Origin of the sequence: Streptomyces sp. NPDC007808 (genome assembly GCF_042868655.1) — a bacterium.
In the GTDB taxonomy this organism is placed as follows: Bacteria; Actinomycetota; Actinomycetes; order Streptomycetales; family Streptomycetaceae; genus Streptomyces.
Window position 1 is genome coordinate 57672 of sequence record NZ_JBIAEQ010000003.1, and the last position, 57425, is coordinate 115096.

General features: G+C 70.6%; 52 protein-coding genes and 1 riboswitch (2 of these 53 cut by a window edge). Of the genes, 13 read left to right on the forward strand and 39 right to left on the reverse strand.

Annotated elements, in window-relative coordinates; all coding sequences use genetic code 11:
• Both ACFYNL_RS12010 and ACFYNL_RS12015 read right to left on the reverse strand, forming a co-directional pair.
• Positions 1 to 77 carry the 5' portion of a PotD/PotF family extracellular solute-binding protein gene (locus ACFYNL_RS12010; protein WP_388800808.1) on the reverse strand. Its footprint begins 1114 nt before the window's first position, so the window shows 77 of its 1191 coding nt (coding positions 1-77); its start codon is at positions 75 to 77; the stop codon falls past the left edge of the window.
• Between the two features lie 143 nt (positions 78 to 220).
• On the reverse strand, positions 221 to 1669 hold the full coding sequence (locus ACFYNL_RS12015; RefSeq protein WP_388800810.1) for a gamma-aminobutyraldehyde dehydrogenase: 1449 nt from the start codon (positions 1667 to 1669) through the stop codon (positions 221 to 223).
• 170 nt (positions 1670 to 1839) lie between these two features.
• Here ACFYNL_RS12015 and ACFYNL_RS12020 point away from each other — a divergent pair, with 170 nt between their 5' ends.
• From ACFYNL_RS12020 to ACFYNL_RS12050, 7 genes are all read left to right on the forward strand, one after another.
• Positions 1840 to 2358 carry an Lrp/AsnC ligand binding domain-containing protein gene (locus ACFYNL_RS12020; RefSeq protein WP_019754642.1) on the forward strand — a complete coding sequence of 173 codons (519 nt, stop codon included), beginning with the start codon at positions 1840 to 1842 and terminating at the stop codon, positions 2356 to 2358.
• Between the two features lie 19 nt (positions 2359 to 2377).
• Positions 2378 to 3751 carry an aspartate aminotransferase family protein gene (locus tag ACFYNL_RS12025; RefSeq protein ID WP_388800813.1) on the forward strand — a complete coding sequence of 458 codons (1374 nt, stop codon included), beginning with the start codon at positions 2378 to 2380 and terminating at the stop codon, positions 3749 to 3751.
• 204 nt (positions 3752 to 3955) lie between these two features.
• Complete coding sequence (locus ACFYNL_RS12030; RefSeq protein WP_388800816.1) at positions 3956 to 4696, forward strand: ABC transporter ATP-binding protein; 741 nt, start codon at positions 3956 to 3958, stop codon at positions 4694 to 4696.
• Entirely contained in the window at positions 4678 to 6186 is a 1509-nt protein-coding gene (locus ACFYNL_RS12035) for a hypothetical protein (RefSeq protein ID WP_388800818.1), read from the forward strand. Before ACFYNL_RS12030 ends, ACFYNL_RS12035 begins: the two co-directional genes overlap by 19 nt.
• A 107-nt stretch (positions 6187 to 6293) precedes the next feature.
• A complete protein-coding gene (locus ACFYNL_RS12040) occupies positions 6294 to 6710 on the forward strand; it encodes a VOC family protein (protein WP_388802649.1) in 417 nt (138 codons plus the stop codon).
• Between the two features lie 37 nt (positions 6711 to 6747).
• Positions 6748 to 7869, forward strand: coding sequence for an LOG family protein (locus tag ACFYNL_RS12045; protein WP_388800823.1), 1122 nt, complete (start codon positions 6748 to 6750; stop codon positions 7867 to 7869).
• 128 nt (positions 7870 to 7997) lie between these two features.
• A complete protein-coding gene (locus ACFYNL_RS12050) occupies positions 7998 to 8714 on the forward strand; it encodes an LAETG motif-containing sortase-dependent surface protein (RefSeq protein ID WP_388800825.1) in 717 nt (238 codons plus the stop codon).
• 107 nt (positions 8715 to 8821) lie between these two features.
• Here ACFYNL_RS12050 and ACFYNL_RS12055 read toward each other — a convergent pair whose 3' ends face one another.
• The 5 genes from ACFYNL_RS12055 to rlmN form a co-directional block, all read right to left on the reverse strand.
• Positions 8822 to 9616 (reverse strand): maleylpyruvate isomerase family mycothiol-dependent enzyme, encoded by a 795-nt coding sequence (locus tag ACFYNL_RS12055; RefSeq protein WP_388800828.1) that lies wholly within the window; start codon positions 9614 to 9616, stop codon positions 8822 to 8824.
• A gap of 24 nt (positions 9617 to 9640) precedes the next feature.
• Positions 9641 to 10660, reverse strand: a complete 1020-nt coding sequence (locus tag ACFYNL_RS12060; protein WP_388800831.1) for an ABC transporter ATP-binding protein — start codon at positions 10658 to 10660, stop codon at positions 9641 to 9643.
• Complete coding sequence (locus tag ACFYNL_RS12065) at positions 10661 to 12337, reverse strand: ABC transporter permease (protein ID WP_388800834.1); 1677 nt, start codon at positions 12335 to 12337, stop codon at positions 10661 to 10663.
• Positions 12313 to 13413: a thiamine ABC transporter substrate binding subunit gene (locus ACFYNL_RS12070; RefSeq protein WP_388800837.1), complete on the reverse strand. Its 1101-nt coding sequence runs from the start codon at positions 13411 to 13413 to the stop codon at positions 12313 to 12315. The genes ACFYNL_RS12065 and ACFYNL_RS12070 overlap by 25 nt, the downstream gene beginning before the upstream one ends.
• Before the next feature lie 75 nt (positions 13414 to 13488).
• A riboswitch (TPP riboswitch) is annotated at positions 13489 to 13594 on the reverse strand.
• Between the two features lie 24 nt (positions 13595 to 13618).
• Positions 13619 to 14725 carry a 23S rRNA (adenine(2503)-C(2))-methyltransferase RlmN gene (rlmN, locus tag ACFYNL_RS12075; RefSeq protein WP_388800840.1) on the reverse strand — a complete coding sequence of 369 codons (1107 nt, stop codon included), beginning with the start codon at positions 14723 to 14725 and terminating at the stop codon, positions 13619 to 13621.
• 328 nt (positions 14726 to 15053) lie between these two features.
• Between rlmN and ACFYNL_RS12080 the strand changes: the two genes are divergently transcribed.
• Both ACFYNL_RS12080 and ACFYNL_RS12085 read left to right on the forward strand, forming a co-directional pair.
• Positions 15054 to 16268 (forward strand): PP2C family protein-serine/threonine phosphatase, encoded by a 1215-nt coding sequence (locus tag ACFYNL_RS12080; protein ID WP_388800842.1) that lies wholly within the window; start codon positions 15054 to 15056, stop codon positions 16266 to 16268.
• A 569-nt stretch (positions 16269 to 16837) separates the two neighbouring features.
• The gene (locus tag ACFYNL_RS12085) at positions 16838 to 17284 is read left to right on the forward strand and encodes a hypothetical protein (protein WP_388800845.1); all 447 of its coding nucleotides are present in this window, start codon (positions 16838 to 16840) and stop codon (positions 17282 to 17284) included.
• Between the two features lie 354 nt (positions 17285 to 17638).
• Here ACFYNL_RS12085 and ACFYNL_RS12090 read toward each other — a convergent pair whose 3' ends face one another.
• The 6 genes from ACFYNL_RS12090 to rpsB form a co-directional block, all read right to left on the reverse strand.
• Complete coding sequence (locus tag ACFYNL_RS12090) at positions 17639 to 18088, reverse strand: SRPBCC family protein (protein ID WP_388800848.1); 450 nt, start codon at positions 18086 to 18088, stop codon at positions 17639 to 17641.
• 119 nt (positions 18089 to 18207) lie between these two features.
• A complete protein-coding gene (locus tag ACFYNL_RS12095) occupies positions 18208 to 19365 on the reverse strand; it encodes a phosphatidate cytidylyltransferase (RefSeq protein WP_388800852.1) in 1158 nt (385 codons plus the stop codon).
• Complete coding sequence (frr, locus tag ACFYNL_RS12100; RefSeq protein WP_062709224.1) at positions 19365 to 19922, reverse strand: ribosome recycling factor; 558 nt, start codon at positions 19920 to 19922, stop codon at positions 19365 to 19367. Before frr ends, ACFYNL_RS12095 begins: the two co-directional genes overlap by 1 nt.
• Positions 19923 to 20090: 168 nt before the next feature.
• The gene (gene pyrH / locus ACFYNL_RS12105) at positions 20091 to 20849 is read right to left on the reverse strand and encodes a UMP kinase (RefSeq protein ID WP_019757092.1); all 759 of its coding nucleotides are present in this window, start codon (positions 20847 to 20849) and stop codon (positions 20091 to 20093) included.
• 204 nt (positions 20850 to 21053) lie between these two features.
• Positions 21054 to 21890, reverse strand: coding sequence for a translation elongation factor Ts (tsf, locus tag ACFYNL_RS12110; protein ID WP_388800856.1), 837 nt, complete (start codon positions 21888 to 21890; stop codon positions 21054 to 21056).
• A gap of 161 nt (positions 21891 to 22051) precedes the next feature.
• Positions 22052 to 22945, reverse strand: a complete 894-nt coding sequence (gene rpsB, locus ACFYNL_RS12115) for a 30S ribosomal protein S2 (RefSeq protein ID WP_388800859.1) — start codon at positions 22943 to 22945, stop codon at positions 22052 to 22054.
• A gap of 273 nt (positions 22946 to 23218) precedes the next feature.
• On the opposite strand from rpsB, the gene ACFYNL_RS12120 reads away from it, so the two are divergent.
• Entirely contained in the window at positions 23219 to 23857 is a 639-nt protein-coding gene (locus tag ACFYNL_RS12120; RefSeq protein ID WP_388802652.1) for a murein hydrolase activator EnvC family protein, read from the forward strand.
• A gap of 697 nt (positions 23858 to 24554) precedes the next feature.
• Here the strand turns inward: ACFYNL_RS12120 and ACFYNL_RS12125 are convergent.
• The 17 genes from ACFYNL_RS12125 to ACFYNL_RS12205 form a co-directional block, all read right to left on the reverse strand.
• Complete coding sequence (locus ACFYNL_RS12125; protein WP_019755150.1) at positions 24555 to 25112, reverse strand: TetR family transcriptional regulator; 558 nt, start codon at positions 25110 to 25112, stop codon at positions 24555 to 24557.
• A 97-nt stretch (positions 25113 to 25209) separates the two neighbouring features.
• The gene (whiG, locus tag ACFYNL_RS12130) at positions 25210 to 26052 is read right to left on the reverse strand and encodes an RNA polymerase sigma factor WhiG (RefSeq protein WP_388800862.1); all 843 of its coding nucleotides are present in this window, start codon (positions 26050 to 26052) and stop codon (positions 25210 to 25212) included.
• A gap of 293 nt (positions 26053 to 26345) precedes the next feature.
• Complete coding sequence (dprA, locus tag ACFYNL_RS12135) at positions 26346 to 27506, reverse strand: DNA-processing protein DprA (protein ID WP_388800865.1); 1161 nt, start codon at positions 27504 to 27506, stop codon at positions 26346 to 26348.
• A complete protein-coding gene (locus tag ACFYNL_RS12140; RefSeq protein ID WP_388800868.1) occupies positions 27503 to 29128 on the reverse strand; it encodes a YifB family Mg chelatase-like AAA ATPase in 1626 nt (541 codons plus the stop codon). The genes dprA and ACFYNL_RS12140 overlap by 4 nt, the downstream gene beginning before the upstream one ends.
• A gap of 1 nt (position 29129) precedes the next feature.
• The gene (locus tag ACFYNL_RS12145) at positions 29130 to 29492 is read right to left on the reverse strand and encodes a YraN family protein (protein ID WP_388800871.1); all 363 of its coding nucleotides are present in this window, start codon (positions 29490 to 29492) and stop codon (positions 29130 to 29132) included.
• Between the two features lie 107 nt (positions 29493 to 29599).
• Positions 29600 to 29908 carry a DUF2469 domain-containing protein gene (locus ACFYNL_RS12150; protein ID WP_003965949.1) on the reverse strand — a complete coding sequence of 103 codons (309 nt, stop codon included), beginning with the start codon at positions 29906 to 29908 and terminating at the stop codon, positions 29600 to 29602.
• 56 nt (positions 29909 to 29964) lie between these two features.
• Positions 29965 to 30498 carry an NUDIX hydrolase gene (locus ACFYNL_RS12155; RefSeq protein ID WP_388802655.1) on the reverse strand — a complete coding sequence of 178 codons (534 nt, stop codon included), beginning with the start codon at positions 30496 to 30498 and terminating at the stop codon, positions 29965 to 29967.
• Between the two features lie 10 nt (positions 30499 to 30508).
• A complete protein-coding gene (lepB, locus tag ACFYNL_RS12160; protein ID WP_388800873.1) occupies positions 30509 to 31285 on the reverse strand; it encodes a signal peptidase I in 777 nt (258 codons plus the stop codon).
• Positions 31286 to 31399: 114 nt separating this feature from the next.
• A complete protein-coding gene (gene lepB / locus ACFYNL_RS12165; protein ID WP_388800876.1) occupies positions 31400 to 32374 on the reverse strand; it encodes a signal peptidase I in 975 nt (324 codons plus the stop codon).
• On the reverse strand, positions 32262 to 33353 hold the full coding sequence (lepB, locus tag ACFYNL_RS12170) for a signal peptidase I (RefSeq protein WP_388800879.1): 1092 nt from the start codon (positions 33351 to 33353) through the stop codon (positions 32262 to 32264). The genes lepB (ACFYNL_RS12165) and lepB (ACFYNL_RS12170) overlap by 113 nt, the downstream gene beginning before the upstream one ends.
• Positions 33346 to 34062: a signal peptidase I gene (gene lepB, locus ACFYNL_RS12175; RefSeq protein ID WP_388800881.1), complete on the reverse strand. Its 717-nt coding sequence runs from the start codon at positions 34060 to 34062 to the stop codon at positions 33346 to 33348. The genes lepB (ACFYNL_RS12170) and lepB (ACFYNL_RS12175) overlap by 8 nt, the downstream gene beginning before the upstream one ends.
• 60 nt (positions 34063 to 34122) lie before the next feature.
• On the reverse strand, positions 34123 to 34473 hold the full coding sequence (gene rplS, locus ACFYNL_RS12180) for a 50S ribosomal protein L19 (protein WP_019760519.1): 351 nt from the start codon (positions 34471 to 34473) through the stop codon (positions 34123 to 34125).
• Between the two features lie 134 nt (positions 34474 to 34607).
• On the reverse strand, positions 34608 to 35441 hold the full coding sequence (trmD, locus tag ACFYNL_RS12185; RefSeq protein WP_388800884.1) for a tRNA (guanosine(37)-N1)-methyltransferase TrmD: 834 nt from the start codon (positions 35439 to 35441) through the stop codon (positions 34608 to 34610).
• On the reverse strand, positions 35441 to 35992 hold the full coding sequence (gene rimM, locus ACFYNL_RS12190; RefSeq protein WP_388800887.1) for a ribosome maturation factor RimM: 552 nt from the start codon (positions 35990 to 35992) through the stop codon (positions 35441 to 35443). The genes trmD and rimM overlap by 1 nt, the downstream gene beginning before the upstream one ends.
• Before the next feature lie 85 nt (positions 35993 to 36077).
• The gene (locus ACFYNL_RS12195; protein ID WP_003973401.1) at positions 36078 to 36317 is read right to left on the reverse strand and encodes an RNA-binding protein; all 240 of its coding nucleotides are present in this window, start codon (positions 36315 to 36317) and stop codon (positions 36078 to 36080) included.
• 2 nt (positions 36318 to 36319) lie between these two features.
• A complete protein-coding gene (gene rpsP / locus ACFYNL_RS12200) occupies positions 36320 to 36739 on the reverse strand; it encodes a 30S ribosomal protein S16 (RefSeq protein ID WP_388800889.1) in 420 nt (139 codons plus the stop codon).
• Positions 36740 to 37090: 351 nt separating this feature from the next.
• On the reverse strand, positions 37091 to 37687 hold the full coding sequence (locus tag ACFYNL_RS12205) for a hypothetical protein (RefSeq protein WP_003997568.1): 597 nt from the start codon (positions 37685 to 37687) through the stop codon (positions 37091 to 37093).
• A 559-nt stretch (positions 37688 to 38246) separates the two neighbouring features.
• On the opposite strand from ACFYNL_RS12205, the gene ACFYNL_RS12210 reads away from it, so the two are divergent.
• Entirely contained in the window at positions 38247 to 39104 is an 858-nt protein-coding gene (locus ACFYNL_RS12210) for an SAM-dependent methyltransferase (protein WP_388800892.1), read from the forward strand.
• Positions 39105 to 39132: 28 nt separating this feature from the next.
• Here the strand turns inward: ACFYNL_RS12210 and ftsH are convergent, their stop codons facing one another.
• The 6 genes from ftsH to ACFYNL_RS12240 form a co-directional block, all read right to left on the reverse strand.
• Positions 39133 to 41067, reverse strand: coding sequence for an ATP-dependent zinc metalloprotease FtsH (ftsH, locus tag ACFYNL_RS12215; protein ID WP_388800894.1), 1935 nt, complete (start codon positions 41065 to 41067; stop codon positions 39133 to 39135).
• 116 nt (positions 41068 to 41183) lie between these two features.
• Positions 41184 to 42737 (reverse strand): signal recognition particle protein, encoded by a 1554-nt coding sequence (ffh, locus tag ACFYNL_RS12220; protein WP_388800897.1) that lies wholly within the window; start codon positions 42735 to 42737, stop codon positions 41184 to 41186.
• An 84-nt stretch (positions 42738 to 42821) separates the two neighbouring features.
• Positions 42822 to 45269, reverse strand: coding sequence for a [protein-PII] uridylyltransferase (locus ACFYNL_RS12225; RefSeq protein ID WP_388800900.1), 2448 nt, complete (start codon positions 45267 to 45269; stop codon positions 42822 to 42824).
• Between the two features lie 23 nt (positions 45270 to 45292).
• Complete coding sequence (locus ACFYNL_RS12230) at positions 45293 to 45631, reverse strand: P-II family nitrogen regulator (protein WP_003997576.1); 339 nt, start codon at positions 45629 to 45631, stop codon at positions 45293 to 45295.
• Entirely contained in the window at positions 45628 to 46974 is a 1347-nt protein-coding gene (locus ACFYNL_RS12235; RefSeq protein WP_388800903.1) for an ammonium transporter, read from the reverse strand. Before ACFYNL_RS12235 ends, ACFYNL_RS12230 begins: the two co-directional genes overlap by 4 nt.
• A gap of 335 nt (positions 46975 to 47309) precedes the next feature.
• Complete coding sequence (locus ACFYNL_RS12240; RefSeq protein ID WP_388800905.1) at positions 47310 to 48803, reverse strand: hypothetical protein; 1494 nt, start codon at positions 48801 to 48803, stop codon at positions 47310 to 47312.
• A gap of 458 nt (positions 48804 to 49261) precedes the next feature.
• Between ACFYNL_RS12240 and ACFYNL_RS12245 the strand changes: the two genes are divergently transcribed.
• Complete coding sequence (locus ACFYNL_RS12245) at positions 49262 to 49918, forward strand: bifunctional DNA primase/polymerase (RefSeq protein WP_388800908.1); 657 nt, start codon at positions 49262 to 49264, stop codon at positions 49916 to 49918.
• Positions 49919 to 50008: 90 nt separating this feature from the next.
• Here the strand turns inward: ACFYNL_RS12245 and ftsY are convergent, their stop codons facing one another.
• Positions 50009 to 51220: a signal recognition particle-docking protein FtsY gene (ftsY, locus tag ACFYNL_RS12250; RefSeq protein ID WP_388800910.1), complete on the reverse strand. Its 1212-nt coding sequence runs from the start codon at positions 51218 to 51220 to the stop codon at positions 50009 to 50011.
• Between the two features lie 105 nt (positions 51221 to 51325).
• On the opposite strand from ftsY, the gene ACFYNL_RS12255 reads away from it, so the two are divergent.
• Positions 51326 to 52297, forward strand: coding sequence for an LLM class flavin-dependent oxidoreductase (locus ACFYNL_RS12255; protein WP_388800913.1), 972 nt, complete (start codon positions 51326 to 51328; stop codon positions 52295 to 52297).
• Between the two features lie 127 nt (positions 52298 to 52424).
• Here the strand turns inward: ACFYNL_RS12255 and ACFYNL_RS12260 are convergent, their stop codons facing one another.
• Complete coding sequence (locus ACFYNL_RS12260; RefSeq protein ID WP_388800916.1) at positions 52425 to 53843, reverse strand: sugar porter family MFS transporter; 1419 nt, start codon at positions 53841 to 53843, stop codon at positions 52425 to 52427.
• 235 nt (positions 53844 to 54078) lie between these two features.
• On the reverse strand, positions 54079 to 57425 hold the 3' portion of the coding sequence (gene smc, locus ACFYNL_RS12265; RefSeq protein WP_388800919.1) for a chromosome segregation protein SMC. 211 nt of this gene lie beyond the right edge of the window; the window shows 3347 of its 3558 coding nt (coding positions 212-3558); the start codon falls outside the window, past its right edge — the gene reads right to left on this strand; its stop codon occupies positions 54079 to 54081.

The window sequence follows — 57425 nt, forward strand, 5'->3', positions numbered from 1 at the left end:
CCCAGCACCGTGCCCGCGCCGAGCGTGCGCAGCACGGTCCGGCGGGACGGCGGCGAGTTCTTCGTGGGAGGGGCCATGGCCGCAGCATGCAGCCGTTCCCGGTCGCCGGGCAATCGACGCCGTGTCGAGCGCCGGGGCCCGCAGCGGACACCTTGTCACCGGGGAACACCGCGGCCCCGGACGGAACTTGACCGTCCGGGGCCGCGACGCCCGAGTGCGACTACACGTCCAAGGACGTCATCACGTGCTTGATCCGGGTGTAGTCGTCGAAGCCGTAGGACGAGAGGTCCTTGCCGTAGCCCGACTTCTTGAACCCGCCGTGCGGCATCTCCGCGACCAGCGGAATGTGCGTGTTGATCCACACGCAGCCGAAGTCCAGCGCCTTGGACATCCGCATCGCGCGCCCGTGGTCCTTGGTCCACACCGACGACGCGAGCGCGTACTCGACACCGTTCGCCCACTCGACGGCCTGCGCCTCGTCGGAGAAGGACTGCACGGTGATGACCGGCCCGAAGACCTCCTTCTGGATGATCTCGTCGTCCTGCTTGACGCCGGAGACGACGGTCGGAGCGAAGAAGTACCCCTTGTCGCCGACCCGCTTGCCGCCGGCCTCCACGCGCGCGTGCGCCGGCAGCCGCTCGATGAAGCCCTCGACCTGCTTGAGCTGGTTGGGGTTGTTGAGCGGGCCGAAGAGGACGTCCTCGTCGTCCGGCTGCCCCGTCTTGGTGTCGGCGGCGGCCTTCGCGAGCGCGGTGACGAACTCGTCGTGGATCGCCTCGTGGACGAGGACACGGCAGGCGGCCGTGCAGTCCTGCCCGGCGTTGAAGAAGCCCGCGACGGAGATGTCCTCGACGGCCTTGGCGATGTCGGTGTCCTCGAAGACGACGACCGGCGCCTTGCCGCCCAGCTCCAGGTGGACCCGCTTGAGGTCCTTCGACGCCGACTCGGCGACCTGCATGCCCGCCCGCACCGAACCGGTGATGGACGCCATGGCCGGGATCTCGTGCTCGACCATCATGCGGCCGGTGTCGCGGTCACCGGTGATGACGTTGAAGACACCCTTGGGCAGGATCGAGCCCATGATGTCGGCCATCAGGACGGTCGACGCCGGAGTCGTGTCCGACGGCTTCAGTACGACCGTGTTGCCCGCCGCGATGGCCGGGGCGAACTTCCACACGGCCATCATCATCGGGTAGTTCCAGGGCGCGACCTGCGCACAGACGCCGACCGGCTCACGGCGGACGATCGAGGTCAGGCCCTCCATGTACTCACCGGCCGAGCGGCCCTCCAGCATCCGCGCCGCACCCGCGAAGAAGCGGATCTGGTCGACCATCGGCGGGATCTCCTCCGACCGGGTGAGCCCGACCGGCTTGCCGGTGTTCTCCACCTCGGCGGCGATCAGCTCCTCGGCGCGCTCCTCGAACGCGTCCGCGATCTTCAGGAGGGCCTTCTGGCGCTCGGCGGGAGTCGTGTCACGCCAGCCGGGGAATGCCCGGGCAGCAGCCTCCATGGCGGCGTCGACGTCCGCCTGCCCGGACAGCGGCGCTGTCGCGTACACCTCGCCCGTCGCGGGGTTGACCACCTCGGTGGTCCGTCCGTCGGCGGCGTCCCGGAACTCACCGTCGATGTAGTTCCGTAGTTTGCGCAGCCGTCCCAGCTCGGTGCTCACTGCCGGCCTCCTGTTTCAGGTCGAGCTGTCCATTCTCTGAGACACCCACCCTAATCGCCGTACCCACGTTTTCAACACCCCCACTTGCCCCGCTCCTGCGAAATCCGCAGGTCTCAGTCGCGTAAACAACGAATTTCATCGCAGCGACCTTGCGGAACTGTCGATACGTCGTGCAGAGTGACGTCGTGGCCAGTCGAAGCGCAGAGCACAGGGACTCCCGCGAGTCCAGGAACGGCGGCGGTCCCCAGTTGGACGCCGTCTCCCTCGCCATCATCGAACAGCTCCAGGAGGACGGCCGCAGGCCGTACGCCGCGATCGGCAAGGCCGTGGGCCTGTCCGAGGCGGCCGTACGCCAGCGCGTCCAGAAGCTGCTCGACCAGGGCGTGATGCAGATCGTCGCCGTCACGGACCCGCTCACGGTGGGCTTCCGCAGGCAGGCGATGGTCGGCGTGAACGTCGAGGGCGACGTGGAGTCCGTGGCCGACGCCCTGACCGCCATGTCCGAGTGCGAGTACGTGGTGATGACCGCCGGGTCCTTCGACCTGATGGTGGAGATCGTCTGCGAGGACGACGACCACCTTCTGGAGGTCATCAACAGGCGCATCCGGGCCGTCCCCGGAGTGCGCTCGACCGAGAGCTTCGTCTACCTCAAGCTCAAGAAGCAGACCTACATGTGGGGAACCCGATAACCGTGAGGACCCGATAACCGTGAGCACCAACAGCCCTCAGGACCTCAGCAGGACCGCGTACGACCACCTGTGGATGCACTTCACCCGCATGTCCTCGTACGAGAACTCCCCCGTCCCCACCATCGTCCGGGGCGAGGGCACCTACATCTACGACGACAAGGGCAAGCGTTACCTCGACGGTCTCGCCGGCCTGTTCGTGGTCCAGGCCGGGCACGGCCGCGTCGAGCTGGCCGAGACCGCCTTCAAGCAGGCGCAGGAGCTGGCGTTCTTCCCGGTCTGGTCCTACGCCCACCCGAAGGCGGTCGAACTCGCGGAGCGTCTGGCCGACCATGCGCCGGGCGACCTCAACAAGGTCTTCTTCACCACCGGCGGCGGTGAGGCGGTGGAGACCGCCTGGAAGCTCGCCAAGCAGTACTTCAAGCTGGTCGGCAAGCCCACCAAGCACAAGGTGATCTCCCGCGCGGTCGCCTACCACGGCACCCCGCAGGGCGCCCTGTCGATCACCGGCCTGCCGGGCCTGAAGGCCCCGTTCGAGCCGCTGGTCCCCGGCGCCCACAAGGTCCCGAACACCAACATCTACCGCGCCCCGATCTTCGGCGACGACCCGGAGGCCTTCGGCCGCTGGGCCGCCGACCAGATCGAGCAGCAGATCCTCTTCGAGGGCCCGGACACGGTCGCCGCGGTCTTCCTGGAGCCGGTGCAGAACGCCGGCGGCTGCTTCCCGCCGCCGCCCGGCTACTTCCGGCGGGTGCGCGAGATCTGCGACCAGTACGACGTGCTGCTCGTCTCGGACGAGGTCATCTGCGCCTTCGGCCGCCTCGGCACGATGTTCGCCTGCGACAAGTTCGGCTACGTCCCGGACATGATCACCTGCGCCAAGGGCATGACCTCGGGTTACTCCCCCATCGGCGCCTGCATCATCTCCGACCGCCTCGCCGAGCCCTTCTACAAGGGCGACAACACCTTCCTGCACGGCTACACCTTCGGCGGCCACCCGGTCTCCGCGGCCGTCGGCCTGGCCAACCTCGACCTGTTCGAACGCGAGGGCCTCAACCAGCACGTCCTCGACAACGAGGGCGCCTTCCGGGCGACGCTGGAGAAGCTGTACGACCTGCCGATCGTCGGCGACGTCCGCGGCAACGGGTTCTTCTACGGCATCGAGCTGGTCAAGGACAAGGCGACGAAGGAGTCCTTCGACGCCGCCGAGACCGAGCGCGTCCTGTACGGCTTCCTCTCCAAGAAGCTGTACGAGAACGGCCTGTACTGCCGTGCCGACGACCGCGGCGACCCGGTCGTCCAGCTCGCCCCGCCGCTGATCTCCAACCAGGAGACCTTCGACGAGATCGAGCAGATCCTGCGCGCGACGCTGTCGGAGGCGTGGACCAAGCTCTGACCGTCCCCGACCGCGATCTTCCTCAGGGATGATCACACCGGCCCCGGTGCCGCCCGTTCGAGTGAGAAACGGCGGCCCGGGGCCGTGTGCTGTCCGGGGTCCGGGGGACGGCTGCCTAGCGTGCATGTGACCGATCGGCCGAGCCTTCGTTCCCCCGCACGGGGGATCAGGTACGGGAAACGGATCAGAAGCGAGGTGTACGTCATGGTGGCCCCGCCGGACAACGACGTGCTCTGGGCGCGCGCCCTGCACTTCACCTACAAGGACGGCTCGCCCGCTCTCAGCGGCGTCTCGCTCGGTGTCCAGGAGGGCGAGGTCCTCGCCGTCATCGGTTCGCGCGGCAGCGGCAAGACCACGCTCCTTCGGTGTCTGTCCGGCCTGATGCCGACGGGCCGCGGTGAGATCTGGTTCAACAGCGTGCCGGTGCACACGATGAACGCGGCGGCCCGCGAACGGCTGCGCCGCGACCGCTTCAGCTGGATCGACCCGGTCCCCACCCTCGTCCCGGAGCTGAAGGTCTGGGAGAACGCCGCCCTCCCGCTGATGCTGCGGGGCACCAGCCGTCGCCGCGCCAAGACGGTCGCGCTGGAGTGGCTGGAGCGCCTCGACGTCGGCGAGGTGGCCCGCAAGCGCCCCCACCAGCTGGTGCAGGCCGAACGCCAGCGCGTCTGCATCGCCCGGGCGCTGGCCCCCTCGCCCACGGTCGTGTTCGCCGACGAGCCGACCGCCCCGCTGCACCGGTCCGACCGCATCCAGGTGTTGCGCACCCTGACCACAGCGGCCCGCTCACACGGCATCACCGTCGTCCTGGCCACCTACGACGCGGACGCGGCACCCCTCGCCGACCGCACGCTCGCCCTCCTCGACGGGCGGCGCGTGAACACGCTGCACCTGCCCCCGGTCGGCGAGTCGGAAGGCCGGGCCGCGTGCTCGCTCTCCGTCTGAGCCGCGGTGGCCGGCCCGCCGTACAGCTGCGCCGCCTGCTGGTCGCGGCCGCCTCGGCGGGCACCGGCTTCCTGCTGCTGTGCGCCCTGGGCTACGCCATGTCCCACGCGGACTCCCCCGCCGCGTCCCTCCTGCGTCTGGCCTGGTGCGTTCCCCCACTGGCCGCGACGGTCCACTTCGCGGTGGCGGTGGCCCGCACCGATCCGGGCACGAAACCCAGGCCGGGGCTCTCGGCGATCGGCCTGGGCCCGGCCCGTCTGATGGCCGTCTCGGCGGCGACCACCGCCCTGTCCTGCACCCTCGGCTCGATGCTGGCCCTGCTGTTCTTCCTCCATCTGCGCGGCGACCTGACGGGCATGCCCTTCGACGGTGCCGCGGCGGAGTTCCTGGCCGCCGACCACCCACTGCCGCTGCCGGCCACGGTGACCCTGCTGGCGCTGGTGCCGGCGATCGCGTCGACGGCGGTGGCGCTGACCCTGCGCCCGAGAACGCCCGGGACGACCGGGGCGCGGGGCCAGGGCGGGTCCTACGGGCGGTTCGGCGCGTACGGCAGGTCGGGGCCGCGGGAGACGTTCGGGGCGTACGGGCGGTTCGGCGCACGTCCGGGGCCCGGCGGCGCGGCGGCGAACGGCACCGCGAAGAACGGCGCGGGTCCGGCGCGGTCGGCCGCGGGCCGGGCCGAGCCGCTGTCGCACGGCCACCCCGCGGGGTCCGCGCACGGCGACGCCGCGGGCGGCGGTCGTTCCGCCGAGGTGGCTGACGACGGCACCTCGCACCCGGGCGCACCCCACCGCCCGGCGCAGGTGTCGGACGCAGTCCGGACCAGAAGCTCGGACCGGACCGCCTTCGACCCTCACCTCATCGGCTCCCCGGCCGTACGCAAACCCCCGGTCGGACTGCCCTGGGGCATCGCCGTCCTCGCCGCGGGCCTCACCGTGGAGTCCTACGCCGGCCGCACCCCGACCGACACCGCGCTCACCGTGCCCCCCGTGCTTCCCACCGGTCCCGCCGGCCTGGTGATCGGCTGGCTGCTCACCGCCCTGGGCCTCGCCCTGGCCGCCCCCGGCCTCACCCACCTGTGCGGCCGGGTCCTGCAGTCCGCGCGCCCCGGGGTGCTGCGTCTCCTGGCCGGCCGCGTCCTGATGGAGGAGGCCACCCGGATCGGCCGTCCCCTCGGCATCGTGTGCGCCGCCGCGTCCGCCGCCTACGCCATGGCTCCCGTGTCCGGCGCGGCGGCCGCGCCGCCCTTCGGTCCCCTCACCGTCGTCGGCGTCGCCCTGGTCACCGGTTGCACCGTGGCCACGCTCCTCACGGCCGCCGTGGAAGCCAAGCAGACCCGCGCCGACACCACGGCCGCCCTGCTGCGCCTCGGCGCTCCCGCGACGCTGCTCCGCGGGGCGGCCGCCCTGCGCGCCGGCGTCCTGCTGACCGTCTTCGGCCCGCTCACCCTGGTCGTGGCCGAGTTGGCGGCAGTGCCCCTGGCGCAGTGAGGGCGGGGGAAAAAATTCTTCGAAGAAATCTCCCGTCCGGCGATGAGTTCGGGACGGCGGCCCGGTCTACCCCTCCGAAAGCAGCCACCCTGATGGGAGAGACTCCGATGACCACGGCCTACCAGCAGATGATCTTCGTGAACCTGCCCGTGAACGACCTCGACGCCTCGAAGAAGTTCTTCACGGAGCTCGGTTACTCGATCAACCCGCAGTTCAGCGACGAGAACGCGGCCTCCGTCGTGATCAGCGACACCATCGTCGCCATGCTGCTCACCAAGCCGTTCTACGCGACCTTCACCAAGAAGGAGATCGCGGACGCCACGCGCACCAATGAGGTGCTGATCTGCCTGAGCGCCGAGAGCCGCGCGAAGGTGGACGAGTTGGTCGACAAGGCCGTCGCCGCCGGTGGCACCGCGTCGGACAAGGTCCAGGACATGGACTTCATGTACGGCCGTGGCTTCGACGACCTCGACGGCCACTCCTGGGAGGTCGTCTGGATGGACCCGGCGGCCATCGAGGGCTGAGCCCCACCGGCTCTCGTGGGGTGCCTAGCATGGGCGGGTGCAGACGATGCCCGCCCATGCGGCCCACCACAACGACCGTGAGATAGAGACGCTCGAGGAGTTCGACGCGACCGTCTCCGCACGCGGCAGCCTCACCGGATTCCGCGTCCAGGCCGTCGACCTGACGGACCGTACGCGCGAACTGCTCACCACGGACACGGCGGGCGCCGTCTTCCTCGGCTGCCCGATGCGCGAGGACGCGGCGGCGAAGATCCGTGCGGACGGTGCGCTGGTCTTCCCGCCGATACCCGGCCTGCCCTTCGACCCGTACCGGGGTCATGTCTACTCCCCCGACGAGCTCTTCGCGTCCCTGGCGGACGGTTACGAGGCCACACCCGACGCGCGCTCCTATGCCTGGTTCCAGCGGACCAAGGCGGATCGCGACATCTACGCGTCCATGCTGCGCGCCGTACACGACGACTCCGTGTCGGACGCGCTCGACGAACTGCTGTCCGGCGCCCGGGTGGTGGGCGTCATGGGTGGCCACGCGATGCGCCGCGGCACGGCGCAGTACGAGGGCGCCGCTCGGCTCGGCAGGGAACTGGCCCGCGCGGGCTTCACGGTCGCCACCGGTGGCGGCCCGGGCGCGATGGAGGCGGCCAACCTCGGCGCGTACGCCGCCCCTCACGACGACGGCATGCTCGCCGACGCCCTCGCGCTGCTGGCGAAGGCGCCCGGGTTCACGCCCTCCGTCACGGAGTGGGCTGCGGTCGCCTTCGAGGTGCGTGCGCGCTGGCCGCAGGGTGGCCGTTCCGTCGGCATCCCGACCTGGTTCTACGGCCACGAGCCGCCGAACCCCTTCGCCTCGCACATCGCCAAGTACTTCGCCAACGCCACCCGCGAGGACGGACTGCTGGCCCGTTCGAACGCGGGCGTCGTCTTCCTGCCGGGCGCCGCCGGGACCGTACAGGAGATCTTCGACAACGCCACGCCGAACTACTACGAGTCGCGGGGCGAGCCCACGCCCATGGTTCTGGTGGACCGCACGCACTGGACCGAGAAGCTCCCGACGTGGCCGCTGCTGAAGTCGCTGGCCCGGGACCGGTCGATGGAGTCGCGCATCGCCCTGGTCGACCGGATCGAAGAGGCTCCGGAGGCGTTGAAACGTCTCGGTGGTTAACAAGAAGGCAAAGCCAACACCTGTGGACGGCATATGCGTTGACACTGCTTATGTCACGCTTATAAACCAGTGAGACTCGTGGGGGACGGCGATGACGCATCGCCGCCTCCGTTCAACCCCCCTCAGTGATGCAACTCGTAAGGACAAACGTGTCCATAAACCGCCGTACTGTCGCGCGTTCCGTGCGCGCCCTGGGTGTTGCCTCCGCGTCGGCCGCGCTGACGCTCGGCCTCGCGGGCAACGCTCTCGCGTGCGACATCAGTGAATTCTCCGCCGAAGCCAAGTGCGACGGCGACAAGGGCGTCATCACCGTCACCGACGTGGACCCCAGCGGCATCCCCGCGACCGTCAGCGTCTTCCTGCAGAACAACGGGGCGGACCTGAAGAAGGTCGGCGAGCAGGTGGTCAAGGGCTCGCGCGAGGGCGTCACCATCACCTTCACGGAGGACTGGAAGCCGGACGCGGAGTACCGCATCCACGTCAAGGCGGTCGGCTATGTCGACGAGGACATCAAGCCGAACCTGACGACGCCGTCGACGGCCTGCAAGAAGGACGAGCCGAAGCCGCCGGCCCCGTCGCAGAAGCCGACCCCGTCCAACTCCGCCTCGACCCCGGCCGAGGAGACCGACAGCCCGGCCCCGACCCCCTCGGAGAGCGAGAGCACCGCCCCCGCGGGCACCGAGAGCAACGCCCCGTCCCCGGCGGCCGGTGACTCCAACCTCGCCGAGACCGGCGCGAACTCCAACACCGGCCTGATCGCCGGCATCGCGGTCGCCCTGGTGGCGGTCGGCGGTGGCGCGATCTTCTTCGGTCTGCGCCGACGCGGGGCGAACGGCGACCGCTGACCCCGCAGCCACACCGAGCGACACCCTTGTGGTCCGTCCCCGTCGCCGGGGGCGGGCCCGTCGCGTTCCCGTCGCCGGGGGCGGGCCCGTCGCGTTCCCGGGCGGCGTCAGCCGAAGGTGGCCCGCTCCAGCCAGAACTCCAGCAACTCCCGCTCGCCGAGCACCTCCACCTCGGGGCTGTCCAGCGGCAGCCGCCGGTAGAAGGCGAGCAGCACGGCCGTGAGGGGGCCGCGCAGGGCGACGGTCGCCTTCTCGTGGCCGCGCCGCCAGGCGACGACCTCGTCGGACAGGTCGATGAACCACTCACCGTGCACCGCGTCGGCGTCGGTGGCGTGCAGATGGATGCTGCTCCCGGGGCGGTGCAGCTCCCGTGCCGGGTCGTCCGGGATCGTCCGCTGGGCACACTCGACGATCTGGAGCCACTCGTCGACCGCGTCGGCGGCCACCTCCGGCGCGACCTCGTAGGGCAGTTTGGCGGCGAGCGTGGCGTCCGCGCGGTGGACGGTGAGTTCGTGCGTCATACGGCGGGCCCAGAACCCGGCGTCGTGGGCCCCCGCCCACCCCCACACCCCGGCGTCCGGCCCGGCCTCCCGCAGCGTGCCGACGAGCATCTCGCCGGTCTCCGCGAGCCAGTCGTCCAGCGCTGCGGCGTCCCCCTCGGCCTCGGGGCCGCCCGCCCCGGGGACCCGCTCCTCGTCGATCTCCTCCTCGGCTCGCGTGCGCACCATCAGTTCCGCCCAGCGCAGGGCCCCGCCGGTGTGCCGTACGAGCTGCTCCAGCGACCAGTCGGGGCAGGTCGGGACAGTGGTCGACAGATCGGCGCCGGAGGTCACCACGCCCCTCAACAGTCCGACCTGGTGGGCTATTTCATCGCAGTAGCGATCATGCGGGAGAGACGTCATGTCCCGACCCTATGCGCGAGCCGATCAACCGAGCACGACAGTTTCCGCCGCGTCGAACTCCACGCCGACCGTGTCCCCGACCGCCGGGGCCTCCCGCAGCGCACAGGCCGCTTCCAGTCGCGGCGCGTCCTCCGGCTGGAGGTGCAGGGCGACATGTGTGCCCTTGAACGTCCGCGCGGTGACCGTGCAGCGCAGTCCCTCGTCGGCGGCCACGAGCCGCACTCCGGCCGGCCGTACGAGCAGCGTCCGCGGCCCCTGGGCGGTGCCCGCGCCGACCGGCAGCTTGCCCCAGGCCGTGTCCGCGGCCTCACCGAGCACCGTGCCCGCGATCACGTTGTCGAAGCCGAGGAAGCGGGCCACGAACTCGTCCACCGGCCGCTGCCACACCTCAAGTGGCGTCCCGCTCTGCGCGATCCGCCCGTCCCGCATCACCACGACCCGGTCGGCGAGCGCGAAGGCCTCCCCCTGGTCGTGGGTCACCGCCAGCACGGTGGTCCCCAACCGGCCGAACAGCTCCCGAAGTTCGACGACCAGCCGCTCCCGCAGCGAGCGGTCGAGCTGGCCCAGCGGCTCGTCCAGCATCAGCAGTCGCGGCCGGGGCGCGAGCGCCCGCGCCAGCGCCACCCGCTGCTGCTCCCCGCCGGAGAGCGAGGCGACGGCTCGGCGAGCGGCGCCCGGCAGCCCGACCAGGTCCAGCAACTCCCCTACCCGCTCGGCCTGTTCCCCCTTGGAAGCGCCGTGCATCCGCGCCCCGAAGGCCACGTTGCCGCCGACGTCCCGCTGCGGGAACAGCTGATGGTCCTGGAACATCAGCCCCACCCCCCGCTTGTGCGCGGGCACCCCGGCCTGGTCCCGCCCGTCGAGCGACACCCGCCCGGCGTCGAGGGGCTGGAGACCCGCCACCGTCCGCAGCAGCGTCGACTTGCCGCTGCCGCTGGGCCCGAGCACGCACACGATCTCGTGCTCGGCGACGTCCAGGTCGACGGCGTCGAGCACCGCCCGCCCACCGAAGCGGACCGTCGCACCTTGCAGGCTCAGCAGCATCTAGAACTCCCCGCTCCGGTCGGTCCGCAGCCGCTCCAGCACCAGCAGGGCCACCGCGCACACCACCATCAGCACCGTCGAAAGGGCCATCGCCTGGCCGTAGTTGAGCTCACCGGCCCGCCCCAGCAGCCGTGCCACGGCGACCGGCAGCGTCGGGTTGTCGGGCCGGGCGATGAAGACGGTCGCGCCGAACTCCCCCAGCGACACCGCGAAGGCGAACCCGGCCGCGATCAGCAACGCCCGCCGTACCATCGGCAGGTCGATCTCCCGCCAGACCCGCCAGGGCGACGCCCCCAGCACCGCCGCCGCCTCCCGCAACCGCTGGTCCACGGCCCGCAGCACGGGCAGCATGGTCCGTACCACGAAGGGCACGCCGACCAGCGCCTGGGCCAGCGGCACCAGGATCCACGTACCGCGCAGATCGAACGGCGGCTCGTCCAGGGCGATCAGGAACCCGAACCCGACCGTCACCGCGGACACCCCGAGCGGCAGCATCAGCAGCGCGTCGAAGCCCCGCACGAACCGGCCCGCGTCCCGCCGGGTCAGCGCGGCGGCGGCCAGAGCGCCGATCAGCACGGCGATGAACGTGGCGACGACCGCGTACCGCAGCGAGTTGCCGATCGCCTCGATCGGCGCGACGAGGAAGACCCCGCCGTCGGCGTCGGTCAGCGCGCGGTAGTAGCCGAAGTCGGGGGCGTCCAGCGACCGCTGGACCAGGACGGCGAGCGGCAGCAGCACCAAGACCGCGACGACGGCCAGGACACCGGCGAGCAGCGCCCACTGCCCCGCACCTCGCGGCCTGCGCGCTGTCACGGACGCGTCCACCAGGCGCAGGGCGCTCTCCCGCCGCCGTACCGTCCAGGCGTGCACGGCGAGGATCGCGCCCACCGCCAGGAACTGGATCATCGTCAGGACGGCGGCCGTGGACAGGTCGAAGATCTCCGAGGTCTGCCGGTAGATCTCCACTTCGAGGGTGGAGAAGGTCGGTCCGCCGAGGATCTGCACCACGCCGAAGGAGGTGAAGGTGAACAGGAAGACCATGAGCGCGGCAGCGGCCACGGCGGGCGCCAGCGCCGGGAGGGTCACGGTCCGCCAGGCGGTCAGGCGGGACGCTCCGAGCATCCGCGCGGCCTCCTCCTGCCGCGGGTCGAGCTGGGACCAGAGCCCGCCGACGGTCCTGACGACGACGGCGTAGTTGAAGAAGACGTGCGCGAGGAGGATCGCCCACACGGTGGTGTCCAGCCGTACGCCCCACAGCTCGTCGAGGAGTCCGCCGCGGCCGACCAGCGCGAGGAACGCCGTGCCGACGACGACCGTCGGCAGCACGAAGGGGACGGTCACCACGGCCCGCAGCACCTGTTTGCCGGGGAAGTCGAAGCGCGCGAAGACATAGGCGCCCGGCAGCGCGATCAGCAGGGTGAGCGCGGTGGAGGCGAGCGCCTGCCAGGTGGTGAACCACAGGACGTGCCGGATGTCGGGCTCCGCGAGCACATCCAGGAGGCGCCCGAACTGCCAGGCCCCGTCGGCCTTCAGACCGCGCGCGACGATGGCGGCGACGGGATAGGCGAAGAAGACCGCGAAGAACGCGACGGGTACGGCGACGAGACCGAGCGGCACCGCCGCGCCCCGCGCGGCCCTCGTGCGGGAGGCCGCTACTTCAGTACGAGCGAGGTCCACGACTTGACCCAGTCGTCACGGTTGTCGGCGATCTTCGCCGGGGCCATCGTCTCGGGGTCCTCCGCCTGCGGGCCGTACTTCGTGAACTCCGGCGGCACCTGGGCGCCCTCGCGCACCGGGTAGACGAACATGTTGAGCGGCATGTCCTCCTGGAACGTCGTGCTCAGCAGGAAGTCGAGGAGCGCCTTGCCGCCCTCGGCGTTGCGGGCGTTGCTCAGCAGGCCCGCGTACTCGACCTGGCGGAAGCAGGTGCCGGTCGCTACGCCTGTGGGCGCGGTGGTCGGCTTGGGATCGGCGTAGATCACCTCGGCGGGCGGTGAGGAGGCGTACGACACGACGAGCGGCCGGTCGGCCTTGGCCTTCTTGCCGCCCGCGGAGCCGGAGAACTCCTCGTTGTAGGCCTGCTCCCAGCCGTCGACGACCTTGACGCCGTTGGCCTTCAGCTTCTTCCAGTAGTCCTGCCAGCCGTCGTCGCCGTACCTGGCGGCGGTGCCGAGCAGGAAGCCCAGGCCCGGCGAGGAGGTGGAGGCGTTCTCGGTGACGAGGAGGTTGCGGTACTCGGGCTTGACCAGGTCGTCGAAGGAGGCGGGCGGGGTCAGCTTGTGCTCGCTGAAGTACGCCTTGTCGTAGTTGACGCAGATGTCGCCGGTGTCGACGGGCGTCACCCGGTGCTTGTCCTGGTCGACCCGGTACTCGGGCAGGACCTGGTCGGAGCCCTTGGCCTCGTACGACTGGAACAGCCCGTTGTCGAGCGCGCGGGAGAGCAGGGTGTTGTCGACGCCGAAGAAGACGTCGCCCTGCGGGTTGTCCTTGGTCAGGATCGCCTTGTTGACGGCCTGCCCGGCGTCGCCGTCCTCCAGGACCTTGACCTTGTAGCCGGACTTCTTCTCGAAGGCGGCGAGGACGTCCTTGGACACGGCCCACGAGTTGTGGCTGACCAGCGTGACGGTCTTGGAACCACCACCGCTGCCCCCTGCGCCGTCGCCGTCGGACGATCCGCACGCGGCCAGCGCGGGCAGCGCGAGGAGACCGAGACCGGCGAGCGAGGCCGTGGCCTTGTACTTGGTGATGCTCACTGATTCCTCCTGGAGTGACCAGGAAGAGACGCGGCCCTGGCCGGAACCCCAGGGGCTCCGGGCAGGGCGCAACAGCTTGAGTGGTGACCGATCTCCCTACCCAGAATGACCTGGGCCAGGTTCGGAGGGTCTGCGGCCGGTGCCGCACTCTCAGCGCTGTGGCGCTCCCCTGTCGGAATATGCAGATGTTCTTACGGCGGTCAGACTACCGCTCGGTCGCGGCGAGCTGCCCACACGCCCCGTCGATCTCCTGACCACGGGTGTCCCGAATCGTCACCGGCACACCATGCGCGGCGATGGCTTCGACGAACGCCTTCTCGTCCTCGGGCCGGGAGGCGGTCCACTTCGAACCGGGAGTCGGGTTCAACGGAATCAGGTTCACATGCACGGGCTTGCCCTTGAGCAGCCGCCCGAGCCGGTCACCGCGCCAGGCCTGGTCGTTGATGTCCCGGATGAGGGCGTACTCGATGGACAGCCGCCGTCCGCTCTTCGCGACGTACTCGAACCCGGCGTCGAGGACCTCCCGCACCTTCCACCGCGTGTTCACGGGGACGAGGGTGTCGCGCAGCTCGTCGTCGGGGGCGTGCAGCGAGATGGCGAGCCGGCACTTGAAGCCCTCGTCGGCGAACCGGTGGATGGCCGGGACGAGCCCGACCGTCGAGACGGTGATCCCGCGCTGGGACAGCCCCAGCCCGTCGGGCTCGGGATCGGTCAGCCGCCGGATGGCCCCCACGACCCGGTTGTAGTTGGCGAGCGGCTCGCCCATCCCCATGAAGACGATGTTCGACAGCCTCGCCGGCCCACCCGGCACCTCTCCGTCCCGCAGCGCCCGCATCCCGTCCACGATCTGGTGGACGATCTCGGCGGTGGACAGATTGCGGTCCAGCCCCGCCTGCCCGGTCGCACAGAACGGGCAGTTCATCCCGCACCCCGCCTGCGAGCTGATGCACATCGTCACCCGGTCCGGGTACCGCATCAGCACCGACTCCACGAGCGTCCCGTCGAACAGCCGCCACAGCGTCTTGCGGGTGTCGCCCTGGTCGGTCGACAGATGCCGTACGACGGTCATCAGCTCAGGGAACAGCTCCTCGCGCAGCTTGTCGCGCGAACCGGCGGGGATGTCGGTCCACTGCTCCGGGTCGTGCGCGTACCGCGCGAAGTAGTGCTGCGAGAGCTGCTTGGCACGAAACGGCTTCTCGCCGATCGCGGCAACGGCGTCCTTGCGCTCTCCGGGCGTGAGATCGGCAAGATGCCGCGGCGGCTTCTTGGCTCCGCGCGGGGCGACGAAAGTGAGTTCTCCGGGCTTAGGCATGGCTGTACCAGTGTCGCAGATCGAATCGGGTGACCTGCGGCTGTCGCCTGCTACGGCTGCCGTAGGTAGTCGTCACCGGTCGCCGCTGAGCGGCCTCGGACGGCCCAGAGAAGGCCCAGAGACGGCCCAGCGGAGATCACTCGTCGGCTGCCGGCCCCTCATCAAGCCGGACCTTGACCTGGCGGTTGTGGGCGGTGCACCCGAGGACCTCCCCGTTGACCAGGCCTTAGTTCACTGATCGGGTTGCCGCCGACAGAGGAAGGGGCGGGTCTCCATCAGGGCGATGCCAGGAAGCATGAATCGCACCATTTGTCCATATCCTGCATCCATGATTATCGACTACGCGGCAGTGTTCAGAGCGCTGCCGGGCGCGGTCGCTCTGCTGACTCCCGAACTGGTCTTCGCCGACGCCAACCTCGCGTGGCTGCGCCAGGCCGGACGCAGCCGCGACCAGGTGGTGGGCCGCTACCTTTTCGACGCCTTCCCCGGCAGCCCGCGGGACCCGGCAGCCTCCGACGCCCGCCACCTGGAGGCATCCCTGCGAGCGGTCCTGGCCAACCGCAAGATCGACATGGACCTGCAGCGCTACGACGTGGAATCCGCGCAGCGCCCCGGCCATTGGGAGGAACGCTACTGGAGCGTGGTCAACGCGCCCGTCTTCGCGCCCGACGGCCAGATCACCCTGGTGATCCACCGCGTCGAGGAAGTCACTGAACTCCTGCGCGCCTCCAGCCGGCCGGACGGCTCACTCCAGCTTGAGGCCGAGCTCTTCAGCCGGATGCGGCAGCTGCACGAAATCAACGAGCGCCTGCGTCGCGCCCACGCCCGCGAGCGCGAGGTCGCCCTCGCCCTGCAGCGCGCCATGCTCCCCGTTCCGCCCCCGATCGGCCATCACCGGTTCGCCGTCCGCTACCGGCCCGCGGTCGGCTCCCTCAATGTCTGTGGCGACTGGTACGACCTGGTCCAACTCCAGGACGGCGACAAGATCGCCGTGGCCGTAGGCGATGTCGTCGGCCACGGCCTGGAGGCCGCAGGCATCATGGGCCAGCTCCGTAGCGCCCTGTCCGCCACCTCCCTGGTCGCCACCGGCCCCGCACAGGCCCTCGAGGTCCTCGGCCGGTACGCGCATTGCGTCACCGGCGCCGAGTCGACCACCGCGGTGACCGCCTTCATCGACTTCAGCCGCCACCTCATCACCTACTCCAGCGCCGGCCACCCCCCTCCGGTCCTTCTTCGTACCGACGGCACTGTGGAGCTGTTGGACCAGGCGACCGATCCGCCGCTGGATGCCGTCTTCGAGTCCAGCCCTCGGCCGGAAGCCACCACCGCCTTCACCGACGGCGGCACCCTCCTGCTCTACACCGACGGACTCATCGAACGCCGCCACCAGGACATCGACACCGGACTCAGCCAACTCACCGACGCCCTGATCCGCCACAAGGAACTCACCACCCCCGAAGCACTCGCCGATGCCGTGATGAACGACCTGATCCCCGCCCAAGGCGTCACAGACGACACCGCCCTGGTCGTCGTCAGCCTGTGAAGCGTCTCAGTGATCGCACTGCAGGTCTCCGCCCGCCGCTGCAGCACAAGACCCGCACGACCCGAAGAGACGACGCGGTCCCTCCCCAGCGGCTGCAACTCCACCTGTCAGGCGGCCCAGAACTTCCCATCGCCTGCTGAGCGACTTTGAAAACGGCTCACCAACGAAAGTCGCTGTTTTGCAGAAACAAGGGGCACGCGTCGCAAGAGTCCCACGCCAGCGGGCGTGGTCCCTGGCGTCCAGGTGGAGCGCGCCACTGTACGAACGACCTGGACGCCAGGGGCCGCGCCTGCTCGGCTCTGCCTGGGTCAATGGTGTGCGGGATGGGAGCCCCCAGCATCGGCCACGACGTGCCCACAGTCGGCGACGGTGCCCCCTCCGTCCCGGTGCCGGCCGATCCCCCGCCGGAGGCACAGTCCTGACGGCTCAGGGACGCCCGGCCCCTAAGGGCAACAACGTCGGACCAGGAAAGCAGTGGACGGCGTCCTATGTCCTAGCCGGGGCGCCGCGCACCCTCACTTCCACCTGACATGCATGCGCCGGGGCAAGGCACGGGAACAATGCTCAACATGGGTGCATGGGGGACATTGTTAGCAACCATTGCTGGTGCCGCGATCGCGCTCGTGGGCCAGCACCTGGTGAAGCGGGCTGAGGAGCGGGCTCGCATCTCGGAGCTTCTACTGGAGCAGTGCGCTGTGGTGGCGGCGTCCTCCACCGAGTTCCGAGACCGCATCTGGGAAGAACGCCACCTGGGCTTGGAGGGGCGAGTAGCTAGTTGGGATCTTTCAGCCCTGCGGCTGGCAACCGCCCGGGTGCACATCCTCTCGAAGGATGAAGCACTGCTCTCGTCACTGGACCAGCTCAGCAGGGCTGGTCGGCGGCTGGGAAGCGGCTGGCGACGTGCGAGCCTGAACGATGCCGACTATTCCGATCTCTGGGACCGCCACGGCGCTGCTGTTAAACAGTTCCTAGCGGCGAGCGGCAAGGCGGTGCGCCGCCGCCTACCTCACTTCTAACCGTCGAGGCACGGCCCAGGGACGGCCCAGGGACGGCACACCAGGTACGAGACGGCCCCTGCTGGCGGCAAAAACCGCTGGTAGGGGCCTTCTTCGTGCCCGGAGCACAGCAGTTCTCCGGGCTTAGGCATGGCCGTACCAGTGTCGCAGGTCGAATCGGGTGACCTGCGACCGTGGCTTTCGACGGCTGTCGTCGCAGATGAGAGCGGCAGCGGCGAGCGCACGGGGCCGTCAGGGAACCGGTGACGGCCGACGCCTGGACCGGGTGCCGACCTGCCCGTCGTCTTCTTCGAGGACGAGGTGGCGGCCCGGGTCGGCGCCCGCCGTGCGTGACCCGGTCCCGCTCGTCTGCCCTCAGCCGCCCGTGCCCTCCAGCCTGTCCTTGAGCAGTCGCTCGTCGCGGGGCAGTTCCTTGCGGACCTGCGGGCGGACGACGAGGGGCACCAGAGCCTTGCCCAGGCCGTGTCCCTCGAAGTCGATGTCTATCGTCAGCCGGGAGCGGCGCCCGCCGTCGAGCGGTTCGATCTCGCCGTGGGTCCGGGGCCGGATGGGACCGTCGACCCCGTGCATGTCCCAGCTGTGCGGTGGGTCGAGCTCGTCGAACTCCATGGTCATCGGAATCTGGCGGCTTCCGATGCGGCGGGTGACCCGGACCTGTGAGCCGGCGTGGACGGGCCCCTCGTCGAGTCGCTCCGCGGAGACCGCGCTCAGCTGCCATTCCGGCAGGTGGGACGGGTCGGTGACATACGCGTAGAGCTCAGCCGGCGTGCAGTCGACGTCGATGACTTCTCGGATGGCGGTCATGACGACCCCCTTCGGGTGCCTTCGATGACGTACACCCGCATCGTCCCACCGCGCGGCCGGGGGCACCACGGCAGAAAGCCCCCGCTCGACAAGAGCGAGGGCTTCCGGTCACGACTTGGTCAGCCCGACCCCACGAAGATCACCATCAGCAGCCACACCACGGGTGCCGTGGGCAGCAGCGAGTCCAGCCGGTCCATGATCCCACCGTGGCCCGGCAGCAAGGTGCCCATGTCCTTGATGCCCAGGTCCCGTTTGATCATGGACTCGCCGAGATCGCCGAGCGTGGCACTGGCCGCGACCGCGAGGCCCAGCAGCAGACCCTGCCACCAGGCTCCGTCGTCGATCAGGAACTCCATGCACAGCGCGCCCGCCACCATCGCGAAGCTCACCGCGCCGAGCAGGCCCTCGCGGGTCTTGCCCGGGCTGATGCGCGGGGCCAGCTTGTGCTTGCCGAAGCGCCAGCCGACGGCGTACGCCCCGGTGTCGCTGACGACCGTCAGCAGCAGGAACGTCAGGACCCGGAACGCCCCGTCCTCAGCGGTGAGCATCATCGCGACGAACGTGGCCAGGAACGGCACGTAGAAGGCGGCGAAGACGCCCGCGGTGACGTCCTTGAGGTAGCCCTCTGGGGGCTCCGTCATGCGCCAGACCAGTACGGCCAGCGCGGTCAGCGCCATCGACACCCAGGCGCCCTCGGCGCCCCGGACGTACCCGGCGACGACCATGGCCGCACCGCCGACCGCGAGCGGCACGAGCGGCGCCTTGATGCCCTTGCGCTCTTCGAGCCGCTTCGTCAGCTCCCACAGGCCCACGACCACGGCGACCGCGACCACGCCGACGAACACGGCCTTGACGACGAACAGCGACGCGACGATCACCACGCCGAGTCCGACACCGACTCCTATGGCCGCACCCAGGTCGCGCCCCGCGCTCTTCTTCTGCGGCGGGGGCGCCGGCTGCGGGGCGTCGGGCATGGGCTCCGGATTCTGCGGCGCCGCCTCGAAGGGCCGCGCCTGCGGCGTGTCGTAAGGCCGCGCCTGCGGCGGCTGGTCGCGGAACAAGGGGCCGCTCAGCCGAGCGGCCCCCCGGTCGTCATCCTGGTCTCCGCCGTACGCGGGTACCTCGGGCACGATGGGCATGGGGCGAGTCTGCTGCGCCTCAGGCGCATCGTACGTGGGACCCGCCGGGGCAGCCCCCTGGACAGGTCCACGGTCGGCGGCCCCCCAGTACCCGGCCTGCCCGGCTTGTGGCGGAGCGCCCCAGGAAGAGTCGTTCATCAGACCTCGAGCAGCTCAGCTTCCTTGTGCTTGAGGAGCTCGTCCACCTGAGCGACGTACTTGTGCGTGGTGTCGTCGAGCTCCTTCTCCGCGCGGCGGCCCTCGTCCTCGCCGATCTCGCCGTCCTTGATCAGCTTGTCGATGGCGTCCTTCGCCTTGCGGCGGACGGAGCGAATGGACACCCGCGCGTCCTCGGCCTTGCCCTTGGCGACCTTGATGTAGTCGCGGCGGCGCTCCTCGGTGAGCTCGGGGAACACCACTCGGATGATGTTGCCGTCGTTGCTCGGGTTGACGCCCAGGTCGGAGTCCCGGATCGCCTGCTCGATGTTGCGCAGCGCGGTCTTGTCGAACGGGGTCACGACCGCCATGCGCGGCTCCGGCACGGAGAACGAAGCCAGCTGGTTGATCGGCGTCGGCGCACCGTAGTAGTCGGCCACGATCTTGTTGAACATCGCCGGGTGCGCACGGCCGGTGCGGATCGCGGCGAAGTCCTCCTTGGCGACCACGACGGCCTTCTCCATCTTCTCCTCGGCCTCGAGGAGGGTCTCTTCGATCACCACTTGCTCCTGCGTCTTGAGTAAAGGCCCGGCTGCGGTTCCTGGATGGAGGGCGGCGGCCGGCTGCGTCGCGTCTTCTTCCTGCACGGTTCCCGACCCGCAGGACATTGTCCATCCCCCGGTCAGGGTCCGTCCCGTCCGTCCCCCGGACGGGGTGGTACTCGGGCGTCAGCCCTGGCTGCCCTGCTCACCCACGAGCGTGCCGATCTTCTCACCCTTGACGGCGCGGGCGATATTGCCCTCCGTCAGAAGCTCGAAGACGAGGATCGGGAGGTTGTTGTCGCGGCACAGGGTGATGGCGGTGGCGTCGGCGACCTTCAGGTCGCGGGTGATGACCTCGCCGTAGCCGAGGGAGTCGAACTTGACCGCGTCGGGATTGGTCTTGGGGTCGGCGTCGTAGACCCCGTCCACGCCGTTCTTGCCCATGAGCAGCGCCTCGGCGTCGATCTCCAGGGCGCGCTGGGCGGCGGTGGTGTCGGTGGAGAAGTACGGCATGCCCATACCGGCGCCGAAGATGACCACACGGCCCTTCTCCAGGTGGCGCACGGCCCGCAGCGGGATGTACGGCTCGGCGACCTGGCCCATGGTGATGGCGGTCTGGACCCGGCTGTCGATGCCCTCCTTCTCCAGGAAGTCCTGGAGGGCGAGACAGTTCATCACGGTGCCGAGCATGCCCATGTAGTCGGAGCGGGCCCGGTCCATGCCGCGCTGCTGGAGTTCGGCACCGCGGAAGAAGTTGCCACCGCCGATGACGACCGCGACCTGCGCGCCGTCACGCACGACGGCGGCGATCTCGCGGGCGATCTTGTGCACCACGTCCGGGTCGACGCCGAGTCCCCCGCCACCGGAGAAGGCCTCTCCGGACAGCTTCAGCAGAAACCGGCCGTGTACTTTGCCGTCGTCGCTCTTCTGGGCCTTGGTGGTCATCGAGATCCCGCCTTTGTTACGTGGTGCACATACGAAGAAGGCCACTGCCGGCCCGGGCGTGTTTCGCATCCCATGCGCGGCAATGGCCTCCTCGTCAGATCTGCTGTCGTCCGTCACGCGCGCGTGCGTGGTGACGGCATCCGTCATGGATGCTGACGACTGCCTTCGACCCTATCGGGGTCGAGCGTCGATCGCGGTACGGACTCAGATGCCGACCTTGATGCGCGTGAAGCGCTTCAGGGTGACACCGGCCTCGTCCAGGACCTTCTGGACCGACTTCTTGTTGTCGAGCGCGTACGGCTGACCGAGCAGCGTGGCGTCCTTGAAGAAGCCGTTCACCCGACCCTCGACGATCTTGGCGATCGCGGCCTCGGGCTTGCCCTCGGCGCGGGTGGTCTCCTCGGCGATACGACGCTCGGACTCGATGACCTCGGCCGGCACGTCCTCCTTGGAGAGGTACTTCGGCGCGAAGGCGGCGATGTGCTGGGCGACGCCCTTGGCGACCTCGGCGTTCGGCTTGTCCAGCTCGACGAGGACACCGATCTGCGGGGGCAGGTCGGGCATCGTGCGGTGCATGTACGCGATCACGAAGCCGTCGGCGAACTGCGCGAAGCGGTCCAGGACGATCTTCTCGCCGAGGTTGGCGTTGGCCTCGTCCACGAACGCCTGGACGGTCTTGCCGGCCTCGATCTCGGAGGCGAGCAGGGCCTCGATGTCGGCCGGGGAGGTCTTGGCGACGTGCTCGGCGATCGCGGTGGCGACGGCCTGGAACTTCTCGCCCTTGGCGACGAAGTCCGTCTCGCACTTCAGCTCGACGAGGACACCGGAGGAGTTGTCGTCAGCGATGATCGAGACCACGGCGCCGTTCTCGGCGGAGCGGCCCTCACGCTTGGCGACGCCCTTCTGGCCCTTGATGCGGAGCGCCTCGACGGCCTTCTCGACGTTGCCCTCGGCCTCGTCCAGCGCCTTCTTGCAGTCCATCATGCCGGCGCCCGTGAGCTCACGGAGCTTCTTGACGTCGGCGGCGGTGTAGTTCGCCATGAGTCTGTGAATCTTTCTCGAAGTCTGGAAGATCGAAGATCTACGGGGTGCGACCTCAACTGTGGACGGAGGTCGCTGCCTACCGCTGACCTACGGGTGAACGGCGGGAGCGGACTTGACTGGTCGCAGGACCGCTCCCGCCGTCAACGCTGACAAGACGGTCAGGCCTGCTCGCCCTCGGCGGCCGGAGCCTCGGCGGCGGGGGCCTCGGCGGCCGGAGCCTCGGCGGCGGGGGCCTCGGCAGCGGGCGCCTCGGCAGCGGCCGGGGCCTCCTCGGCCTTCTTCTCGCCCTCGAGCAGGTCGCGCTCCCACTCGGCGAGCGGCTCGCCCGCGGCCTTCTCGCCCTTGCCCTCCGTCGCCACGCCGGAACGGGCGATGAGGCCCTCGGCGACGGCGTCGGCGATCACACGGGTGAGCAGGGTGACGGAGCGGATCGCGTCGTCGTTGCCCGGGATCTTGTAGTCGACCTCGTCGGGGTCGCAGTTGGTGTCGAGGATGGCGACAACCGGAATGTTCAGCTTCCGGGCCTCACCAACGGCGATGTGCTCCTTCTTGGTGTCCACGATCCAGACGGCGCTGGGCACCTTCTGCATCTCGCGGATACCGCCGAGGGTCTTCTCCAGCTTGGCCTTCTCGCGGGAGAGGACCAGCAGCTCCTTCTTGGTCAGACCGGAGGACGCGACGTCCTCGAAGTCGATCTGCTCAAGCTCCTTCAGGCGCTGCAGACGCTTGTAGACCGTCGAGAAGTTGGTGAGCATGCCGCCCAGCCAGCGCTGGTTGACGTAGGGCATGCCGACGCGGGTGGCCTGCTCGGCGATGGCCTCCTGCGCCTGCTTCTTCGTGCCGACGAACATGACCGTGCCGCCGTGGGCGACGGTCTCCTTGACGAACTCGTAGGCGCGGTCGATGTACGACAGCGACTGGAGCAGGTCGATGATGTAGATGCCGTTGCGCTCCGTGAAGATGAACCGCTTCATCTTCGGGTTCCAACGACGGGTCTGGTGACCGAAGTGGACGCCGCTCTCCAGCAGCTCCCGCATCGTGACGACGGCCATGGCCGTATCTCCTTGAATGTTCTCGGTTGTGCCGCGGATGCCGGACGGCTCCCGCGCCTGACGCCCACATGCGCCGTGCCACGAAGGACCGAGGGGCGCTGACACGGACCGTTTCCGGTGGCCGTGTCGGGGCGTGCGAAGTCGACCCGGTGACCCGGATCGCCAGAAGAAGTGTACGGGACCCGCGAGGCGGCGGGTGACGCCGATGTCCACAACCCGGGAGTTGTCCACAGATCCCGGCCATGATCGACGGACATGCGCGACGGTTCTGCCATGCGAGCGAATCGATGTGCGAGGAAGCCGGGAACGCCCCGGGCGGTCGGCGCGGCGAGGGTCTGCGGGCGGCTGATTCTGCTGCTGCTCCTGACGGCGGCCGTCCTGCTGGCACCGGCCCCGCGGCTGACCCCGACCGCCACGACGGCCCGCGCGGAGCCGGCCCCGGCGCCTGTGGTTCCGCCGATCGGGCGCACCTGGCCCGTGGCCTCACGCCCCTCGATCCTCCGCGGTTGGGAACCCCCGGCCTCCCCGTACGCCCGCGGCCACCGCGGCATCGACCTGGCGGCCGCCGGCGCATCCCCGGTGCGGGCGGTGGCGGCCGGACGGGTGTCCTTCGCGGGCCGGGTCGCGGGAAAGGGGGTGGTCTCGGTGGAGCTGACGGGGACGGGAAGTCCACCCTTGCGGACGACGTACGAGCCGGTGCGGGCGACCGTGAGGAAAGGCGACGAGGTGGACGCGGGCCAGGTCGTGGGCACGGCGGAGGCGACCGGGTCGCACTGCGCGGGGACGTGCGTGCACTGGGGGCTGCGGAGAGGCGAGGCCTATCTGGATCCGCTCGCGCTGCTGCCGCCCTGGCTGCTGCACAGGGGACCATCGCGGTTGCTGCCGGTACTGGGGGTGCCCGTGCCGCGGTGAGCGAGATCGCCGCCGCCTTCGCCCTCCGTCCGCCGTCAGTCGCCCGTCGTCCGTCGCCTGTCGCCCGTGGTCTGCCGTCTGCCGTCGTTCGTACTGCGTCATCCGTCATCCGTCATCCGTCAGGCGCCAGCGCTCCGGGCCTCCGGGCTTCGGGCTTCGGGCTTCGGGCTTCGGGCTTCGGGCTTCTGACCTCCGAGCCTCCGAGCCTCCGGGCCTCCGGCAGCGGCGGTGGCCGTGCTGAGCCGGGGGACGCGGGTTCGCGCGACACGGGTGGGCATCGCCGGGCACGGACCTCACGAGCGGACGCCGCCGGGCACGGACCTCACGAGCAGACACCGCCGGCACGGACCTCACAGGCAGACACCGCCAGGCACGGACCTCACAGGCAGACACCGCCAGGCACAGGGGCCGCACAGGCAGGCACCGCCGCGGACCTCGCAGGCGGGCGCCGCCCGGCGCGGGCCGTGCAGAAGGGCTCGGGCTCAAGGACCGGCCTCGCTGGGCACGGGCCACACCGAAAGAGCCGACGTCACAGGCGGGCACCCGCCGGGCGCCGACGGCACAGGCCGCCACCGGCGAGCGCATGCGCCCCCGTGAGGGCGTGCCGAGCGAGGCGCCCGACCGGCCGGCGCGCCCTCGCAGAGGAGGCACACCCCCTCGACCCGACCCGGGTCAAGCGAACGGCCCACCCGAACGGTCAGCCCCCAACCCCCCGCAGCGCCATGGCCACGGCGGCCTCGGTGATGGCCGAAGGCTCCTCCGCCGCGCCCAGCTCGATCCGCCGCACGGCCGCGTCCACGACGCCCTGCAACAGCATGGCCGCCAGCCGAGGCTCGCGGTGCCCCATCTCCGCCAGCGCCTCGACGATCATCGCGACCAGGCCGCCGTGCGCCGCCCGGATCTTCTCCCGGGCCCCCGCGTCCAGCTCACTCGCGGAGATCGCCACCACAGCCCGGTGCCGCCGGTCCCCGACCAGCGCGAGCTGCTGTCGTACGTACGCCTCGACCTTGCCCTCGGCCGTCGACTCCCGTTCCATCGCCGTGGAGACCTCCGCGGCCCACAGGGGGAAGTCGACCTCGCACAGTTCCTCGACCACGGCTGCCCGCGAACGGAAGTACTCGTACACGGACGAGCGCGCGAGTCCCGTCCGCTCGGCGAGAGCCGGGAAGGTCAGCGCCTCCGTCCCGCCCTCGGACAACAGGGACCGCGCCGCGTCCAGCAGGGCGGCTCGCTGCATCGACCGGTGCTCGGCCACGGAGGCCGCTCGAATCCTTGGCACGTCAACCACTTTACGGAGGTGCCACCACGGACGGGAGTCTCTCCGCGGAACCCCAACGACGCGCCCCGCCCGGTCAACGACCGAAGCCGGCCAGCTTCGCCCGCAGCTGCAGCACCGACTTGGTGTGGATCTGACTCACCCGGCTCTCGGTCACGCCCAGCACATTGCCGATCTCGGCGAGGGTCAGCCCCTCGTAGTAGTACAGCGTGACGACCGTCTTCTCCCGCTCCGGCAGGGTGTTGATCGCCCGTGCCAGGAACCGTCGCAGCTCCCGGTCCTCGGCCACCTCCACCGGATTGTCCGCGGCGGTGTCCTCCAGCGTGTCCATGACGCTCAGACCGTCGCCGCCCTCGCCGCCGACGTGCAGCAACTCCTCCAGTGCCACCACGTTCGCCAGCGACAACTGGCTGAACACGGCGTGGAGTTCGTCCACGGCGATGCCCATCTCGACGGCCACCTCCGCCTCCGTGGGCGTCCGCCGCAGCCGCGCCTCCAGGGTCGCGTAGGCCCGCTCCACGTTCCGCGCCTTCTGCCGCACGGACCGCGGGATCCAGTCCAGGGCCCGCAGCTCGTCGATCATCGCGCCCCTGATGCGCGTGATCGCGTACGTCTCGAACTTGATCTCCCGGTCGATGTCGAACTTCTCGATCGCGTCGATGAGCCCGAAGACCCCGGAGGACACGAAGTCCGCTTGCTCGACGTTGGGCGGCAGACCGACGCTCACCCGGCCTGCCACGTACTTGACGAGCGGCGAGTAATGCAGGATCAGCTGCTCGCGCAACCGCTCGTCCCCCGTCGCCTTGTACGACCGCCACAGCTCGTCGAGTGTCGAGGGAGCGGGTGGTCGCACGCTGCCACCGTCGCGGGCGGCTGGGGGGAGCGCCGCCCGGTCGGGCCCGGAGGTGTGCTGGGGCATTCGTTGCCTTGTGCCGTTCTGCCGTGAACTGGGGCGGCCTGGGGGAGCTGCCGGTCTGACGTCGTTCTGGTGCCGTTCGGGGGTCGTGGTGTCGTTCTGCGCCGGAATCCCCGTGAGCGTAGCGTGACTGCGGAGTCGCGGTGTGCGAAGAGCGGAGCGCAAGCCGTACGCAGATACGTTCCGCTGGACGCCCCACCGGGGCAGGGCGATCGCTCTACGTGATCACCCGAACACCCCAACTGGGGGAATTCACAAGGGCGTCCGTGTTCCCCCGTACGGCCGAACACGCTCGGTCAACAGTGACGTCGAGCGACTCGAACGGACATCACTGCCTGGCGTGTCAACTTCCAGCCGTCGCCGTGTCGTTCGACGTAACCAAGTGAGCGGAGTTCGTACAGTCGCGCGACCGCGTCGTCCTCGCTGGTCTGGGCGCCGCGCGCGACCTCGTCCGCTCTCGCCGCGCCACGAGCGGGCAGTGCGGACAGGACGCGACGCGCGCCCGGTTCCAGCAGGTCGCGCGGCAGGACGGGCCCACGTCGCTCGGGCGCGAGTTCTCCCATGTCACCCACGAGTTCGACGATCTCGGCGGCATCGGTGACCAGTACGGCGTCAGCGCGCAGCAGTTCGTGGGCGCCGGCGGAGAGCCCGCTGGTGGCGGGGCCGGGTACCGCCATCGTGTGCCGGCCCAGCCGCTGGGCGGCCCGAGCCGTGACCAGTGAGCCGCTGCGGTGGGCGGCCTCGACGACGACCGTGCCTCGGGTCAGAGCCGCGATCACCCGGTTGCGCACGATGAACCGGCTGGGCGTCGGGTGATCGCCCGGAGGCAGTTCCCCGATCACCAGCCCCTGGCCCGCGATCCTGTTGATCAACTGGGTGTGCCCGCGTGGGTAGGGACGGTCGACCCCGCAGGCCAGCACGGCGACGGTGGCACCGCCGACGCCGAGGGCGCCACGATGGGCCGCGCCGTCGACGCCGTAGGCCCCGCCGGACACCACCACCCATCCCCGCTCGGCGAGGTCACCGGCGAGGGTGGCCGCCATGTGGGCGCCGTACTCGGTGCAGGCTCGCGCCCCGACGACGGCCACGGAACGCAGGGCCCACATCCGCAGACTGGCCGGCCCTCGCACCCACAACCCGATGGGCCGCGCGTCCCCCAGGTCGTCGAGTTGCCGCGGCCACTCCATGTCCCCGGGGCGCAGGAACCGCACCCCGGCCTCCCGGGCGACGTCGAGGTCCCGGCGGGGGTCGGCCGACAGCGCGCGGGCCCGCAGGCCGTCCCACCGCTTGTCGCTCACGCCCGGCAGGGGCTGTGCCCCCTCCCGAAGCCGCCGCACCACTTCCCCCACCCCGTACTCCCGCACCCAACGTCCGGCGGCCTCGTCCCCGGGCTCGACGACCCGGCTCAGAAAGACCCGCCCGAGCAGTTCGCGGTCAGGCGCCGCGGCCCCGGTCATGTCATCGCCCCGATGGCCATGGGCACGCCCCGCGGCACGCCGGTGCGCAGTTGCAGTGCCAGGGCGACGTCCGCCGCGTCGGGCCGGTCGTGGCCGACGAGGTCCGCGACGGTCCAGGCGACGCGCAGGACGCGGTCGAGTCCGCGGGCGGTCAGCACTCCGCGCTCCAGGTTGCGTTCCGCCTCGTCCATGGCACCGGCCATGGCATGCCAGCGGCTGCGCAGCTCCCGGCCCGGGACCTCGCTGTTGGTGTGCCACGGGGTGCCGGCGAGCCGGGCCGAGGCCCGCTCCCTGGCCGCCCGCACCCGGTCGGCGACGATCGCCGTGGACTCGCCCCGGGCCCCGCGCTCGGCCAGCTGTGCGCGCGTGACGCGGTCCACCTCCACCCGGAGGTCGACCCGGTCGAGCAGCGGCCCGGACAGCCGCGCCTGGTAGCGGCGGATCGCCGAGGGCGGGCACTCGCACATGTCGTCCGTCCGGGAGAAGCGGCCGCAGGGGCAGGGGTTGGCCGCGAGCACCATGAGGAACTTGGCCGGAAAACGTACGACCCCCGCGCTGCGCGCGATCACGACATGCCCGGCCTCCAGCGGCTGTCGCAGGGCGTCGAGGGCCCGGCTGCTGAACTCGGGGGTCTCGTCCAGAAAGAGGACGCCCCGGTGGGACAGTGACACCGCGCCGGGCCGCGCGATGCCGGGACCACCGCCGACGAGGGCCTGCATCGTCGCCGAGTGGTGGGGGGCGCAGTAGGGGGCCACGTCGATCAGGGGCTTTCCCGGAGGCAGCAGTCCGGCCACCGAGTGCACCGCCGTCACCTCCAGGGACTCTCCCCGGCTGAGCCGGGGCAGGATGGCCGGCAGCCGCTCCGCGAGCATCGTCTTGCCCGCGCCGGGCGGTCCTTCGAGGAACAGGTGGTGGCCGCCCGCGGCAGCGACCTCCACGGCCGTGCGCGCCGACATCTGCCCCACCACGTCGGCGAGGTCATGGCCGTGCTCGGGCTGGGTGGCGCCCATGCCGCGCATACCCGTGGCCGTGCCCGTCCCCGGCATGCGCAGACCGGCGAGCAGCGGATCGGGGCGTCCCGGCTCGGCGGGTTCCTCCTCGGGCACCGGCTCGTCCCCGAGGACGGCGATCAGCTGGCGCAGGCTGCGTACGCCCAGTACGGACACCCCCGGCACCAGCGAGGCCTCGGCCGCGGCGCACTCCGGGACGACCACCTGTTCGTAGCCTGCCTCCGCCGCCGCCAGCACGGCGGGCAGGATGCCCCGCACGGGGCGCACCCGTCCGTCCAGGCCGAGCTCTCCGATCATCACGATGTCGGCGAGGACCCGTGGATCGATGCGCTCGCAGGCGCCGAGGACGGCGCAGGCGACGGCCAGGTCGAAGCCGCTGCCGGCCTTGGGCACCGAGGCGGGGCTGAGGCCGACGGTGAGCTTCTTCTGCGGCCATTCACCGCCGGAGTTCACGACGGCCGCCCGCACACGGTCCCGGCTCTCGGTCAGGCTCTTGTCCGGCAGTCCCACCAAGGTGAAGGCCGCCACCCCCGGCTCCAGGTCCGCCTGCACCTCGACCACCACGCCCTCGACGCCCACGAGGGCCACCGAGCAGGTACGCGCGAATCCCATGTCAGGCCACCCCCCGGGCGTGCTCGACCACGGGGGCGCCGCGCTCGGGCAGGACGACGCCGACGAGGTCGATGCGGACTCCGCCGGGTGGTGCGCCTCCGTGCGCGTGGATCCAGCGTTCCGCGAGGCCGCGCAGCCGCTGCGCCTTCTCGGGGGTCACGGCTGCCATCGGGTGCTCGTACCCGATGGCCCTGCGTGTCTTCACCTCGCAGACGACCAGGACGTCACCGTCCCTGGCGACGATGTCGATCTCTCCGGTCCTGCCGCAGCGCCAGTTGCGCTCCAGAACCGTCATCCCGGCCTCGACCAGCCGGCGGGCGGCGAGATTCTCGCCGTACTTGCCGAGTGCACTGCGTGCGTTCATGTCGGCACCACCTCCGGCGCCAACGATGAAGCCGACTCAGCGAGCTGTTGGATCTTGGTGGACAAGTCCGCGACTGTGGAAAACCCGCTCACCCCTGCGGGTGACCATCACCCGCCGGGAAGCTCCAGATCGCTCTTGTTCAGCTCCTCGATGTTCACGTCCTTGAATGTGAGGACCCGTACCTGCTTCACGAAGCGAGCCGGTCGGTACATGTCCCACACCCAGGCGTCTGCCATGGACACCTCGAAGAAAACCTCACCCTGGACCGAGTGCACCTGCATCTCGTAGTCGTTGGTCAGGTAGAAACGCCGCTCGGTCTCGATCACGTACTTGAACAGACCGACGACATCGCGGTACTCCCGATAGAGCTTGAGCTCCATCTCGGTCTCGTACTTCTCGAGGTCCTCGGCGCTCATGGCATGTTCCCCTTCAGCCGTGCGATCCCACCATTGTGCGCCAGTCCCGTCAGCACCTAGACGATTTCAGGGTCAAGGGTCACGGGCCCGGCGGGGGGACCTTCGTCGAGCAGCGTGCGCAGCAGCTCGGCGAGTCTGGTCGGATACACCGTCTCATGTGCTCGGGCAAGTTCCTGACACGTCCACCAGCGCGCTCCGGCCACGCTGCGCCGCTCCAGCTCGGTGAGGCCGACGGCCCGGGTGGCCGTCTGCGTCGTACGGGCCAGGTAGTACCACTCGTCCTGGTCCCAGCGACGACCCGCGAACGGGAAGGAGCACATGCGCCGCCACAGCACGGGGCCGAGTTCGACCTCCGTGATGCCGGTCTCCTCGACGAGTTCCCGCAAGGCGGCCTCTTCACGGCTCTCGTCGCCCTCGACTCCGCCGCCCGGGGTGAACCACCAGTCGTCGGCCGGATCCTCCGGCTCATGGCCGTGCAGCAGCAGGATGCGGTCCCGCGGATCGAGCAGTACCACGCGGGCGACCTTGCGCAGCCCGCCTGCGTACGAGTCGCCGTGCGGGCTCTGCGCACGGTACGGCTCGTCCGCCACGTCCGCGGCCTCAGCGGGCACCGGTGGGCTCCGTCCGGGCGCGGGAAGCGCCTGCGAGCCGCTTGGCGATCGGGCCGTAGGCCCCGCCACCCAGAACCAGCACGGCGCCCGCGACGATCAGGGCGACGATGGTCCGCAGCGGGCCGGGCGAGGACAGCCCACCGAGGCTTTCGAAACCCGTGGGGCGCGGCAGCAAGCCGTCCATGGGCCAGACGACGGCGTCCACCCGGGCCGACACGGCGTCGCGTCCCACGGTGCCGCCGGCGGCGTCCGTGAGATGGGCCGTGGAGTCCAGGGAGCCGCTGCGCTCGTCGCCCAGCAGGAAGAGCCGACCCTTGGGCACCTTCACGGTCGGGAAGTGCTCGATCCCGGCCAGGCTGCCCTCGGCGAGATAGGGCTCGTCGATCCGCTTGCCGTTGACGGTCAGCTTGCCGTCCGTGCAACAGGCGACGACGTCCCCGCCGACGGCGACCACGCGCTTGACCACGGGCGCGTTGCTCACCCAGGACTTGTCGGTGAACACGACCACGTCACCGCGGCGTACCTCACCGCCGTCGACCCGCTGGGCCAGTACCCGCTGACCCGCATCGATCGTCGGCGCCATCGAACCGGTGGGCACGGTGTACGGCCGGTAGACGACCGCTCCCCAGGCGAATCCGCCCAGGAACAGCACAAGGCCCAGCGCCACGGCCAGCCCGGACAACCGCTGTCCGGTCCGGCTGCCCGCCGGGCCACTGCTCGCGCCACCGTGATGCGGCACCGTACGTGTCGTGCTCTCGCCACCCATGGGTCCGCACCCTACCCGGCGGTACCGACCCCCGGCAGCCCCTCCCGAGCGCCCGGGGCCACCACCTCACCAAAGCTTTCCCAAGCCCTTGCGGACCTGGTCCGGCCCGCGTGGTCAGCGGGTCCGGGCCACCGCCCTGCCGTGCCGGCGGCGCCACAGCACCAGCGGCACCGCACCGGCCAGGGCGAGCCCCTGCGGCGCCACGGTGAGCGCGGCGGACCGGGCGTTCAGGTCCCGCTCGAAGGTGTCCGGGACCGGCAGGTTGTCCCAGCGGTTGACCGGCCAGGCGATCACGATGGCGCGGCCGACGACCTTGTCGACGGGGACCATGCCGTGGTTCTTGTCGGCCTGGTTGTAGCGCGAGTCGCGGGAGTTCTGGCGGTGGTCGCCCATGACCCAGATGTAGCCTTCGGGCACCTTCACCTTGAACTGGCCACCCTGGTCGTCCACGCTGCACGGCGTGTTGCCGGGGTAGACGTACGGCTCGTCCAGCGCCTTGCCGTTGACCTTCAGCGGGCCGGTGTTCTTGCACTCGACCGTGTCACCGCCGACGCCGACCACACGCTTGATGAGGTCCTTCTCCTCCGCGGAGGGCATCAGGCCGATCCAGCTGAGGAAGGTCTGCAGGGCGTTGGGATCCGGGGTGGGCTCGCCCGCGAGCCAGTTGTCGGGGTCGTGGAAGACGACGACCTCGCCGCGCTCGGGCTCGGAGCCGAACCAGGGGGTGAGCTTGTCGACCAGGACACGGTCACCCTGTTGGAGGGTGTTCTGCATCGAGTCGGAGGGGATGGAGAACGCCTGCACCAGGAAAGTCTTGATCAGCAGCGCGAGGACGAGCGCGATACCGATCAGGATGGGCAGCTCCTTCCAGAAGGAGCGCTGCTTCTTGGGGCTCGGGGCTGCCCCGCCCGGCCCCTCACCGTCGGCCGGGGGCTGACCGCCCGACCCGCTACCGCCACCAGCCGCTCCGGGGTGGTCATTCCCGGAGGTCACGGCGCCGTCCGTGGCCGGGGCGGCTGCTCCCACGGGGCGTCCGCGGTGCTCCTCGCCGTCGTGTCCGGACCGTGCGCCAACCGCAACATCCCCCACGCCAACTCCTTACTCTGTGCCGCTGCCTGCCCCAAAAACGGCGCAGGCCCACCACTCCCATAACGAGCGGGAGTTCCGCAGGGCTCGGGAGCTGGATCGGTCCGTTCGAATCGTCTGACGCAACCCTATGCGACAGCTGGGGAGCCGCGGTCGACCCGGTCGCCGAGTCGGACACGGTGGCGTAGGTCTTCGGTTCGTCCAGGGAGGTCCAGTGGCCGAGCGGCCAGGCGATCCACATGGCCCGTCCGACGACCTCGTCCTCGGAGACGGTGCCGTTGTAGTCCCGGTCCTGGTGGACGCGGGAGTCCGCGGAGTCGGCGCGGTGGTCGCCCATCACCCACAGCCGCCCCGGTGGGACGGTGATGTCGAACCGCGCCTCCGAGGGGGCGTTGCCGGGGTACAGATAGTCCTCGATCAGGGGAACGCCGTTGACGGTGACCCGGCCCTGGGTGTCGCAGCACTTCACACGGTCGCCTCCGACGCCGACGACACGCTTGATGAGGTCCTTCTCGTCGTCCGACGGCAGCAGGCCGATGAAGGTGAGGGCCTGTTTGACCTGCTTCACGACGACGGGGTCCTCCTTCTTCACCGTCGTCTGTTCGTCCTGGAGCCAGCCGCCGGGGTCCTTGAAGACGACGACGTCCCCGCGCTGCGGCTTGGCGCCGAACCAGGGGGTGAGCTTGTCGACCAGGACGCGGTCGCCGATCTGGATCGTCTGCTCCATGGACCCCGACGGGATCACGAAGGCCTGGACGAGGAAGGTCTTCAGGACGAGCGCTATGAGGACAGCGACGCCGACGAGGAGGGGTATCTCCTTGATCGCGGAGCGCCTGCGGCGTCGTTTGACCTTGCGCTGGAGTTTGCGACGCTCCGCGCGCGTACGACCGCCTGAAGGGCCGGCGGCGCGCCGGGCGCCGGTGGGCAGCAGATTGTCGGCGGGGCTGCTGGGCACGCCGCGGGGCTTGCCACGGTTACCCATGCGCGCCCTCCCGTGCGGGCACGCGCGCGTAGGCGTCCGGACGCTGCAGGCGGGTCCAGTGGGCGGAGGGCCACACGATCCAGTCGGCGCGACCGATGACGTCCTCGACCGGGACCATCCCACCGCCGGGCGAGCCCAGACGGTCGCGGGAGTCGCTGGACTCACTGCGGTGGTCGCCGAGGACGAACAGGGCGCCGTCGGGCACGACGACGTCGAAGCGCACCTGGGACGGCTCGTCGCCGGGGTGGAGGAACGTCGACTCGTCGACCGACCGGCCGTTCACCCGGATCCTCCCCTCCTTGTCGCAGCAGACCACGCGGTCTCCCCCCACACCTACAACGCGCTTGATGTAGTCGGCATCCCCGAAGTACCCAGTTCCGTCGAACACGACAACATCGCCCCGCTGCGGCTCGGCACCGAAACGGTACGCCAACTTATTTACGAGAACGCGGTCGCCGATCCTCAATCCGGACTCCATGGATCCGCTGGGGATCTGGAACGGCTGCAGCACAAACGTGTTGAGCAGCAGCAGAAGAAGGAGGAAGACCAGCAGGGTCAGGCTGATACGGCCGCCCGGGAGCCAGTCGGTGAGCCGCGACAGCAACACGAAACGCGACCGTCCCTCCTGCCCCTGCGTGTCCGAGGTCTCCTCGGAGTCGGAAGGGCGGGAGGAGCGGTCGCGCTCCGTCGGCTGTGCTTCGGTGTCCATCGGGGCCAGATGTTATCCGGCCCCGCTGTGGGCCCCGCGGGGGCGAGCCCCCGAACGCGCTCAGCTCTCGCGCTTCTCCTTGATCTTCGCGGCCTTGCCGCGCAGGTCGCGCAGGTAGTACAGCTTGGCGCGACGCACGTCACCGCGGGTGACGAGCTCGATCTTCTCGACGATCGGGGTGTGCACCGGGAAGGTGCGCTCGACGCCGACGGAGAAAGAGACCTTGCGGACCGTGAAGGTCTCGCGCACGCCGGCACCCTGACGGCGGATCACAACGCCCTTGAACTGCTGCACACGGGAGCGGTTGCCCTCGATGACGCGGACGTGGACGTTGACGGTGTCACCCGGGCGGAAGGCCGGGACGTCGCTGCGCAGCGACGCGGCGTCGACGGAGTCGAGCAGGTGAGACATTTCGTCTGCTTTCTTCGCTGATGCCACAGGTCATCAACGGGAACTAGATGTTCTGGATGAGAGCCGTGCGCGTCGGGGCGGGCGTCGTGTCCCCCTGTGGCAGGGGCGCACACCGGACGGCGCACAACAGCGACCTATTCTTCCACGCCGTCGGTCCTGCGCCAAAATCGGCCGAACCGCTCCCCCTCCGGGTCGGGCATCCAGCCCAGGATCGAGAGCATCTCGCGGTCCTTCTTGTCGAAGGCCTTGGGGTCGCAGCGTTCGATGAGGTCGGGCCGGTTGGCCGTGGTACGCCGCAGTGCCTCGTCGCGGCGCCAGCGGGCGATCTTGCCGTGGTGGCCGCTGAGCAGCACCTCCGGGATGCCCCGGCCGCGCCACTGGGGCGGTTTGGTGTAGACGGGGCCCTCCAGGAGGTTGGCCATGGCGCCGGGCGCGAAGGAGTCGTCCCGGTGCGACTCGGCGTTGCCCAGGACGCCGGGCAGCAGCCGGGCCACGGCCTCGGTGATGACCAGGACGGCCGCCTCGCCGCCGGCGAGGACGTAGTCGCCGATGGACACCTCGTGGACGGGCATCCGCGTCGCGTACTCGTCGACGACCCGGCGGTCGATGCCCTCGTAGCGGGCCGGCGTGAAGATCAGCCAGGGCCGCTCGGAGAGCTCGACGGCGAGTTCCTGGGTGAAGGGGCGGCCGCTGGGCGTGGGAACGATCAGGGTCGGCGTGTGCGCGCCGGTCTCGTAGCCGTCCGCCAGGGCGGAGTCGAGCGCGTCCGCCCAGGGTTCGGTCTTCATGACCATGCCGGGGCCGCCGCCGTACGGGGTGTCGTCGACCGTGTGGTGGCGGTCGTAGGTGAAGTCCCGCAGGTCGTGCACCCGCACGTCGAGCTGGCCGCGTGCGCGTGCCTTGCCCACGAGGGAGACGTTCAGCGGCTCAAGGTACTCGGGGAAGATCGTGACGACGTCGAGCCGCATCAGCTCTCGGCCTCCGCGTCACGGGACGAGGCGATGTCGGCCCGGTCGTCGATCAGGCCCGGCGGCGGTGTGATGACCGCGCGCTGCTCCTTCAGGTCGATCTCGGCGACGATCTCCTCGACGAAGGGGATCATCACCTCGCTACCGTCGGGCCGCTCGACGATGAAGAGGTCCTGGGAGGGCAGATGCGAGATCTCGCTGATCCGGCCGACCTCCACGCCGTCGGCGGTGACCACGTCCAGGTCGATCAGCTGGTGGTCGTAGTACTCGTCCTCCTCCTCGGGCAACTCGTCCGGGTCGACCTCGGCGATCAGGAGGGTGTTGCGCAGGGCCTCGGCCGCCGTGCGGTCGGCGACGCCCTCGAAGCGGAGCAGGAGCCGGCCGCTGTGCACCCGACCGGTCTCGATGGTGAGCGGGCCCACCCCCGCGGGATCCGTGAGCAGGACGGCGCCGGGCCCGAGCCGCAGTTCCGGCTCGTCGGTACGGACCTCGACGGTGACCTCGCCCTTGATGCCGTGGGCGCGGCCGATCCGTGCGACTACGAGCTGCACTTTCGAAGATCTCCTACTCGTCACGACGTCGGGCCGGGGACGGCCCAGTGGCCCTCCCCGGCCCGAGCCGGTGCTGCGTTCGGCGTCAGCGGACGTGGTCCACGTCGACGAGGTCGACGCGGACACCGCGACCGCCGATGGCGCCCACGACGGTGCGCAGAGCGCGTGCGGTGCGGCCGTTGCGACCGATCACCTTGCCGAGGTCGTCGGGGTGGACCCGGACCTCGAGCACGCGACCGCGGCGCAGGTTGCGCGAGGCGACCTGCACATCGTCAGGGTTGTCGACGATGCCCTTCACGAGGTGCTCGAGAGCCTCCTCGAGCATGCTCAGGCCTCGGTCGACTCGGACTCGGCGGCGGCCTCGTCCTTCTTGTCAGCCTTCTTCTTCTGGGTGATCGCCTCACCCTTGCCCTCGTCGTCGCCACCGAGGGCCTCGAACGACGGGCGAGCCTTCTTCGGCTCGGCGACGAGCAGCGGCGCCGGGGCGGGCTCGCCCTTGAACTTCTGCCAGTCGCCGGTCTTCTTCAGGATGGCGAGGACGGGCTCGGTCGGCTGCGCGCCGACACCCAGCCAGTACGCCACGCGCTCGGCGTCCACCTCCATGACCGACGGGTTGTAGGTCGGGTGGTACTTGCCGATCTCCTCGATCGCACGGCCGTCACGACGGGTACGGGAGTCGGCGACGACGATGCGGTAGTGAGGCGAACGGATCTTGCCCAGACGCTTCAGCTTGATCTTGACTGCCACTGGAGTGGGTTCTCCTGGATTTGACGTGGTTGGGCACGGCGAGAGATGCCGCGTGGGGTTGCGGTACCCGAGTGCCCGATGGACGCGTCAGCCGGAGGAGAGAGGGGTCCTGTGCGGCTGTCGAGTACAGCTAGCCATTGTGCCATACCGTGCGGGTCACCTTCGGCCGAGGGGGCGGGGAAAGGCGTCCGGGCACGACTCGGCCGCACCCGGCGCCGCGGTCGACGACTCGGATGCGCGCCCCGGCGCAACGGGGTGCCGCCTTCGGCTCGCGCGCCGCGGCACCCCGGCGAAACGGCGGCCCGGTCCGGTTCCGGCAGCCACGAGATGCCGGATTGCGGGCAGGCCCCGTCACGCCGCGCCGACCACCTCCGGGATCCGGAACGGCTTGCCGCACCCGCCGCACACGATCGGCGCCTGCGCCAGCACCGACGGCACGACCCGGACGTTGCGGCCGCAGTCGCAGACCGCCTTGACGCGGACGCCGCCTCCGGAGGATCCGTGGCGGGCCGCCGGACCCCTGAAGGTCCTGCTGGTGTCGGCGGAGGTCGCCGCCGTGTGGGCCTTCAGCGCGCGCTGGAGGCGTTCGATGGTCGGGCGGTAGCGCCGCTTGGCCTCGGGGTTGAGGGTGACCAGGGAGAAGCCGCTGCTGGGGTGCGGTTCCTCGGGGTGGTCCAGGCCCAGTTCCTCGGCAATGGCGAGGAATCTGCGGTTGTGGTAGCGGCCGGCTCGGGAGGTGTCGCGGACGCCGCGCGCGGCGGCGATGCCATGGACTGCCTCATGAAGCAGTCGCTCGAAGGAGAGCTCGTGACCGCACGCGGACGACGACTCCCCGATCAGGGACTCTGGCGCGGCGAGATCCGGCAGCTCGGGGTGGTACCGCTGAATGTCGGCCCACGCCTGCGCCAGTTCTGCGGCGAGAACAGGTGGTGTCTGTGTCGTGCTCACGTAATGACAACGAGCCGGAGTGCCGCTGTGTTCCGATTCCGGGCCATCCCAAATATTTTGCACGTACCCGTCAGTTGCGAATGATGCGCCCTGACGAGGGCGGGTGCGTCGATCTGCGGAGAAGCCTCGCAGCTCATACCAAGCCGGTGCGTAGTCACACGTACGCCCCGGCGCGTAGGCCGCGTCCACGCGCCGTAGCCCCTGCGGTCCGCCGATGCGCAAGAGGCGTTTCGGCCGCTCTCGTCGCACCGCCGTCACCTCGATCAGCGCACATCCCGACCGCGACGTTACCGGGTGCGTCCTCGGCCCCCGGCACCGCCCCGTCCGTGGCGACCAGACACCGTACGGTCCAGGCCCGCCCGGCCCGGTCCGGCCGGGCATGTTCCTCCGGAATGTGAATTCCGCCCACGCCCACGGGGAAGCCACAAGCAGGGCCCCACGACCCCTGGACGCGGCGTCGGCTGCGGAGTTTCCTGGCATACGGGGGAGCTTGAGCGCATGTCACGGGGGCCACGGAATCGGGCACAGAGACAACTCTCGGCGGATTGGGGCGCTTTCGATGACACCTACGCTCGTGCGTCAGCACCTACCTCATACGGGAGCGGCGCCCCGTGTGGATTTGTGTGCACGCGCGCGTGACTGGTCCGAGATCCAGGAACGGATGCTGGTTCCGCTCTACGAGGCCGTCTACGAGCGACTGGATGTCGGACCCGGCACCCGGTTGCTGGGCCTCGGCTGCGGCAGTGGGCTCGCCCTCCTGATGGCGGCGTCCAGAGGCGCGGCCGTCACCGGCGTGGAGTCCTCCTGCCCCGAACGGCTGGCGCTCGCGCGGCAGCGGCTGCTGCCCGACACCTGGGACACGCGCGCGCGTGCCGACACCCGGCTCGTCGACGGCACGCCTCGGGACGCGGCGGACGCACGGGCGTCCGCGTACACGCTGGTGACCGCGTTCGAGCCCATCGGGTGCCTCGCGGGTGACTCGGAGGGGCTCGGTGAGGCGCTCACGGACGCGACGCCGTTCGTCGAGCGAGGGGCGCCCGTGGTGCTCGCCGGTTGGGGTCCACCGGAGCGCTGTGCCACCTCGTCGGTGCTGCGGGTCGCCACGAAGCTGGCCGATCCCGAGCGCGGTACGGGCAGTTGGCGCCCCGCCCTGCGCGACGACCTGGAGGAGGTGGCCCAGCGTGCGGGCCTGCGGCCGGACGGTTCCGGACGGGTGGCGTGCCCCTTCGGGTACGCCGACGTCGACAGTGCCGTACGCGGGCTGCTGTCGACGGGCCTGTTCGACGGCGCGATCGCGGCGACCGACCGGGCGCAGGTGGACAAGGAGGTGGCGGAGGCGCTGCATCCGCATCAGCGGCGGGACGGGACGGTGTGGATGCCGAACGTGTTCCGGTACCTGATCGCGCGCGTGCCCTGAGCCGACGCTCGCCGGTGGCGGCCCTGCCCTACCGGTTCTCCTTGGTCAGCCGCGTGATGCCGGCGATTCGGTACGCGTCCACCTCCTCCAGCGTCTCGCTCTCCAGCAGGGCCTCGGCCAGGGCGTTCAACTGACCCCGGTGGTCGGTGAGTTTGCGGCAGGCCTCCTCGTAGCACTCGTCGACGATCCGGCGCATCTCGGCGTCGATCACGTCCAGGGTCTGCGGGGCGGCCGAGAGCCCGTACGCCTGCTGCGCGTCGCTCGGCAGGGCGGACAGCCGGCCGACGCGCTCGCTCATGCCCCAGCGGGCCACCATGCCGCGCGCGATGTTGGTGACCTGTTCGAGGTCGTTCTCGGCGCCCGTGGTGACGACGCCGTAGACCACCTGTTCCGCCGCCATGCCACCGAGGGCGCCGATGATGCGGCCGCGCAGATACCCCTCGGAGTGCGCGTACCGCTCCACCTCGGGCGTCGACATCGTCACGCCGAGCGCCCTGCCGCGCGGCACGATGGTGATCTTGCGGACCGGGTCGGCGCCGGGCTGGAGCATGCCGAGCAGGGCGTGACCGCTCTCGTGGTAGGCGGTGCGGCGGCGGTCCTCCTCGGGCATGACCAGGGTGCGTTCCGCGCCCAGTTGCACCTTCTCCAGGGCCTCCGACAGGTCCGCGGCGGTCACGTGGTCCTGCCCCCGCTTGACCGCGAGCAGCGCGCCCTCGTTGGCGAGGTTGGCCAGATCCGCACCGGTCATGCCGGGGGTCGTGCGGGCCAGCTGGGTCAGGTCCACGTCCGGGGCGAGCGGGATGTCGCGGGTGTGGATCCGCAGGATGGCCTCGCGCCCGCCGCGGTCCGGCGGCGCCACGCTGACCACCCGGTCGAAGCGGCCGGGCCGGGTCAGCGCCGGGTCGAGGATGTCGGCGCGGTTGGTCGCGGCGATGACGATCACGCCCTCCGAGCCGGAGAAGCCGTCCATCTCGGTGAGGATCTGGTTGAGGGTCTGCTCGCGCTCGTCGTGGCCGCTGACCGACGCGCCGCCGCCCCGCACCCGTCCGATGGTGTCGATCTCGTCGATGAAGATGATCGACGGCGCCACCTTGCGGGCCTCGGCGAACAGTTCCCGGACGCGCGAGGCGCCGACGCCGACGATCATCTCGATGAACTCGGAGGCGGAGGCGGAGAAGAACGGCACGCCCGCCTCGCCCGCCACGGCACGCGCGAGCAGCGTCTTGCCGGTGCCGGGCGATCCCGCCAGCAGCACGCCGCGCGGCATCTTGGCGCCCATCCTGCGGTAGGCGTCGGGATGCTCCAGGAAGTCGACGACGTCGTCCAGTTCGCCCTTGACCTCGTCGATGCCGGCCACGTCGGCGAACGTGGTGCGTTCCGTGCCCGGCTGGAGTTCGACCGGCTTGGGCGGTGCCTTGCGGCCGAGCATGCCGCCCGCGCCGCCCATGCCCGCTCCCATCCGCCGTGCGAGGAAGACCCAGACGAGGATCAGCAGCGCGATCGGGATCAGGGAGAACAGCACGTTGGACACGACACCGCGCTCGCGCACGACCGGTTCCGCGGTCACCGTCACGTCGTGGCTGCGCAGTTGGGCCCAGAGCTCGTCGTCCGCGAAGGCCGGGCGCTGGGTGCGGAACTTGGTGTAGTCGCCGTCGCCGTCGGGGTTGTCCCGGGCGCTCTTGAGCTCGCCCTCGATCGCGTCGCCCTTGGAGTAGATCTTGGAGACGTTGTCGGCGTCGACCTGCCTGCTGAACTCCGTGTAGGAGATCGTCGGCTCGTTGCCCCGGTCGAGGTACGTCAGTCCCACGTAGGCGAGCAGGAACACGACCACCGCGGTGACGAGCAGGCCCCACCAGCGGCCGCGTATACGTCGACCTCCGGGCCGAGCGGGCGGCTCCTCAGGTGTGCCCTCCGTGCGCCACGGCTGGTCAGGGGCCTTCCGGGGTGGCGCGGCATTACTCATATCTGGACGTTACGGCAGATACCTCGCCGCGGCATGCGCTGAGGGCGCCCTCCCCGCAGGAAGAGCGCCCTCGGCCACGTACACCACGGACTGTCGGCCCGGAACTTCTCGAACCGTCAGCCCATGAACTTCTTGAACTCGTCCGGCAGCTCGAAGTCCTGACCGGCCTGCTGGCCCGGCAGCCCGAAGGCTCCTCCGCCCTGCGCGGCGGCGGCCCTGCGGGCGGCCTCCTCCTGCTCCTGCTGCTTGCGCTTCATCGGGTTGCCGGAGCGCTGCTTGCCCTTGGCCTTCTTCGGCTGCTTCTTGGTGCGGCCGGGGCCACCGCCCATGCCGGGGATCCCCGGCATACCGGGCATCCCACCGCCCTGTGCCATGCGGGACATCATCTTGCGGGCCTCGAAGAACCGCTCGACCAGGTTCTTGACCGCGCTGACCTCGACACCGGAACCGCGGGCGATACGGGCGCGACGCGAGCCGTTGATGATCGTCGGGTCCTGGCGCTCGCCCGGCGTCATCGACTTGATGATCGCCGCGGTGCGGTCGACGTCCCGCTCGTCGAGGTTGTTGATCTGGTCCTTGATCTGGCCCATGCCGGGGAGCATGCCGAGCAGCTTGGAGATGGAGCCCATCTTCCTGACCTGCTCCATCTGGGCCAGGAAGTCGTCGAGGGTGAAGTCCTGGCCCTTCTTGGAGGCCAGCTTCTCGGCCATCTTCTGGGCTTCGGCCTGGTCGAAGGTCTTCTCCGCCTGCTCGATCAGGGTGAGCAGGTCACCCATGTCGAGGATGCGGGAGGCCATCCGGTCCGGGTGGAAGGCGTCGAAGTCGTCGAGCTTCTCGCCGTTCGACGCGAACATGATCGGCTTGCCGGTGATCTGCCGGATCGACAGGGCGGCGCCACCGCGCGCGTCACCGTCGAGCTTGGAGAGCACCACGCCGTCGAAGCCGACGCCGTCGCGGAAGGACTCCGCGGTGTTGACCGCGTCCTGACCGATCATCGCGTCGACGACGAAGAGGATCTCGTCCGGCGAGACCGCGTCCCGGATGTCCGCGGCCTGCTGCATCATCTCCTGGTCGATGCCCAGGCGGCCGGCGGTGTCCACGATCACGATGTCGTGGACCTTGGCCCTGGCGTGCTCGATGGAGTCCTTGGCGACCTTGACCGGGTCCCCCACGCCGTTGCCCGGCTCGGGCGCGTAGACCGCGACGCCGGCGCGCTCGGCGACGACGCTCAGCTGGTTGACGGCGTTCGGGCGCTGGAGGTCACAGGCCACCAGCAGCGGCGAGTGGCCCTGCTCCTTCAGCCAGCGGCCGAGCTTGCCCGCGAGGGTGGTCTTACCGGCACCCTGCAGACCCGCCAGCATGATCACGGTGGGCGGCTGCTTGGCGAAGCGCAGGCGCCGGGTCTCACCGCCGAGGATCGTGACGAGCTCGTCGTTGACGATCTTCAGGACCTGCTGGGCGGGGTTCAGCGCCTTGGAGACCTCGACGCCGAGGGCACGCTCCTTGACGTTCTTGATGAACGTCCGGACGACCGGCAGCGCCACGTCCGCTTCGAGGAGTGCGATGCGGATCTCGCGCGCTGTGGCGTCGATGTCCGCCTCGGAGAGCCGTCCCTTGCCGCGCAGGTTCTTGAAAGTCGCTGAGAGGCGATCGGAAAGAGTATCGAACACGGCGCTCGCGGTCCTCGGGGTCGGTGGCGGCTGGCAATCGCCCTCCAGGGTATCCCGGCGACGCAGGTGGCCGGGATCCCTGTGTCAGGCTCGCAACGTCTCCTCCAGCTTCCTGGCCACCGAAGCCGCCTCCTCGCGGGGCAGCGGCGCACCCTCGGGGCCTGTGACATAGAACGCGTCGACGGCGTTCGCGCCCAGCGTGCTGACGTGCGCGCTGCGCACCCGCACGCTCGCGTCCTCCAGCGCCCGGCCGATCCGGAACAGCAGCCCGGGCGCGTCCTGGGCCCGTACCTCGATCACCGTGGCCAGCCGGGAGGCGGCCGGGTGCACCGACACCCTCGGCGGCGGCGCCTCCACGCCCCGGCGGCGCGGATACGCGGCGTCCCGCTCGGCGAGCCGGCCCGCGATGTCCAGTGAGCCGTCCAGGGCCCGTACCAGGTCGGCGCGCAGCCGGGCGGCCTGCGGCAGCGAGCCGTACTCGGCGGCGACCCGCCAGTTCAGCAGCAGGACGGAGCCGTCGACGCCGGCGGGCAGGTCGAGGGCGCTCAGTTCCGCGGTGCGGACGGTCAGGCGGTGCATCGCCAGCACCCCGGCCACCGCGGGCAGCACGCCGGGCTGGTCCGGTACGGCGATGAGGAGCTCCACGCCGAGCGGCTCCGGGTCGCCCGCGGGCTGCTCCTGGGTCGGTGGCTCGGTCTGCGCGCGCAACGACAGCACGGGGCTGCCCGTCGCGACCGCCTCGATGGCGAGCCGCTCCTGCTCCGCGGTGGGCGCGGCGGCCTCGGGCTCGACGGGATCGTCCCCCGCCAGCACGGCCGCGACCCGCTTCACCAGGTCGGCGACGAGCGAGCCCCGCCAGGACGACCAGGCGGCCGGGCCGGTGGCCAGGGCGTCCGCCTCGGTCAGGGCGTGCAGCAGCTCCAGGGTGCCCTGGGTGCCGACCGCGTCGGCGACCGCGCGCACGGTGGCCGGGTCCTCCAGGTCGCGCCGGGTGGCCGTCTCGACGAGCAGCAGATGGTGGCGTACGAGGGTGGAGAGCACCGTGACGTCGTCGCGGTCGAAGCCGATCCGGGCGGCCACGTCCTTGACGATGATCTCGCCGGCCACGGAGTGGTCGCCGGGCCAGCCCTTGCCGATGTCGTGCAGCAGCGCGGCGACCAGCAGGAGGTCGGGACGGTGGACCCGGCGGGTGAACTCGGAGGCCCGTACGGCGGTCTCGATGAGATGCCGGTCGACGGTCCAGATGTGCACGGCGTTGCGCTGCGGACGGCAGCGCACCCGCTCCCAGTCGGGCAGGAAGTGGGTGATCAGCCCCTCCGCCTCCAGGGCCTCCCAGACGTCGATCGTCGGGCGCCCGGAACCCAGCAGGGTCACGAGCTGCTCGCGCGCCTCGGCGGGCCAGGGCGTGGGCAGGGGGCGCACGGTGGCCGCCAGGCGCCGTACGGCGTGAAGGGAGAGCGGGAGCCCGGCCTGTGCGGCGGCGGCCGCGGCACGCAGCGGGAGCACGGGATCGCGGTCGGGGCGGGCGGCACGGGCGAGCACCACCTCGCCGTCCTGTTCCACCACCCCCTCGGCCAGCGGTGAGCGCTCGGCGGTCGGTTTCCCACCGCCCAGCATGGCGCGCAGCCGCGGCCGCACGGCGCGCGCCCGCAGCACGCGACCCACTTCGCGCCATGTGACATCGCTGGCGTACGAGATGACCCGCGCCGCCTCGTACACCTGCCGCAGCAGCGTGTCGGCGTCGAGCAGCCCCAGTTCGGCGGAGACCTGGTCCTGCTCCTGCAGCGCGAGCCGGTCGGTGGCGCGCCCGGTGGTCAGGTGCAGGGCGTCGCGGACGTCGAGCAGCCGACGCCGGGCATCGGCGAGCCCCTCGCGCGGGGCGTCGGCCAGCCAGGACGCGGCGACCGCGCGCAGGATGGTGGCGTCCCGCAGGCCGCCGCGGGCTTCCTTGAGGTCGGGCTCCAGGAGGTACTGCAGCTCGCCCTGGCGCTCGGCCCGCTCGGCGGACAGCTCCTGGAGTTCGGGCAGCCGTCCCGGCGCCTGGTTGCGCCAGTCGGCGAGGACCGCCGTGCGCAGCCCGGCCGTGAGGCCGAGGTCGCCGGCGATGTGCCGGGCGTCCAGCAGGCCGAGCTGGACCTTGAGGTCCTCGCCGGCCGTCCTGCGGGCCTCGGCGGGCGTGCGCACCGAGTGGTCGAGGGCGAGACCGAGGTCCCACACGGGGTACCAGAGGCGGTCGGCGAGGGCGGCCACCGCCTTGCTGTCGCTCCCGTCGTGCAGCAGGAGCAGGTCCAGGTCGCTGCGCGGGGACAGCTCGCCGCGGCCGTAGCCACCGACCGCGACCAGGGAGACACCGCGCATCCCCTCGGCACCGGCGGCGAACAAGCCGGTCAGCCAGTCGTCGGTGAGCTCCGCGAGGGCGGCACGGCGCGGCGGCCCGGACCGCGCCCCCTCGGTGAGGAGGCGCAGCCGGGCCGCCGCGTAACCGCTGGGTCCCGAGTCCTCTGCTTCGTTGTGTACGTCCGTACCCGACACCCAGCAGCTCCTGTTCTCCTGTGTCAGAGCGCGTCCGGCCCGCGCTCACCGGTCCGCACCCTTACGGCCGTCTCGACCGGGAGGGACCAGACCTTGCCGTCACCGATCTTGCCGGTGCGGGCGGCCTTGACGATGACGTCGATCAGCTGCTCGGCGTCGTCGTCCTCGGCCAGGACCTCGATACGGATCTTCGGGACCAGGTCGACGGTGTACTCGGCACCACGGTAGACCTCGGTGTGGCCGCGCTGACGACCGTAACCGCTCGCCTCGGTGACCGTCAGGCCGTGCACGCCGAAGGCCTGCAGGGCTTCCTTGATCTCGTCGAGCCGGTGGGGCTTGACGACTGCGGTGATGAGCTTCATGCGTCCACCTTCTTGCTCGCGGCGGCGGCTACGGGGGCCGGGGCGGCGGCGGTCCGGGCGGCACCGCCACCGGCGCCGCTGAAGTCGTATGCGGTCTCGGCGTGCTCGGCCTGGTCGATACCGGCGACCTCCTCGTCCTCGGTGACCCGCATGCCCATCGTCTTGTCGAGGACGAAGGCGAGCAGCGCGGAGACGACGAGGGAGTAGGCGAAGACCGCGCCGACACCGGCGAGCTGCTTCCACAGCTGGTCGGCGTTGCCGCCGTAGAAGAGGCCCTTGGCGTCGGACTGGCCGCCACCGGTGGCGAAGAAGCCGATGAGGATCGAGCCGGTGATACCGCCGACCAGGTGAACTCCGACGACGTCCAGGGAGTCGTCGTAGCCGAACTTGTACTTCAGGCCGACCGCCATGGCGCACAGGACACCGGCGATGGCACCGACGGCGATCGCGCCGAGCGGGGAGACCGCGCCACCGGCGGGGGTGATGGCGACCAGACCGGCGACCGCGCCGGAGGCGGCACCGAGGGTGGTGAACGCGCCGTGGCGGATCTTCTCGTAGGCGAGCCAGGCCAGCATGGCGGCGGCGGTGGCGATCTGCGTGTTGACGAACATCAGCGCGCCGACGCCGTCGTCGTTGCCGAGCCACGAACCGGCGTTGAAGCCGAACCAGCCGAACCACAGCAGGCCCGCGCCGAGCATGACCAGCGGAAGGCTGTGCGGACGCATCGGGTCCTTCTTGAAGCCGACGCGCTTGCCGATGACCAGGATCACGCCGAGCGCCGCGGCACCCGCGTTGATGTGGACCGCCGTACCGCCGGCGAAGTCGATCACGCCGAGCTTGAAGGCCCAGCCACCGCTGGGCGCCCAGACCCAGTGGGCGACCGGGAAGTACACGACGATGACCCACAGCGTGATGAACAGCGCCCACGCGGAGAACTTCACGCGGTCCGCGAGCGCACCGCTGATCAGGGCGGGCGTGATGATCGCGAACATCAGCTGGAAGACGGCGAAGACGTAGACCGGGATGTTGTAGATGTCCCACAGCTCGGTCTTGCCGATTCCGCTGAGTCCGACGAAGTCGGAGGACCAGCCGATGAGGCCGCCGTGCGAATCGCCGAATGCGAGCGAGAAGCCGAACAGCACCCACAGGATGGTGACGATCCCCAGGCTGATGAAGCTCATCATCAGCATGTTCAAGGTGCTCTTGACGCGGACCATGCCTCCGTAGAAGAAGGCCAGGCCCGGGGTCATGAGCATCACCAGGGCGGAACAGATGAGCATGAAACCTGTGTTGGCGGGCGACAGCTCTACCTTGTCTGCCGCCATCATGATGGCTGGAGCCATCGGCGTCTCCTCGTCATTGGTACGGCCCCGTGCGGGCGAAGCCTGAGCGGAATGAGGGGCGGGCCGGTTATGCGCCAAGAGATTGGCGCAGCGCGGTTTCCGTCGAAGCCCCTCGTTGTTTCGCCGCCGTGACAAGGGCGCCTGCTGTGTTACACGTCGATGAACTGCCGGATATGCGGCCGCCTGATCGTTATCGTGGCGCAACCTTCACTGAAGGAAAAGGATCCGGCCGCGGTCGGCCTTCCGATGACCTGGCATGGGGGAGCCGAGTCGGGCAGTTCGGGAGGGCCGGCCGCGGCCGGGGTTCTGGGGGTTCCCAGGAATGCCGTCGGCGCTCAGACCGCCTCCGCGGTCTCGGGCAGCTCCACGGCGAGCTTGTCCGTGAGGTCCACGACCTCGGCGAGGTCGCCGAAGTCGCGTGCGGCCGTGTCGATCGTCTTTCGGATACGAGTGTTGACGCGTTCGGAACGCACCTTCTTGGCGATCGCCATGGCCTGTTCGGCGTACACCGCGCCCTGCTCGGGCTCGCGCCGCAGCAGATGCACCGTGGCCATGCCGATCAGGTTGAGCGCGTACGACCGCTGGTGCTCGCCGTCCTTCGCGAACAGGTCCACGGCCTGCTGCATGAGCGGCTCGGCGAGCGAGGCGTACGTCGGACTGCGGCCGGCGACATAGGCGAGGTCCCGGAAGGAGTGGGAGTTCTCCCCGTACAGCTCGGCCTCGGAGAAGAAGCGGATCCAGTCCGGGTCCGGCTCGTCCCAGTCCCCGGCCTCGGCGAAGGTGTCCTCGGCCATCCGGACCGCTCGCTTGCACTTGCCGGGCTGGCCCATGTTCGCGTACGCGCGGGCCTCCATCGCATACAGCATCGACTGGGTGCGGGGGCTCGCGCAGTCCCGGCTGCCGTACTGCGCGAGGTGGATCAGCTCCAGCGCGTCGTCGGGCCGCCCGAGGTGGATCATCTGGCGGCTCATGTTGGACAGGACGTACGAGCCGAACGGCCGGTCACCGGCCTCCTTGGCGGCGTGCAGCGCGAGGACGAAGTACTTCTGCGCGGTGGGCTGGAGTCCGACGTCGTACGACATCCAGCCGGCCAGCTCCGCCAGCTCGGCGGCGACCTTGAACAGCTTCCGGGTGGTCGCCTCGGGGTGGGGCTCCTGGAGCAGGTCGGTCACCTCGTGCAGTTGCCCCACGACCGCCTTGCGGCGCAGGCCGCCACCGCACTGGGCGTCCCACTGCCGGAACATCACGGTGGTGGACTCCAGGAGGTCCAGCTCGGGCTTGGAGAGCCTCCCGCGCGCGCGGGAGGACGGCACGGACGCGGGCTCCTGGTAGGGGGCGGGCGGCACGGGGACGAGCCAGCGCTGCATCGGTTCGATGAGGGCCGGACCCGCCGACAGGGCGAGCGAGCTCCCGAGGAAGCCGCGCCGCGCGAGCATGAGGTCGCTGCGCGAGAACTCGCTGAGCAGGGCCACCGTCTGCGGGCCCGTCCACGGCAGGTCGACGCCGGACACCGAGGGTGACTGACGGGCGGCGCGCAGACCGAGGTCCTCGACCGAGACGACGCAGCCGAACCGCTCGGAGAACAGCTCGGACAGGATCCGCGGGATCGGCTCCCGGGGGTTCTCGCCGTCCAGCCAGCGGCGTACGCGCGAGGTGTCGGTGGAGATGTGGTTGGCACCCAACTGGCGGGCGCGGCGGTTGACTTGGCGGGCCAGCTCGCCCTTCGACCAGCCGCTGCGCACGAACCAGGACGCGAGCAGCTCGTTGGGGCGCTTGTCAGCGTGCGACGCGCCGCCGGCGCTCGTACCGCTTCCGCTGTTGCCGCTCACTGGAACGCCCCCATCCCTTGGACCACTTGTCACCGAGTGCGCCAAGCCCTATCAGAATGCCGGGAAGTACGGTCACCCGTCCGGCAGTTGTCACCCTTCGAACGGAAAGTCGACTTGCCTGCGGCATACCCACGCCTGCATGTGCCCCCGGGGTTCATGCACACACGGTAATCCTACGATCACGCCTCCATCCACGGCGATCCCGGAAACGCCACCATTCGCCACCCCTTCGAATGAACTCACGGCCACCTCCCCGCGATTCACTTGACAGAGGACGGCCGGGAGTAGGCGGAGTGAAGCACTCAAGGGCGCGTGTCGCCGCATTGGCGACCCCGAGCGCTTCCGAGCGACACGTTGGACGAGCGCGTGTCGCGGGTAACCGGCCGCCCAGGAACACACAGGGTCACGAGACGCATCCGCGCCGTAACCACCGGCGCGCTGGACCCGTTGGAGGGGGCATGGGCTTCACGATCGGCGGCATCCGGGAGAACCGGTCCGGCTCGCGTCGACGCGGTCGCTCCTCGGAGTGCACCGCCGTCGCCGAGTTCACCGGGCTGTGGGGCTGGGACGTGGTGCCCGGCGCGCGGGCCGCGGCGAGGGCCTGTTCGTGTGGGCGCCCTGACTGTCGTGCGCCGGGCGCGCATCCCCTGGAGTTCGCGCCGGAGGTTCGGGCCGGGGCCACGCTGGACGAGGCCGCCAAGGCATGGTCGGAGTTCCCGGGCGCGGCGGTGATGCTGCCGGTCGGACGGGCGTTCGACGTGATCGAGGTGGCCGAACCCGCCGGACGCCGTGCGCTGACCCGGCTGGAGCGCATGGGACTGCCCCTCGGGCCGGTCACCGCCACCCCCGCGGGCCGCGCCCACTTCTTCGTCGCCCCCGGCGCCGCCGCCGAGCTCCCCCGGCTGCTCTACCGCATGGGCTGGGACGACCCGACCCACCTCGACCTGCGCGGCCTCGGCCCCGGTACGCACATCACGGCACCGCCGTCCGACCGGGGCGGCCTGGGTCCCGTGCGGTGGCTGCGGCCGCCGCAGCTCGACACGGCGTCGAAGCCACCGGCGGCCCGTCTGCTCCTGGGGACGCTGGCCTACGTGGCCCACCGTTCACGGGCGTAGGCCGCACAGCGAAGCGCCCGCCCCCAACTGCACCTTGGAAGGCGGGCGCTTCTCCGTCCCCTGACATACGGAACTTCGCAGGAGGGTCGGTCACTCTCCGATAAGGGCGTCAACGAACGCCTCCGGCTCGAACGGCGCCAGATCGTCGGCGCCCTCGCCCAGCCCGACCAGCTTCACCGGCACCCCCAGCTCGCGCTGCACCGCGACGACGATGCCGCCCTTGGCCGTACCGTCCAGCTTGGTGAGCACGATGCCGGTGATGTCGACGACCTCGGCGAAGACACGGGCCTGCACGAGGCCGTTCTGCCCGGTGGTCGCGTCCAGCACGAGCAGCACCTCGTCCAGCGGCGCGTGCTTCTCGACGACCCGCTTGACCTTGCCGAGCTCGTCCATGAGGCCGGTCTTGGTGTGCAGGCGCCCGGCGGTGTCGATGAGGACGACGTCGGAGCCCATCTCCTTGCCCTCCTTCACCGCGTCGAAGGCCACGGAGGCGGGGTCGCCGCCCTCCGGACCGCGCACGGTGTAGGCCCCGACCCGCTCGCCCCAGGTCTGCAGCTGGTCGGCGGCGGCGGCGCGGAAGGTGTCGGCGGCACCCAGGACCACACTGCGGCCGTCGGCCACGAGGACGCGGGCGAGCTTGCCGGTGGTGGTGGTCTTGCCGGTGCCGTTGACGCCGACGACCATCACGATGCCGGGCTTGCTGGTCTCCGGCTCGGTCCTGACCGTACGGTCCATGTCGGTGCCGACGAGCTTGAGCAGTTCCTCGCGCAGCAGTCCGCGCAGTTCCTGCGGCGTGCGGGTGCCGAGCACCTTGACGCGCGCACGCAACGCGTCGACCAGCTCCTGGGTGGGCTGCACGCCGACGTCGGCGGTCAGGAGGGTGTCCTCGACCTCCTCCCAGGTGTCCTCGTCGAGGTGCTCGCGCGACAGGAGCGTGAGCAGCCCCTTGCCGAGGGCGTTCTGGGAGCGGGAGAGCCGGGCGCGCAGACGGATCAGGCGGCCGGCGGTCGGCTCCGGGACCTCGATCTCGACGGGCGGGAGCTCTTCGACGACGGGCGGTTCCTCGACGGCGGTCGGCGCGCCGCCGCCCGGGAGGTCCACCTCCTCTATGGTCCGGCGCGGTTCGTCGCGCGGCGTCTCGGCCTCGTCGCCGACATGCGGCTCGGCCGGCGGGGCGGTGATGTCGGGCGCGGCGGGGGGCGGCGGGGGCAGCTGCTTCTTGCGCCGGCTGCCGACGATGAGTCCGCCGAGCGCGCCGAGCACGACCACGGCGATGACTACAGCAAGGATGAGGATGTCCATAACCCGTCCAGTATCGGCCATGGAGTCCTGCGACACCCCTCTGGATGTCTGACACACCGTCAGCTAACGTCCGCTTTCACACCCGCCCGGTGAAGGGGGACCCCCATGCCCGTCACGGTCGTACGCTTCAACCTCGTCGAGCCCGACGCGACCCCCGCCTCCCTGAGCGCCCGCTACCGTGCCGCCCTGGAGATGGCCGCCTACGCCGACGAGCACGGCATCACCACCGTGCAGACCGAGGAGCACCACGGCGCCGACAACAACTGGCTGCCGTCGCCCTTCGCCTTCGCGGCCGCGGTCTTCGGCGCGACCCGGCGGATCGCGGTGACCGTCTCGGCGATCATCGGCCCGTTGCACGACCCGCTCCGGCTCGCCGAGGAGATCGCCGTACTGGACCTGCTCAGCGGTGGCAGGCTGGTGACGGTCGCCGGGATCGGGTACCGGCCCGAGGAGTACGCCCTGTTCGACGTGGACTGGAAGCGGCGCGGCAGCCTCCAGGACGAGCTGCTTCAGACGCTGCTCAGGGCCTGGAGCGGCGAGCCCTTCGAGTACCGGGGCCGTACGGTGCGGATCACTCCGCGCCCGTACACCGATCCGCATCCGCTCCTGCTGGTCGGCGGCTCCTCGAAGGCCGCGGCCCGCCGGGCCGCCCGGCTGGGCCTGCCGTTCTTCCCCAGCGCGCATCTGCCGGAGCTGGAGGCGTACTACAAGGAGCGGCTGGTCGAGTACGGCACCGAGGGCTGGACCATGATGCCGGCGGCCCGGACACCGCTGCTGCACGTGTCCGAGGATCCCGACCGGACCTGGGCGCGTTACGGCGGCCACTTCCTGCACGAGGCGCGCACGTACGCCTCCTGGCAGTCCGGTGACATCCGCTCGGCGGTGAAGTCGGCCGCCACGACGGTCGAGGAGCTGCGCGCCGAGGGCGTGTACCGGATCGTGACGCCGCAGGAGTGTGTGGCGCTCGGCCATGACACCTACGTACTGCACCCCTTGTCCGGCGGGATGCCGGTGGAGGAGGGGTGGCGGAGCCTGCGCCTGTTCGCGGCGGAAGTGCTTCCGGCGTTGGCCGGCTGACCTGCGGCGACAGCGCGTACGGCACCGCCGTCCCCGACCCGGGCAGTGGCCGGGTCGGGGACGGCGGCGGAGTTACGGGGAGAGGGGCAGCGGGGACTTGGCCCTTCTCCCCGAGTTCGGGGGCCGGTCAGCCCATCTCCTCCAGCTTCTTGCCCTTGGTCTCGGGCACGAACTTGAGGATGAACGGGATGGAGAGGAAGGCGAACACCGCGTACATGACGTACGTGAGCGACAGGTTCCAGTCCGACAGGTCCGGGAAGGTGATCGTGATCACCCAGTTGGCGATCCACTGGGCCGAGGCGGCCACGCCCAGGGCGGCGGCGCGGATCTTGTTCGGGAAGACCTCGCCGAGCATGACCCAGACGACCACGCCCCAGGACAGGGCGAAGAAGAGGACGAAGGCGTTGGCGGCGATCAGCGCCACGTAGCCCTGCGCGGTCGGCAGCGGGTCGTTGCCGTTCTGGAAGGAGAAGGACCAGGCGGCGGCCGCGAGCGAGATGCCCATGCCGACGGAGCCGATGAGGGCGAGCGGCTTGCGGCCGATGCGGTCGACGAAGATCATCGCGATCACGGTGCCGAGGATGTTGATGATCGACGTCTCGAACGAGTAGAAGAACGAGCTCGACGGGTCGACGCCGACGGACTGCCACAGCAGGTTCGAGTAGTAGAAGATGACGTTGATGCCGACCAGCTGCTGGAAGACGGAGAGGCCGATGCCGATCCAGACGATCGGCAGCAGGCCGAAGCGGCCGCCGAGCAGGTCCTTGAAGGTGGACCTGTGGTCGCTGCGCATCGCCTCGTCGATCTCGGCGACCCGGGCGTCCAGGTCGATGTCGCCCTCGACGTCGGCGAGCACCTTCTTGGCGTCCTCGGTGCGGCCCACGCTGATCAGGTAGCGCGGCGACTCGGGGATGGCGAAGGACAGCAGCCCGTAGACGATCGCGGGCACGAGCATCACGCCGAGCATCCACTGCCAGGCCTCCAGGCCCGCTACCCGGCCTCGCTCCTCGCCGTCGGCCATGTTCAGGATGGCCCAGTTCACCAACTGGGAGACGGCGATGCCGATGACGATGGCGGCCTGCTGGAACGAGGCGAGACGGCCGCGGTAGGCGGGCGGGGCGACCTCGGCGATGTAGGCCGGGCCGATGACCGAGGCCATGCCGATGGCGATGCCGCCGAGGACTCGCCAGGCCGCCAGGTCCCAGGCGGCGAACGGCAGACCGGAGCCGACGGCGCTCACGGCGAACAGCACGGCCGCGATCTGCATGACGCGGATACGGCCGATGCGGTCGGCTATCCGGCCCGCGACGGCGGCGCCCACGGCACTGCCGAGCAGGGCGCATGCGGCGACGGTCCCGGTGGCACCGGAGCTGAGGTCGAACCTGCCCTGGATACCGCCGTTGGCTCCGTTGATCACCGAGCTGTCGTAGCCGAACAGGAAGCCGCCCATGGCGGCCGCCGCGGTGATGAAGACGACGTGCCCGAGATGTTCGGGGTGGGCCGTCCTGGCTCCTGGCGTGGGGGACGCCTGCGCTGTGCTGGTCACGTGTACTCCTCGGGCGCCGGCAACGCTGCCGGGTGGGGGTCAGCCCCTCCAAGTGGCGATACCTGAAGGTAAAGGCAACGTTGCAGAGACTATGCCTTCAAGTTTCGAAGTCAATAGTCGAAGGAGTGTGAGTTTTGAGACGTGAAGAGAGCGTGAAGGGGTGAGTGTGTTCACTTCTTGAAGTGAACGATGACTGAATGAAGTGACCGGCGAGAACGGTCCGTCCGGACCGGGGTCAGCGCAGCCGCTGGCTGATGACCTTGGACACACCGTCGCCCTGCATGGAGACGCCGTACAGCGCGTCGGCGACCTCCATCGTGCGCTTCTGGTGCGTGATCACGATCAGCTGCGAGGCTTCCTGCAGCTCCTGCATGATGCGGATCAGGCGCTGCAGGTTGGTGTCGTCGAGGGCGGCCTCGACCTCGTCCATGACATAGAACGGGCTCGGCCGGGCCTTGAAGATCGACACCAGCAGCGCCACGGCCGTCAGCGACCGCTCGCCGCCGGAGAGCAGGCTGAGCCGCTTGACCTTCTTGCCGGGCGGCCGGGCCTCGACGTCCACACCGGTGGTGAGCATGTTGTCGGGGTCGGTCAGGATCAGCCGTCCCTCGCCGCCGGGGAACAGCCGGCTGAAGACGCCCTCGAACTCCCGGGCCGTGTCCCGGTACGCCTCGGTGAAGACCTGCTCGACCCGCTCGTCGACCTCCTTGACGACCTGGAGCAGGTCGGCACGGGTCTTCTTCAGGTCCTCAAGCTGCTCGCTGAGGAACTTGTGCCGTTCCTCCAGCGCGGCGAACTCCTCCAGCGCGAGCGGGTTGACCTTGCCCAGCTGCTGGTAGGCGCGTTCGGCTGCCTTGAGCCGCTTCTCCTGCTCGGCCCGTACGAAGGGCCTGGGCTGGTTGCGCGGGTGCTCGGGGTCCTCGGGAAGCTGCTCGCCCTCGGCCGCCAGGGACGGGGGTACGAGCTGATGGGGGCCGTACTCGGAGACGAGCCCGGCGGGTTCCACGCCCAGCTCCTCCAGCGCCTTGGTCTCCAACTGCTCGATGCGCAGCCGCTTCTCGGCGCCGAGAACCTCACCGCGGTGGACGGAGTCCGTCAGCTTGTCGAGCTCGGCCTTCAGGTCACGGCCCCTGGTGCGGGCCTGGGCCAGCTCCTGCTCGCGGCGGGCCTTGGCGGCGTCGGCGGCGGTGCGCTCCTCGTCGGCGCGGGCGAGGGAGACCTCGACGTGCGCGAGGAGCTGGCGGGCCCCGGAGGCGACGGCCTCCGCGACGGCCGCCTCATGACGCAGCCGGGCGCGCCGCTGCTCGGCACGCGCGCGTGCCTCGCGTTCGGCGCGGGCGGCCCGGTCCAGGGAGTCGGCACGCCCGGCCAGCCCCTTGACCCGCTCCTCGTGCGTACGGACCTGGAGGCGGGCCTCCATCTCGGTCTGGCGCGCGTTGGCGCCGTCGGCGGCGAGACGGTCCCGCGCCGAGGTGTCGGGTTCCTCCTCGACCGGCATCTCCTCGGCGACGGCGAGCCGCTCGGCCAGCTCCTCGACGTCCTGGAGGGCCTTGTCGAGCGCTTCCTGCGCCCGTGCGGCGGCGGCCACGGACCGCTCCGCCTCACCGGCGGCACCACGCGCCTGGCCCGCGAGGCGGCCGAGTTGCTGGGCGACGGCCGACTTCTCCCGGTCGGCGGCCCTGCGCCGCTCCCCCAGCTCCTCGACGAGCGCCGCACACTCCTTGCGCCGCTTGGCGGCGGCGTGCTGCGCCTCGGTCAGCCCCTCGCACCGTACGGCCAGCTCCTCCAGTTCCGCGGCGGCCTCGTCCACGGAGGCCTGCACTTCGAGGAGGCTGGGCGCCCCGGCGGAGCCGCCGTGCGCGAAGTGCGCGCCGAGCAGGTCGCCTTCGGCGGTCACGGCGGTGAGGTCGGGGTGGGCGTAGACGAAATCCTCGGCGTCTTCGAGGGTGCCGACCACGACGACGCCGTGGAGCAGGCGGCGGACTGCCGGCATGAGCTCCTCGGGGCCACTGACCAGGTCAGCGGCGTACGGCGGCCCGTCCGGCCTCGGTTCCCGGCGGCGTACGTCGTCCACGGCGCCGCTCAACAGCAGTGCCGCCCGCCCCCCGTCCTGCTTGCGCAGGAGCCGGATCGCGTCCGCCGCGGCCGACGGCGAGGTGACCGCGAGCGCGTCCGCCGCCGCCCCGAACGCCGCGGCCAGGGCGACCTCGTACCCGGGGGTCACCGAGAGCATCTCCGCCGCCGGGCCCAGCAGGCCGGTGAGGCGGTCGCGGGCACCGAGCAGTATGCCGGTGCCGTCCTTGCGGCGCAGGCCCAGTGCCAGCGCCTCGTGGCGGGCCTGGGTCGCGGCGCGCCTGCGCTCGGCCGCCGTCGCCGCCTCGCGGGCCGCGGTGAGGGCTGCCTCCGCCTCCGTGAGCTGCCGCTTCGCCGCCTCGTGCTGCTCGGCGAGTTCCATGTCGCCGGCGTCGAGGCCGTCGACCTCGGCCTTCAGGGTCTCGTACTCCTCCTGCGCGGCGAAGGCCCGCTCCTGGGCCTCGTCGCGGGCGGCGGCCAGGCGGTCGATCTCGGACTGGGCGGCTGCGGCACGTGAGCGGGCCGCGTTGACCTGCCCGTTCAGCCGGGCCAGGCCCTCACGGCGGTCGGCGATGGCTCGGGCGACATCCTTCAGACGGCGCTCTTCCTGCACGAGCTCGCGTTCCAGCTCGGCCCGGTGGGCGACGGTGTCCTCCAGGGCCCGCTCCGCCGCCTCCAGAGCGGCCTCCAGCTCGGCCTCCTGCTCACGGATCCGTGCGGCCTCGCGCTCCATGTCCTCGGGGTCGCGGCCCCGGCGCTCCTCCGGTGGCGCCGACGTCGCGCTCTTCACACGCGCGTCGGCCAGCGAGATCGTGCCGCGCACCCGCTCGGCGAGCTGCGACAGCTCGTACCAGGTCTGCTGGGCGCGCTGGAGGCGCGGGGTGAGCTGCCGTACCTCGTCCTCCAGGAGCGCCTCGCGCTGGAGCGCCTTCCTCAGCTCCCGCTCGGCGGCTTCCTTGCGTTCCTTCAGCGCGGCCTCGTCGGCGACCTCGGCCTGGAGCGCCTCCCGCAGCCGTACGAGGTCGTCGGCGAGGAGGCGGAGCCGGGCGTCGCGCAGGTCGGCCTGGATGACCGCGGCCCGGCGCGCGACGGCGGCCTGACGGCCGAGGGGCTTGAGCTGCCTTCTGAGCTCGTCCGTCAGGTCCTGCACGCGCGCGAGGTTGGCCTGCATCGCGTCCAGCTTCCTGAGCGCCTTCTCCTTGCGCTTGCGGTGCTTGAGGACGCCCGCGGCCTCCTCGATGAAGGCACGACGGCCCATGGGATCGGCGTGCAGGACGGAGTCGAGCTGGCCCTGCCCGACGATGACGTGCATCTCCCGGCCGATGCCGGAGTCGGACAGGAGCTCCTGGATGTCGAGGAGGCGGCAGGTGTCGCCGTTGATCTGGTACTCGCTGCCTCCGTTGCGGAACATGATCCGCGTGATGGTGACCTCGGAGTACTCGATGGGCAGCGCCCCGTCGGAGTTGTCGATGGTCAGCGACACCTCGGCACGGCCCAGCGGCGGGCGGC

Bases quoted from the DNA above. Each gene is read 5' to 3' on its own strand.
- ACFYNL_RS12255 (WP_388800913.1), top strand. From the start codon at position 51,326: ATGCCCGTCACGGTCGTACGCTTCAACCTCGTCGAGCCCGACGCGACC.
- ftsY (WP_388800910.1), bottom strand. From the start codon at position 51,220: ATGGACATCCTCATCCTTGCTGTAGTCATCGCCGTGGTCGTGCTCGGC.
- trmD (WP_388800884.1), bottom strand. From the start codon at position 35,441: ATGCGGCTCGACGTCGTCACGATCTTCCCCGAGTACCTTGAGCCGCTG.
- ACFYNL_RS12120 (WP_388802652.1), top strand. From the start codon at position 23,219: ATGCGAGCGAATCGATGTGCGAGGAAGCCGGGAACGCCCCGGGCGGTC.
- ACFYNL_RS12230 (WP_003997576.1), bottom strand. From the start codon at position 45,631: ATGAAGCTCATCACCGCAGTCGTCAAGCCCCACCGGCTCGACGAGATC.
- ACFYNL_RS12050 (WP_388800825.1), top strand. From the start codon at position 7,998: ATGCAACTCGTAAGGACAAACGTGTCCATAAACCGCCGTACTGTCGCG.
- rlmN (WP_388800840.1), bottom strand. From the start codon at position 14,725: ATGCCTAAGCCCGGAGAACTCACTTTCGTCGCCCCGCGCGGAGCCAAG.
- dprA (WP_388800865.1), bottom strand. From the start codon at position 27,506: ATGACCGGGGCCGCGGCGCCTGACCGCGAACTGCTCGGGCGGGTCTTT.
- ACFYNL_RS12060 (WP_388800831.1), bottom strand. From the start codon at position 10,660: ATGCTGCTGAGCCTGCAAGGTGCGACGGTCCGCTTCGGTGGGCGGGCG.
- ACFYNL_RS12150 (WP_003965949.1), bottom strand. From the start codon at position 29,908: ATGAGCGCCGAGGACCTCGAGAAGTACGAGACCGAGATGGAGCTCAAG.
- ACFYNL_RS12030 (WP_388800816.1), top strand. From the start codon at position 3,956: ATGGTGGCCCCGCCGGACAACGACGTGCTCTGGGCGCGCGCCCTGCAC.
- ACFYNL_RS12145 (WP_388800871.1), bottom strand. From the start codon at position 29,492: ATGAACGCACGCAGTGCACTCGGCAAGTACGGCGAGAATCTCGCCGCC.
- ACFYNL_RS12140 (WP_388800868.1), bottom strand. From the start codon at position 29,128: ATGGGATTCGCGCGTACCTGCTCGGTGGCCCTCGTGGGCGTCGAGGGC.
- pyrH (WP_019757092.1), bottom strand. From the start codon at position 20,849: ATGACCACCAAGGCCCAGAAGAGCGACGACGGCAAAGTACACGGCCGG.
- ACFYNL_RS12080 (WP_388800842.1), top strand. From the start codon at position 15,054: ATGATTATCGACTACGCGGCAGTGTTCAGAGCGCTGCCGGGCGCGGTC.
- ACFYNL_RS12235 (WP_388800903.1), bottom strand. From the start codon at position 46,974: ATGGCTCCAGCCATCATGATGGCGGCAGACAAGGTAGAGCTGTCGCCC.
- ACFYNL_RS12055 (WP_388800828.1), bottom strand. From the start codon at position 9,616: ATGACGTCTCTCCCGCATGATCGCTACTGCGATGAAATAGCCCACCAG.
- ACFYNL_RS12090 (WP_388800848.1), bottom strand. From the start codon at position 18,088: ATGACCGCCATCCGAGAAGTCATCGACGTCGACTGCACGCCGGCTGAG.
- whiG (WP_388800862.1), bottom strand. From the start codon at position 26,052: ATGCCCCAGCACACCTCCGGGCCCGACCGGGCGGCGCTCCCCCCAGCC.
- ACFYNL_RS12040 (WP_388802649.1), top strand. From the start codon at position 6,294: ATGACCACGGCCTACCAGCAGATGATCTTCGTGAACCTGCCCGTGAAC.
- rpsB (WP_388800859.1), bottom strand. From the start codon at position 22,945: ATGGCCGTCGTCACGATGCGGGAGCTGCTGGAGAGCGGCGTCCACTTC.
- ACFYNL_RS12085 (WP_388800845.1), top strand. From the start codon at position 16,838: ATGGGTGCATGGGGGACATTGTTAGCAACCATTGCTGGTGCCGCGATC.
- ACFYNL_RS12195 (WP_003973401.1), bottom strand. From the start codon at position 36,317: ATGCTCGAGGAGGCTCTCGAGCACCTCGTGAAGGGCATCGTCGACAAC.
- lepB (WP_388800879.1), bottom strand. From the start codon at position 33,353: ATGGGTAACCGTGGCAAGCCCCGCGGCGTGCCCAGCAGCCCCGCCGAC.
- ACFYNL_RS12245 (WP_388800908.1), top strand. From the start codon at position 49,262: ATGGGCTTCACGATCGGCGGCATCCGGGAGAACCGGTCCGGCTCGCGT.
- tsf (WP_388800856.1), bottom strand. From the start codon at position 21,890: ATGGCGAACTACACCGCCGCCGACGTCAAGAAGCTCCGTGAGCTCACG.
- lepB (WP_388800881.1), bottom strand. From the start codon at position 34,062: ATGGACACCGAAGCACAGCCGACGGAGCGCGACCGCTCCTCCCGCCCT.
- ACFYNL_RS12095 (WP_388800852.1), bottom strand. From the start codon at position 19,365: ATGAACGACTCTTCCTGGGGCGCTCCGCCACAAGCCGGGCAGGCCGGG.
- rplS (WP_019760519.1), bottom strand. From the start codon at position 34,473: ATGTCTCACCTGCTCGACTCCGTCGACGCCGCGTCGCTGCGCAGCGAC.
- ACFYNL_RS12210 (WP_388800892.1), top strand. From the start codon at position 38,247: ATGACACCTACGCTCGTGCGTCAGCACCTACCTCATACGGGAGCGGCG.
- ftsH (WP_388800894.1), bottom strand. From the start codon at position 41,067: ATGAGTAATGCCGCGCCACCCCGGAAGGCCCCTGACCAGCCGTGGCGC.
- lepB (WP_388800873.1), bottom strand. From the start codon at position 31,285: ATGGGTGGCGAGAGCACGACACGTACGGTGCCGCATCACGGTGGCGCG.